Here is a 56,269-nt window from a genome sequence, read left to right as displayed (position 1 = left end):
CCGCCACGACCGGCCTGCTGCTGCGCAGCATGGTCCGCCGCGCACCGTGGAGCCGGAAGTCGGCACCGGCCGCGATGCAGCGGGACGCCAGGTGCATGACGTGCTCGTGCCGCACGTCGGAGTAGGCGAAGACGACGAGGTCCACGCCTTCGCGCGCGAGGAGGTCCTGGAGCTCGGACTCGGCGACGATCGGGATCCCTTGCGGGTACAGGGATCCCGCGAGCTCTGCCGGGTAGCGCCGCCCGTCGATGTCGGGGATCTGCGTCGCCGTGAAGGCGACCACCTCGACCCCGGGGTCGTCCCGGAACACGACGTTGAAGTCGTGGAAGTCGCGTCCGGCTGCCCCCAGGACGACGACGCGGGTGCGGGCTGTGCTGCTCCTGGTCATGACCGTCTCCCCGGCCGGGTTCCTGCCGTGGCCGACGCACCCACAGCGGGTGGTCCTGGGGAAGGGACCCTCCACGTCGAGTCTCCCACCGGCGTGATGTGCGCGAACCGGCCCGAGGGGGCGATCTTCGTCACCAGGGCTCCCCCGCCGGCGGCCGCGGTGGGACGATCGGAAGGTGAGCGGAGCGGCCTCGCGCCAGGGGTCCGGGGGTGTCGGCAAGGCACCACCCCATGACGCGACGCGCGAGCACATCGCCATGGCGCAGGACTGGGTGGCGAGCAACTACAGCCCCCTCCCCGTCGTCCTCGCGCACGCAGAAGGAGCCTGGGTCACCGACGTCGAGGGGCGGCGGTACCTCGACGCCCTCGCCGGCTACTCGGCCCTCAACTTCGGCCACCTGCACCCGGCGCTCGTGGCGGCGGCACGGACCCAGCTCGAGCGCCTCACCCTGACCAGCCGGGCGTTCCACAGCGACCGCCTCGGACCGTTCTGCCGGGACCTCGCGACGCTCGCCGGCAAGGACCTCGTGCTGCCGATGAACACCGGCGCCGAGGCTGTCGAGACCGCGATCAAGGTGTCGCGCCGATGGGGCTACGAGGTGAAGGGCGTCCCCGACGGACGGGCGCGGATCGTCGCCATGCACGGCAACTTCCACGGGCGCACGACGACGATCATCAGCTTCTCCGACGACCCCGTCGCCCGGGAGCACTACGGCCCCTACACGCCCGGCTTCGACCTCGTCCCGTTCGGGGACCTCGAGGCGCTCGAGGCCGCAGTCACCGACGAGACGGTGGCCGTGCTGATCGAGCCGATCCAGGGCGAGGGCGGGGTCGTCGTACCACCGGACGGCTGGCTGCGCGGCGTGCGCGACCTGACCCGTCGCCGTGGCGTGCTCCTGGTCGCCGACGAGATCCAGTCGGGCCTGGGCCGCACCGGGACGACGTTCGCGTGCGACCTCGAGGGCGTCGTGCCGGACGTCTACGTGCTGGGCAAGGCGCTCGGCGGCGGCATCGTGCCGCTCTCGGCGGTCGTCGCCGACCGCGACGTGCTGGGCGTCTTCACCCCCGGCAGCCACGGGTCGACGTTCGGCGGGAACCCGCTGGCCGCAGCCGTCGGCCAGGCGGTGGTCGCGCTGCTCGCGACGGGCGAGTTCCAGGAGCGCGCGCGGCGGCTCGGGCTGCTGCTCGGGTCGGGCCTGCGCGCCCTCGTCGGCCACGGCCTCGTGGCGGTCAGGTGCCGCGGCCTGTGGGCCGGGATCGACATCGACCCGTCGCTCATGACCGGTCGCGAGGCGTGCCACCGGCTGCTCGAGCGCGGCGTGCTCGCCAAGGACACCCACGGGTCGACCGTGCGCCTCGCTCCCCCGCTGGTCATCCGCGAGGCGGAGGTCGAGCTCCTGCTCGACGCCGTCGCGGGCGTCCTCGACGATGCCCGCCGGGACCGCGACCAGGGCCACCACGGCGGCTGAGGTCAGGCGCCCAGCACGAGGAACACGCCGGAGACGACGAGGCCCACCTCCACCAGCACCGTGAACACCCGCTCGTCCATGCGGTGGACCAGTCGCTTGCCGGTCCACGCCCCGAGCATCGTCGCCGGGGCCAGGACCGCGCCCAGCGCCGCCACCCGGGCGGACACGAGGTCCCCGGTGCCGTATGCCGCGAGCTTGGCGGCGTGCATCACCACCGCCCCCGCCGCCTCGGTGCCGATGTAGGCGTCCTTGACCAGGCCGTACGCGAGGAAGAACGGGGCCGTCAGGGGCCCGACGCTCCCCAGGAGCGCGGACCCCGCCCCGGAGGCGGCGCCCACGGCGACGAAGGCCCGCGGGCTCGGGCGGCCCAGCTGCCGCCGGCGGACGTGGCGAAGGACGACGACCGCGAGCAGGAAGACGCCGAGGACCCGCTGCAGGCCGGCCGCGGGCGCCGTCGCGAACAGCAGGCCGAAGGCGAGCGCGGTCGGCACGGCCCCGAGGGCGAAGTTGCGGACGAGGCGCCACTCGATGTGCCGCGAGTTCAGCGCCACGCGGGACCCGTTCGAGACCAGCTGGGCCAGCGTGAGCACCGGGACGGCGACCCGCAGGCCGAACAGCGCGGTGAACACCGGCAGCAGGACGACGCCGCCCCCGAAGCCGGCGACGGCCGAGACGACCGCGAGGGCGAAGGCCGCCACCGCGGCGAGGGCCAGGCTCAGCGGGTCCACGGGCTCACCGGGTCCACTGGCTCACCGGGTCCCCCGAGGTCACGCCGTCACGGGGCGACGGTCGCGCTCGCCGCCTGCGTTCGTGGCACGTCACAGGCCCATGCCGGCCAGGTAGCCGGCGCCGGCGGCGAGCATGCCCGCGACCAGGCTCCCCGCCACGTTGGCCCCCGCCACCAGGTACGAGCGGCTCTCGACCAGGCGCATGGTCTCGTAGCTGAAGGTCGAGTACGTCGTCAGTGCCCCGCAGAACCCCGTCCCGAGGGCGAGGGTGAGGGCGTGCGGCACCGCGTGGTGGGCGGCCAGGCCGGTGAGCAGCCCGAGCACGAGGGACCCGACGACGTTGACGGTGAGCGTCCCCCACGGCAGGACGCTGTCGTGCCGTGCCTGGACCGCCCGGTCGGTGAGGTAGCGCGCGGGTGCCCCCACCGCGGCACCGATCCACAGCACCAGCAGGCCCGTCACTGCTCCCCGTCCGAGGGCGCGCCCGTGGGTCCGCGGAACCGGTGCACGCGGACGCTGACGTCGTCGAGGGTGACGAGCCCCTCGGTCACGAGCTCGTCGATGACCGGCAGGAACGCGTCCACCTTCTCGGCGGTGTCGACGATGACGACGACGACCGGCAGGTCCTCCGACAGCGACAGCAGCCGCGAGGTGTGGATCCGCTGCGACGTGCCGAAGCCCTCGATCCCGCGGAGCACGCTCGCGCCCGCCAGCCCGGCGGCGTGCGCGCGGTGGACGATCTCGGTGTAGGTGGGCTTGTGCTGCCAGGTGTCGGACTCCCCCAGGTAGATGGTCAGCCTCCGGGCCGGTCCGTTCAGCGTGGTCATCGGTGGGCCTCCCGGTCGGTGCGGTGCCTGCGTCGGTGGACGAGGGCGAGGGTGCCGCGCGTGGCGAAGGCACCCAAGGTCACGGCGAGCAGCGCGGCGAGGGCGGTGAGCAGCAGGTAGGCGGTGGCGGCCGCGGTCTCGCCGTGCCGCAGCAGGCCGAGCGTCTCCACCGTGTACGTGCTGAAGGTCGTGTAGCCGCCGAGCACCCCGACGCCCAGGAACGGCCGCAGCAGCGGGTGCGTACCGCCGACCTCCACGACGAACACCATGAGGACGCCGATGAGCAGGCACCCGGTGACGTTGATGGTGAAGGTCGCCCACGGGATCCCACCGGCCGGTGCCGGGTATGCCGTGGCGAGCAGGTAGCGCGCCGTGGCGCCGAGCATCCCGCCGAGCGCGACGACCGGGAGCACCCACCGGTGCGAGGACCACTCCCGGCGGGTCGGCGCCACCCGGAGGTCGACGTCGGGGTCCACGGTCGCGCCGAGGGGCGACGGCTGGGGTTCGGGCATGGGTCTCCTACCGGGTCGAGGGTGCACAGGACTCCAGCAGGGACTGTTGGCAGCGCGTGCGCTGCGGTTGTCGGCGAGCCCCACCGCCATCGGCTCGGAGTCTAGCGTGCGGGTGACCGCCGCACCGCGGTCCGGCACACCGACGCCCACCTCGTCACCGGCGCCAGCGTGTCGTGCCCGACCCGCCGCACCACGTCCCGAACTGGTCGTCGGCCGACACACCCACCGTCAGAGCTGTTGCCGAACCCCAGGGTCGTGGACGACGTCCCCCAGAGGCTCCTCGTCACTCTCCGACGTCCCCATCGCGGCGGCCGCCCTGCCGCGGCGCAGCAGCGGCAGCACCGCCCGCCCGCTGGTCCCCTCGAGCTCGAAGGCGAGCGCGGCATACAGGGCCAGAACGGCGAGCACGATGCCGACCCAGCCGGCTGCGGTGAGCCATCCCTTCGAACCGGCCCACTGCGCGACGCCCGTGACGGCGAAGCGCGCAGCGCTGAGCGCCATGACCGCGCTGGCCACGCCCTTCGCATGGCCGGCGACCGCCGGGACGAGCATGGCCGCCGCGGCGGCGACAAGCAGCACGCCGAGCCCGGCGCTCATCGCCCCCGGGGGCGACGTGCGGGTCGCGAGCGCGACTGCCGCCCAGGTGCCGGCCAGGACGCCCATCCCGGTCGCGGCCACCGGGTCGCGGGCGAGGAAGCCCATCACGCAGGCCACCAGCTGCAGCGGCACGGTGAAGACGAGCACCCCGAGGGCCACTGTCCGGCCCTGGGCGGTCGGCACCCACCCGAGCTGGACGGCGCTGAACGAGAACGTCGCCAGGAACAGCCCGAGGAAACCCAGCGGCAACGGTGTCGCGAGCGGGCGCAGGACCACGCGGGGCGCGGGCAGGCGCGCCGTCTCGGTGTTCACGGCGTGACCATCGTCTGCGCGGAGGCCTCCTTGATGTGGGCGTTGGCCCACCGCATCTGGCGCAGGGTCTGGGGGTGGCACTTCTCGGCCACGTCGAGCAGCTCCTTCTCCTTGAGCGCCTGGGCGGTCTGCGCGAGCACCTCCCAGTCGAGCGAGACGCCGGCGGCGTCCTTGTGGACCTTGCGCAGGTCGGCGATGAGCAGCATCGACGCCTCGTGGTGGCGGCCCAGCAGCTCGTCCCCCTTCTGGCGCACCTTGGCCACCACCGTCACGTCGCCGGGGGGCTCGGCATCGAGCTCGAGGCCGAAGTCGCGGCCGATCCGGGCGAGCTCGCGGACGTGCTGCTGGGACCAGCGCGCGATGTCGCGGGCGACGTGGTGCACCTCGTGGTCGGCCTTGTGCCGGTCCGAGATCCGCAGCAGGTCGGCGGCCAGGTCGCTCTCGGAGCGGTGGAGCTCCTCGATGGCCATCGGGATCTTGCTCATCGTGCCGCCTCCGTGCTCGCCAGCTGCTCGTGGACGTGGGCCGCCGGACCTCCGGTGGTCGGCGGCACCGACACCGTGACCGGCCGGGACGCGGTCGTCGTCGGTGCCGCCGCCGGCTCGCCCCCGCCCGCCGAGACGCGCTCGACGGCGGCGGCCGCGGTCTTGAAGATCGGCTGCTTGGAGGCGGGGTCCCAGTCAGTGAGGGTGAGCTCGTTGGCCGCGCGGCCGTGTTCCTGTGGCTCGTGGCCGCCCGGCTCGTCCCAGTACCCGTAGTGGAACGGCAGGAAGAGCACGCCGGGCCGGATGCCGCTGATGCGCAGCCTCGCTGTCACCTCGCCGCGCGGCGTCGTCACGCGCAACAGGTCGCCCTCCTCCCAGCCGCGGTCGGCCGCGTCGGAGGCGGACATCTCGACCCAGACCTCCGGCGCCGCCGCCTGCAGCTGCGGCGCGCGCCGCGTCTTGGTGCGGGTGTGGAAGTGGTAGAGCGTCCGGCCGGTGATGAGCTGGAACGGGTACTCCTGCGAGATGTTCTCGTGCGGCGGCAGGTACTCGGCGGCCTTGATCACCGCCTTGCCGGTGGGGTTGAGCGCCTTGTACTCGGTCGGCTCGACGGGCGCGCCGGTGACCAGGTCGCGGCCGTAGGACTCGCAGTAGTCCGGTGCCGCCCAGAACTGCCCGTCCTCGTAGATGCGCTCGGTTCCGTCGGGGTGCTCCTCGTTGCAGGGCCACTGGATGCCGCTGCCGCCGCGCAGCTTGTCGTAGGACAACCCGGTGTAGTCGCACGGTCGCCCGCGGGTGCACTCCTTCCACGCCTCGAAGGCCCCCTCGGGCGTGGACCACTTCACGAGCGGCTGGCCGTCCTTGTCCTGCAGCCCCAGCCGGTGCGCGAACTCGATGAAGATGTCGAGGTCGGGCCGCGCCTCGCCCGGCGGCTCGACCGCCTTCTGCGACAGGTGCACGGTCCGGTCCACGTTCGTGAAGGTGCCCGTCTTCTCGCCCCACGTCGCGGCCGGCAGGACGACGTCGGCGAGCTGCGCGGTCTCGGACAGGAAGATGTCCTGCACGACGAGGAACAGCCGCTCCTGCGACAGGATCGAGCGGATCCGCCGGAGCTCGGGCAGCGACACCGCAGGGTTGGTGCCGCTGACGTAGAGGAAGCGGATCGAGCCGTCCTCGGCATACCGCATGATCTGCATGAGGTGGGTCGGGGCCGAGTAGTGCGGGATCTGCATCGGGTCGATGTTCCAGACCTTCGCCAGGTCCTCGGTGTGCGCGTCGTTGCTCCAGTTCCGGAAGGCGGGCAGGTCCCCGTCGGCCCCGCACTCGCGGGTGTTCTGCGCCGTCGGCTGGCCGTTCATCTGCAGCACGCCGCAGCCGGGCTTGCCGAGCATCCCGCGCAGGATGTGGATGTTGTTGACCTGCACCGAAGCGGCCGTCGCCTGGTGCGACTGGTAGAAGCCCTGGAGCACCGAGGAGAGCAGGCGCTCGGCCGTGCCGATGGCCCGGGCCGCCTGCCGCACGTCCGCGGCCGGCACGTCGCAGATCTCCTCCGCCAGCTCGGGGGTGTAGTCGGTCAGCTGCTTGGTCAGCTCGTCGTAGCCGACGGCGTGCTCCTGGACGTAGGCCTCGTCGACCCACCCGTTGTCGACCAGCTCGTGTAGGAGGGCGTTCATGAGCACCACGTTGGTGCCCGGCCGCGGTGCGAGGTGTATGCCGTGGGAGCCGGCTGCCTCGGCGACGGGCGTCAGGCGCGGGTCGACGCAGATGATCGTCGGGGGGTTGGGGCCGGCGAGCCGGTCCAGGATGCGGCTCCACAGCACCACCTGGGTCTCGGCCATGTTGTGGCCGTACAGGCAGATGACGTCGGCGGTGTCGATGTCGGTGTACGACCCGGGCTGCCCGTCGCACCCGAACGACTCCTTGAGCGCCTCGGCAGCGGTGGCGGTGCACAGGCGGGTGTTGCCGTCCATGTGGTTGGTGCCGATGCCGCCGTGCCCGATGAGGGCGAGCGTGTAGTACTCCTCGAGGAAGAGCTGGCCCGTCGTGTAGAAGCCGATCGAGCTGGCACCGTGCTCGTCCAGCAGCTCCTTGGCCCGGCCGGCCACCGCGGCCATGGCGGTGTCCCAGTCGGTCTCGACCAGCTCGCCGTCGCGCCTGATGAGCGGCTTGGTGAGCCGGTCCGGCGAGTTGTTGGCCTGCCACCCGAAGGCGTCCTTGGGGTCGAGGCGGCCGTGGTTGACGCGGTCCACCTCCCGTCCGCGGACGCCGACGATCCGGTCGTCCTTGACGGCGATGTCCATGCCGTCGCCGTTGGAGTGCAGGATCGAGGCGGTCTGCACCCACCGGTCGACGTCTCCGGGCTCTAGCCCCTCCTCGAGGTGGGTGTCCACCCGCGTCGGCCACCGTTCCCCTGCGGCATACGGCGTGCGTGTCCCCCAGGGCTCGGCAATGCGATCGCTCATGCCCCTTCGTGCCCGGCACGATCGACCGGCAAACACGGATCGACGGTCAGGGGGCGGCCAGGACCTCCACCACGGCGAGGTCGTAGCGGTCCGCGGTGGGCGCGGGGTCGTTCGTCGTCACGGCCGTCCCCGAGGCAGGGGTCGGCGCGTTCTGTCGCTGGACCCAGTACGTGTCTCCCGCCGGCGCGAGGTACTGGTCGACCATCGTCTGCCCGGCGCCCACGGTACGGGCCGTCGCGGTGCTCCAGTCGGTGCCGACCCCCCAGACCCAGCTCCCGGCGCGGGTGGTCGTCAGGGTGGCGCTGGGTGCTCCCGTCGCCGCGCTGGTGGCGGTGGCAGCACCGGTCGAGGTGTCGGCACCCAGGAAGGCGACGACGGTGATCGACGACTGCCACGAGCCGGAGGCCTGCGTGGCCGTGACCGTGGCGTTCGTCAGCGGGGCGGGGGCGACCGCCTGCCAGATCTCGGCGGTCCCCGGCTGGGCGTTCGCACGCTGCCTGAGCGTCCACGTCAGTCCACCTCCGGTCACGCTGGAGAACGCGGCCGTCCCACCACCGCTGGGGCCGTCGGAGCTGAGCAGGGCGAGGAGCAGCTCCTGGCTGCCGGTCGTGGTCACGCCGGTGGCCGCGACGGTGGTGGCAGCCGTGCCGCGGTGGGTGCTCACCACCTTGTCGACGGTGATCGAGCGGGTCGCGGTCGGGACGGTCACGGTGACGGGGTCGGAGGCGGCACTGACGTTCCCGGCTGCGTCCTGGGCGGTCACGGCATACGTGTAGGAGGAGCCGCCGGAGACGGAGGTGTCCGTGTACCCGGTCCCGGTCGTGGTGGCGAGGGCGACCCCGCCCCGCATGACCGTGTAGCGCGCCACGCCCACGTCGTCGGTGGCGGCCGTCCAGCTGAGAGCCACCTGGCCGGCAGCCGGAGTGGCAACGAGGTTGGACGGCGCCGTGGGCGCGGTCGTGTCCGCGGTGGCGGTGGCGTTCGCCTCGTTGGAACCGGGACTGATGTTGGCGGCTGCGTCCTCTGCCTTGACGACGTAGTAGTACGTGCCCGCGGCCAGGCCAGAGTCCCGGTAGCTCGTCGCCGTGCCGGCGACCTGGGCCACCTGGTTCGAGGGCCCGGGGACGAACCCGGTGGCCGTCGAGCGGTAGACGTCGTACCTGGCCACGGCGACGTCGTCGGTGGAGGCGGTCCACGACAGGTCGACCCGCCCCGTGCCGCCGGTGGCCGTGAGGCCGCTCGGCGCGGTCGGGGCGACGAGGTCCTCCGAGGGGGCCGGGAGCCTGGTCATGGCGGCGACCGAGGGCACGCCGTTCCCGTCGACGATGAAGAGCATGTAGTAACCGGGGGGCGCCGTGTTGCCGTTCGCGGGGAGCTGCACGGAGATGCCGTCGCTGGTCCGGGTGAAGGGCAGCTGCATCCCCCTGGCGTTCTGGTCGAACGAGTGGGTCACGGACCCGGTCCGGATGAGGGACACGGAGGCGATGCCGGCCGCGTCAGGGGTCTGGACGAACGCGGTACCGCCGTACTGCACCGACGTGGGGGCGGAGGTGATCGTCGGTCGTGGGCCCTTGAACAGGTAGCTCGGCGAGTACATCTGGTAGCTCTTCTGGTCTGCGACTCCGGTGTCCCCTCCCGACCCCGACACGAACACCCGGCCGTCGGGCAGCAGCACGGCGACGGAGTGGTAGAGCCGTGGCACCGACATCGACGCCACGGTCCGCCACGTGCCGGTGGCGGGGTTCCAGACCTCGGCGGGCAGCACGGCGTTCGCCGCGACCTGCCCGGACTTGTCGGTGCCGCCACCGGTGGCGAGGACGGTGCCGTCGGGCAGCGTCGTCAGGTTGACGAAGCTGCGGGGGTACGCCATGGAGGCCGTGGGCTGCCAGGTCGCGCCGGGCTGGTTGAGGTCGAGCGTGTATGCCGTGCTCGCCGACTGGCCGCTGAAGCCACCGTCGGACGCGCTACCCGCCTTGAGGAACTTGCCGGGTGCGTAGTTGGTGATCGACGCGGCGTCGAGCGCGCGGCTGTCGACCGTCGACCACTGCTGCGTGGTGGGGTCGAGCGCGATGGTGGAGGTGGGCTCCTCCGACGCGCCGGCCTGGAGGACCCTGCCGTCCGGGAGCTGGTACACGAAGGGGTAGTACGGGATGTTCCGGGTGGCGGTCGTCAGGTCGGTCCAGGTGTTGGTCCTCGGGTCGTACACCTCGGGCACCTGGACGATGTCGGTCGCGGACGTGTTCGACCCCGAGGTCACCAGGACCCGTCCGTCGGCCAGGGTCGTCGCTGTCGGGTACCAGCGGGGGTGGTGCATCGGCGCCAAGGTCTGCCACGTCCCGGTCGAGGGGTTGAAGGCCGTCACCGTCGTGATCCCCAGGCCTCCGTTGGTGGCTGTTCCCCCGACCACCAGGATCCGGCCGTCGGCCAGGACCGCCTGTCCCGCGCAGAACAGGTCAGCCGCCGCGTTGGGCACCTGGGTCGTCGCGCCCGTCGAGGGGTCGAGGAGGTACTGCTGCCCGCCCTGGCTGAAGTCGCCCTGCCACGTGAGGATCTTGCCGGTGTCCGTGAGCGCCGCGTGGATCGACACCTCGGGCCACGGCTGGACCGGCCCCCAGGAGCCCACGACGCCGGGGTCGGACCCGGCATTGGCCACCGTGACCGTGACGTTCGCGGTCGTCGTGTTGCCCGCGGCATCCCGGGCCTTCGCCGAGACGGTGTGCGACCCGTCCGAGACCGTCGTCGTCGACCACGAGACCGAGTACGGCGCGGCCGTGTCCTCCGCCCCGAGGGCGGTGCCGTCGACGGCGAGCTGCACCCCGACGACACCGGTGTCGTCCGAGGCCGTGGCCGTCACGAGCACCGACCCGCTCACGGTCGAGCCGTCGGCGGGAGCGGTGACGGCCACCGTCGGGGGCGTCGTGTCGATGGCGGGCGCGGCGGTGTCGAAGGTCGCATCGGGAGAGGTGGCGAGGTTGCCCGCCTGGTCCGCCGACCGCACCGCGAAGTGGTAGGTGGTGCTCGCGACGAGCCCGGTCAGCTGCTGGGAGTGCGACGTCACCAGCGCCGAGTCGAGCGAGGTGGCCGATCCGTATGCCGTCGACGTGCCGTACAGGACCTGGCTCGTGGCGGGTTCGTCCGTCGTCCACGTGACCGTGGCGGTGCTCGAGGAGGGCGTGCCGCTCGAGACCGCGGAGACGGTCGGTGGCGTGACGTCCGGCGAGGCTGCGGGAACCTCGATGACGGACAGGTCCCACCGGTCGTTCGTGGGCGCCGTGTCGTTGATGGTGACCTGGCTGCCGGCCGAGGGGGTGGTCGCAGTCTGGCGCTGCACCCACATCGTGTCGCCGCTCGGCGAGAGGAACTCGTCGACCTTGGTCTGGCCGGTGCCCACGGTCCGGGCGACGGCGCGGTCGTAGTCGTTGCCGACACCCCACACCCACGACCCGGCGCGGCTCGTGGTCAGCACCGCACTGGGCGCACCGGTCGCCGCACTCGCTCCCTTGACCGCTCCGTCGACGGCGAGGTCGGCACCGGTGAAGGACACCACGGTGATGGAGGCCTGGTAGGAGCCGGAGTGGGTGGCGCGCACCGTCACGTTGCTGAGCGCCGTCGTGGCCACCGCCTGCCAGATCTCGGCCGTCCCGAGCTGCGCGTTGGTGCGTTGCCGCAGCCGCCACGTGAGCCCCCCGCCGGTGACGCCGGTGATGGTCTGGGTCGGCGTCGTCGGCCCGTCCGCGGTGGCGAAGGCGAGCAGCAGCTCGCCGGCCTGCGAGGTGGTGAACGCGGGCGAGGTGACGCTGGTCGAGCTCTTGGTGCCGTGGGTCGTCACGATGGTGTCGACGGCGACTCCTCCCGCCGCCCCTGCGGGTCCTGCGCCGACGTCGACACCGACGCCCCACAACGCGAGGGCCAGCGCCACCACTGCCGCTGCTCCCTTGGCCGAGAGCCTGCGAGGGACCATGTCCGTCCCCTTCCCGCCGTTGTCCCGATGACGCGGGTCCCCGGTGCAGATCTGCACGTCCGTCGCCGGCGCGAACGTCATCGGTCCGAACGTAGCCCCGCTCTTGGACCGGAGGCTCCACATTTCTGCGTAAGCACCGCGAGTTGACGGACAACCTTGTTGACCATTTGGATAAGGTCAACTAAGTTGTCCAACAGGTCGGTGGCGTCCCTCACCGGCCGTTCCTCGCACCACCGTCTGGAGACCGCTCATGAGCACCCTGTCCACCCCGCTCGAGGTCCGGCTGGCCGCCACCCGCCCGGTCGTCACCCCCGCCGCCACCATGCGCACCTACGCATCTCCCTCCGGCCCGGCGACGGCGTCGGTCGCCGTCTGGCGCACCGAGATGTCCGCCGGCGCCGCCGGACCGCTCCACACCGTCAGCGAGGACCAGGTCCTCGTCGTCGTGCAGGGCACCCTGTCGGCGACCGTCGGTGAGCAGAATCTCGACCTCGGACCCGATGACGCCGCCGTCCTCCCGGCCGGCGTCGCCCGTCAGGTCACGGCCGGGCCCGACGGCGCCGTCGCTCTCGTGGCGTCGACGCCCGGCGCCACGGCCCGGGTCGGCGACGGGGATCCTGTCCCGGTCCCGTGGGCCCGCTGAGCGGGCGCTGACTGCCGTCCCAGCAACCACCTGGGTCACGGCGCGCCGGCACGACGCACACGCCCGCGACGGACGAGGGGGGGACCTCACGGTCCGCCCCTCGTCGTGTCACCAGCCCGGCCGGACCGGTGGCAGCTCCCCGCCGTTCTCCGCACGGACGACCCGCTCGAGCGTGGTCACCAGCGTCTCCACATCGGCCGCGGACACGTGCTGCTCCCACCGGTGCTGCATCTCGGACTGGATGCGGACGGAGGCCCTGACTGCCGCCCGGCCACGCCTCGTCAGGCGGACCGGCCGGCTGCGGCTGTCGTGGGGGTCCACAGCCTGCTCGACGTACCCGTCGTCGAGCAGCTGCTGGAGGACCTTGGCGGCACCCTGCTTGGTGATGCCCAGCCCCACGGCGAGCTCACTGGCCGTCGCCTCGCCGCGCGCCACGGCGTTCAGGGCGTAGCCGTGGGTGGGTCGCAGCTCCGGGTAGCCCGCCGCTGCGAGCTTCTCGTGCAGCTGCTCCAGGCTCGTCCGCAGCGCCATCGACAGCAGCCGCACCAACGGCAGACCCTCCACGGGAATCCCCTCTCCGGCGTCGTCACGCGCCCACGCTCAGTCAACTCGGTTGACCATAGCAGGCGAGACGCGGGGGCGAGCCCGACGCCCTGAGCCCGAGGCCGAGGCCCAGGCCCGCGCCGGGGCCGGGTCGGGGCCGACCGGTCAGTCACCCCCCACGGGGAGCTCCACCGCGGCACCGGACACGGTGACGCGGCGGTCGTCCGGCCGCACGTCGACGAGCAGCTCGCTGGGACGCCCCATGTCGACCCCCTGCACGACCCGGAAGGTCCTGGGCCCCGGGACGAGGCCGCGCGACAGGAGGTAGCCGCCGAGGGCTGCCGCGGCCGAGCCCGTGGCCGGGTCCTCCACGACGCCACCCACCGGGAAGGGGTTGCGCGAGTGGAACGTCCCCTCGTCCTCACGCCACACGAGCTGCGCCGTGGTCCATCCCTCCGCCGTCATGAGGTCCTTGAGGCGGGAGAAGGCGTAGTCCAGCTCGGCCAGCCGCTGCCTGCTGGCCAGCGCGAGCACCAGGTGCTCGTTCCCGGCATACGACAGGAGCGGCGGCAGGTCGTCCGCGAGGTCCGCCGTCGACAGGCGCAGCGCCTCGAGCGCCTCGCCCAGCGCGTCCTCCGGGACGTCTCGGGTCCGGGTCGGGACGCTGGTCAGGCTCGCGCGCAGCACGCCGTCCACCTCTGTCGTGGACACCTCGACCTCCCCCGCCGGGGTCTCGAAGAGGACGGTGCCGCCCTCGCCCTCGCCCCGCTCGGCGAGGGCGACGGCCGTGGCGATGGTGGCGTGGCCGCAGAAGGCCACCTCGTCCAGCGCGCTGAAGAAGCGCAGGCCGAGGTGCGGCGGGGTCCGTCCCTCGCGCAGCACGAAGGCGGTCTCGGAGTAGCCCACCTCAGCGGCGATGGCCAGCATCTGCTCGTCCGACAGGGAGTCGGCGTGCAGGACGATGCCGGCCGGGTTGCCGCCGGCGGGGTCGGTGGTGAAGGCGGTGTAGCGAAGGACGTCGGTCATGGAGCGGATTCTCCTTGTACCTGGGGATCTGGTCAGGCCGCTTTGCACGGAGGACCATCGGGCCCATGCACGCCGTCCGTGCGCCGCAGGCGTTCGACGGGGAGCGGTTCCTCCCCGACGGGGCGACCGTGCTCGTCGACGGCGACCGGATCGCCGCCGTCGAGCCGTTCGGGCACGAGCTGCCGCACGACGTGGTCGTCGAGGAGCACTCCGGCACGGTGCTCCCCGGGCTGGTCGACTGCCACACCCACCTCGTCGCCGACAGCACGGTCGGTGGCCTCGAACGTGCCGGCGCCATGTCCGAGGCGGACGTCGCCGCCGTCGTCCTCACGTCGCTGCGCCGGCACGTCGCGGCCGGGGTGACCACCGTCCGCGACCTCGGCGACGTGGCATACCGGACCCTCGCCCTCCGCGAGCTGCCCGGACTGCCGCGGGTGGTGGCGGCCGGACCGCCCGTCACGACGCCCGACGGGCACTGCCACTTCCTCGGCGGGGCCGTCCCCTCGACGCAGGACGCGGACCTGCGCTCCGCCGTCGACGAGCGGGTCGAACGCGGGGTGGACGTCATCAAGGTGATGGCGTCCGGCGGGTTCGCCACGCCGGACAGCGACCAGCTCGGCGTGCAGTTCACCGCGCCCCAGCTCTCGGTCCTCGTCGACCGCGGCCACCGTGCGGGGCTCCCCGTCGTGGCCCACGCCCACTCCCTCGCGGCGATGCAGCAGGCCGAGGCCGCCGGCGTGGACGGGATCGAGCACTTCACCGGCCTCTCGCTGGACCTCACGCCGCGACTCGACGACCGCCTGCTGGCGGAGGTGGCGAGGAGGGGGACCTTCGTCGACCTCACCATGGGCAACGACCGGTCGCTGCACGCCCTCATGCCCGCACCGCCGCCGCACCTGGCCTCGCTCATGGCCGGGTTCGGTGCCACGAGCTTCGACGACCTGTATGCCGCGCGGCTCGTCCACCTGGCTCAGCTCCGGGAGCACGGGGTCCGGGTCGTGACCGGCGTGGACTCGGGCATGGCGCCGCCCAAGCAGCACGGCAACGTCTGGCGGGTCGTCCTGGAGATGCTGGAGGCGGGCTACGACACGGCCTCGGCGCTCGCTGCTGCGACGTCCGTGGCCGCGAGCGCCTGCTGCCTCGACGGGACCACCGGCCGGCTCGCCCCCGGTCTAGCCGCCGACGTGCTCGTCGTCGACGGCGACCTCAGGAGCCGGCCCGAAGCGCTTGGCAGGCCGAGGAGGGTGCTGGTGCGGGGGCGTCCGGCCGACGCACCGCAGCCGGCCTGAGGGTCCTGGGTCAGGTCCGGCGACGTGGGGTGCCGGTGGGCAGCCGGACGGTGAACGTCGCCCCCCGCCCGGGTCCGTCGCTGGCGGCCGTCAGGGTGCCTCCGTGGGCGTCGACGATGGCGCGGCTGATGGTGAGCCCGATGCCCGTGCCGCCACGGTGCTGCCGGGCCGGGTCCGCCCGGTAGAAGCGCTCGAAGACGTGCGGCAGGTCCTGCTCGGAGATCCCCGAACCGGTGTCGCTGACGACGAGCTCGACGGTCTCCCGCGGCCCGCTGCGCACTCCCAGCGTGACGGTCCCCCCGGCGGGGGTGTGGTGGAGGGCGTTGTCGAGCAGGTTGGACAGGACCTGCCCCATCCGGTCGGCGTCGACGTCGACGACGGCCGGGGTGTCGGCCTCGGTGCGCAGGGTGACGGCGCGCTCCTGGAACGCCTCGGCAGCGGCAGCAGCGGCGGTGCGGACCACGTCTGCGGCAGGCTGCGGGACCGGGCGCACGTCGAGCCGGCCCTCCTCGGCCCGGCTCACGGCACTGAGGTCGTCGGCGAGGCGGTGCAGGCGGCGCGTGTTGTCGCGCAGCACGGTCATGGTGGCCGCGTCCGTCGTCCGGACGCCGTCCTCGATGGCCTCGAGGTGGGCCTCGATGCTGGCCAGGGGCGTGCGCATCTCGTGGGCGAGGTCGGACAGCAGCCGCGTCCGCGTGTGCTCGACGTCCCCCAGCCTGGTGGCGAGCTCGTTGACCGTGCCGGCGAGGTGGTCGAACTCCTGCCCGAGCCCCACGGCAGGCACGCGGGTGTCGTAGTTGCCGTCGGTGATGCGGCCGGCCGACTGGGCGACGGCGTCGGTGGAGCGCTGCAGCCGGCGGCTGAACCACGCCGTGACGACCAGCGCGATGACCACCGCCGCCACCAGGCCCGTCCCGAGCGCCACGAGCAGCGAGTCCCGGAAGCCGCGCTCGATGTGCTCGAGCTCGGCGGGTCCGTGTCCCCCACCTGCCTCGACCAGGTGCCGGTGGAAGATCCCCGGCCCGATGGCGGACGCGACCAGCCAGGCCGTCCCCGCCCCGGCCACCAGCAGCAGCGCCTGCGCCAGCAGCAGCCGCGTCGACAGGCGCACCGGACGCCCCGTCCTCATGCCCCGGTCCCCATGCGGTACCCGACCCCGCGCACGGTCCGGATGTAGCGCGAGGTGGCGGCGTCGTCCCCGAGCTTGCGGCGCAGGTGCAGGACGTGGACGTCGACCAGGTGCTCGTCCCCCACCCAGCCCGAGCCCCACACCTCGTCGATGAGCTGCCTCCTCGTGAACGCCAGCTGCGGCCGGGCCGACAGCGCCCCCAGCAGGTCGAACTCGGTCCGGGTCAGAGGCACCGGCTCCCCGTCGAGCCACACGTCCCGGCCCAGCGGGTCGATCGACAGCGCCCCGAACGAGCGCAGCTGCGGCTGCGGGTGCCCACGGGTCCCCAGCGGTCGTGGGCGGCGCAGCATGGCCCTCAGCCGGGCCACGAGCTCCCGGGGGCTGAACGGCTTGGTCATGTAGTCGTCCGCCCCGACCGAGAGCCCGACCAGCGTGTCGACCTCGTCGCTGCGGGCGGTGAGCATGACGACGTACGCGTCGGAGAAGGTCCGCAGCTGACGGCACACCTCGAGCCCGTCCTGGCCCGGCAGCCCGAGGTCGAGCACGACGACGTCCGGGTCGAGCTCGCGGGCCACCTCGACCGCGCGTATGCCGTCGTGCGTCACCTGCACCTCGTACCCGTCGCGGTCCAGGTAGCTGGCGACCAGGTCCGCCATGGGCCCGTCGTCCTCGACGACGAGTGCCCGCAGGCCGGTGGCGGGGCTCGCCTCCTGGGGCGCGGTGCTGGTCACGAGCCCATCGTCCCAGCAGGGCCGACCCCGCAGCAGGACCCGGTGGTCCCGGACCCGCTTCTTCAGCGAACCTTCATCGACCGACCACCGGGTCATCGGGGTGTGCCGCGCACGCTGGAGGGACCGAGGAAGGGAACGGTGGTCCCCGTGATGGGTTGGTACGAAGGAACGGGCTGGGGCACGTGGCTGGTGATGGTGCTGGTCATGGTCGCCTTCTGGACCCTCGTGGTCGTGGGCATCGTGGCCCTGCTGCGCTGGACGGCGTCGCCGCGTCCCGCGACACCCCCGCCGGGCGTGGCTGGTGCGAGCCGTCCGTCGTCACCGGACCCGGCGCGCGCGGTGCTGGACGAGCGGCTGGCCCGCGGTGACATCGACGAGGCCGAGTACCGGTCGAGGCTCGCCACCCTGCGGGGCGGGGCATGACCGGGAGCCCGCTGGTGTCCCGCCGAGCCGTCCTGGCCGGCGCGGCGGGCGTGACCGGGGTCGGCGTCCTCGCTGCGTGCGGCTCCCCCGCCGGCAGGCTCCTCACCCCCTCGGGCACTGCCGTCCAGGCCACCGAGCGCGCCCGCCGCCACACGGGCCGCACCGTGACCGCGAGCCTCACCCCGACCGCGGGGCGGCTGGACCTCGGCGGCGTCGTCGTCGACACGTGGTCGTTCGGGACGCTGCCCGGCCCCACCCTGCGCGCCAGGGCCGGCGACCGGCTCGTGGTCGACCTGACGAACCACCTGCCCGCACCCACCACGGTGCACTGGCACGGCATAGCGCTGCGCAACGACATGGACGGCGTCCCGGACATGACCCAGCCGCCGATCGCGCCCGGCGCTGCCTTCCGGTACGACTTCACCGTCCCGGACCCCGGGACCTACTTCTTCCACCCCCACGTGGGTGTCCAGCTCGACCGCGGGCTGTACGGCACCCTCGTCGTCGACGACCCCGCCGAGCCGGGGGCCTACGACCACGAGTGGGTCGTCGTGCTCGACGACTGGGTCGACGGCACCGGCAGGACGCCCGACCAGGTCCTCGCCTCCCTGCGGGCCGGCACGTCCGGCTCGGGGATGGGCGGCTCGGGCATGGGCGGCATGGGCGGCATGGGCGGCATGGGCGGCATGGGCGGCATGGGTGACGGGAGCTCCTCACCGCTGCTCGGTGGCGCCGGCGACGTCGACTACCCGTACTACCTCGTCAACGGTCGCGTCCCCGCCTCACCCGTGACGCTGTCCGGGCGTCCGGGGCAGCGCGTCCGGGTACGCCTGGTGAATGCCGGGTCGGACACCGCCTTCCGGGTGGCCCTCGGCGGGCACCGGCTCACGGTCACCCACGCCGACGGCTTCCCGGTGCAACCGGTCGCCGGCGACGCCGTCCTGCTCGGGCAGGGCGAGCGCGTCGACCTGCTGGTCACCCTCGGCGACGGCGCCTTCCCGCTCGTCGCCTCGGCCGAGGGCAAGTCCGGTCACGGCCTCGCCGTCGTGCGCACCGCGGGCGGCAGCCGCCCCAGTGCCGGCACCGTCCCCACCGAGCTCGACGGCCGGGTCCTGACCGTCGCCGACCTGGGCCCGCTGGCGTCCGTGACCCTGCCGGGGAAGCGCGTCGACCGCAGCCACGACCTGCTGCTCGGCGGGTCGATGCGCGGGTACCGGTGGACCATCAACGGACGCACCTTCGACGAGCAGCAGCCGCTCGAGGTGCGTGAGGGCGAGCGCGTCCGGCTGCGGATGCGCAACGCCACCATGATGTTCCACCCCATGCACGTCCACGGTCACACCTTCGCCGTGGTCGATGCGACCGGCCGGCCCGGGGTCCGCAAGGACACGGTCGTGGTCCGGCCGATGCAGACGGTGCTCGTTGACCTCGACGCGACGAACCCCGGTCAGTGGATGACGCACTGCCACAACGCCTACCACGGCGAGGCCGGGATGATGACGACCCTCTCCTACCGCGAGTGACCCGCACAGCTCCCGGCCGTACGTCCGTCCGGCAATCCGCAGCACCCACCACAGAAGGAGCCCTCACCGTGCGCCCCAGCGTCCGCACCCTCGCCCTGACCGCCTCCCTCGCCACGACTCTCGCCGTCGCCGCGTGCGGCACCGACTCCCACGACGGGATGAGCGGCATGAACGGCATGGGGAGCGCCTCGCCGTCGAGCGCGTCGGGGTCCTCCACCGCCGCTGCGTCCGACGTGATGTTCGCGCAGATGATGGTCCCCCACCACCAGCAGGCCGTGGACATGGCCGACCTCGCGCTCGCCAGGGCGCAGTCCCCGCAGCTGAAGTCGCTCGCCACGACGATCAAGGCAGCCCAGGGTCCGGAGATCTCCACCATGAACGGGTGGCTGGGTCGGTGGGGTGCGCCCGCCTCGAGCGGCATGGACCACGGCGTCGACGGGATGATGACCGACGCCGACATGGCCAGGCTGCGCCAGGCCAGCGGCGCGGAGTTCGACCGCCTGTGGCTCACCATGATGATCGCCCACCACGAGGGCGCGGTCACCATGGCCAGGGACGCCCTCGCGACCACGCGCGACTCCGGGGTGCGCACCCTGGCGCAGGACGTCGTCGACGGCCAGACGCGCGAGATCTCGACCATGAAGGCGATGCTCAGCGCGTCCTGACCACCTGGCTTCCGCGCAGGACCCCCGCCCCGGGCACCGGGCGAGCCGGTGCCCGGGCCGGCGCGGGTCACGGCTGGCCCGGCACCTTGTTCAGGGTGCAGACGAAGTACTTGACGATCCCGTCGTCGACGAGGGCGCCCGAGGCCATTGCCGCCTGCACCTCGGACGCGGAGTCCAGGACGCCGTCGGCGTCGAGGTCGCCGGCCGCCAGCGCCGCGGCATACCCCTGCGGCGTGGACACCTTGTGCACCTGCCACCGGCCGCCGTTGAAGCCGGGGTCCCCCGGCGCCGCCGTGGCCACGCTCGGCTGCGCACCGAAGAAGTTGTAGATCGTGTCCCAGCTCTGGGCGGGGGCGCCGGTGCCGGACAGCTCGGTCGGCGTGGCCACGGTCCGGTAGAGGACGTGGTCGACGTAGATCGCCGGTCCGGAGACCCCCGACGCGTATGCCGTCGAGCCCAGTCCCAGTGCTGCCGCGCCGGTCGTCACTGCGACCGCAGCGATGCGAAATGCCTTGGTGTTCATGGTTTTTCCTCGCTTCCCGCCGCCACGGTGGCGGCCTCGGGACGAGTCAACCGAGGCGTCGGGCAGGAGACCATGACGTGGCGGTTACGCCCTCCTTACGAGGTCCTGACGTCGGCCGTCGAGGCCCTCCGCAGACGGTCGCCGCGGACCTATCCTCGATCCATGCCGAGCGCCCTCGTCGTCGACGACGATCCGACCGTGGGTGACGTCGTGGGCGCCTACCTCGCACGGGCGGGCTTCGAGGTGCACCGTGCCGCCGACGGCGCGACCGCCCTGGACCTCGCAGCACGCACGTCGCCCGACGTCGTCGTGCTGGACCTCATGCTGCCGGGCGTCGACGGCCTGGAGGTGTGCCGGCGCCTGCGGCGCGACCAGCCCGCGGTGCCCGTGGTCATGCTCACGGCCCTGGGCGAGGAGACGGACCGGATCCACGGCCTGGAGGTGGGTGCTGACGACTACGTGACGAAGCCGTTCAGCCCGCGCGAGCTCGTGCTGCGCGTGCAGGCGATCCTGCGCCGGGCGTCCGCTCCCACGGGCGCTGCGGGCAGCACCGACGACGGGCGAACCGGCGACCCCGCCGCGATCCTCCCGCCGACCACCGCCGACGGCGACCTCGTGCTCGACCGGCGCGCCCACGTCGTCACCCGTGCCGGGTCGGTGCTGGCACTCACGACCCGCGAGTTCTCCCTGCTCGACTGGTTCCTGCGCCACCCCGGGGTGGCGCACCGGCGCGAGGACCTCATCCGGGACGTGTGGGGGTGGGACTTCGGCGACCAGTCGACCGTCACGGTGCACGTCCGCCGGCTGCGGGAGAAGGTCGAGGCCGAGCCGTCGACTCCCCGACGCCTGGTCACCGTGTTCGGGGTCGGATACCGCTGGGACCCGACACCGCCGGACGTCCCCTGATGCCCCCCCAGCTCTCCGCGGTGGGCCTGTCGGCCGCCGTCGCGCTCCTCACCGGGCTGCTCGGCGTCGCCGTCGTCGTCGCGCTCGCGCGGCGGTCACTGGGTGCCGCGGCGGTCGCCGCACCGGTCGTCGTCGTCCTCGCCGTCGCCGCCGGTGTCTACGCCAGCTCGCGGGCGATGTTCCTGCGCACCGAGGACTCGACCACCGTCCTGCTCGTGCTGCTCGCCGCGGTACCCGTGGCCGCCGCCCTCGGTGGGCTCGTCGCCCGCCGGGTCATCGCCGCCGACCGCCTCGCCACTGCCGAGCGGATGCAGCGCGAGCACGATGCGCGTTCGGAGTCCGACCGGCGCGAGCTGGTGGCCTGGGTCTCGCACGACCTGCGCACCCCGCTGGCGGGCATCCGGGCCATCAGCGAGGCGGTCGAGGACGGCGTGGCCACCGACGTGCCCGCCGCCATGCGGATGGTGCGCGACTCCGTGGTCCGCATGGGCGACCTCGTCGACTCGCTGCTGGCGCTGTCCCGGCTGCAGGCCGACGGCTCGGCGACGCAGGTCGCCGAGGTCGACCTCGGCGACCTGGTCTCGGACACGGTCGCCAGCCTGTCCCCCCTGGCGCAGGAGCGCGGCATACGGCTGACCGGCTCAGCCGCCCCCGGCGTGCGTGCGACCGTTGCCGCAGGGGACGTCCAACGCGCCGTCGCGAACCTCGTCGTGAACGGCATACGGCACACCCCGGCCCACGGCGAGGTCGTCACGACCGTCGCCGCCACCGCCTCGGACGGCGTCCTGGTCACCGTCGAGGACCAGTGCGGCGGCATCCCGGCGGACGTGCTCGGGCGCGTGTTCGAGACGGGGTTCCGTGGCAGCGAGGCGCGAACCCCGGGGGACGGCGGCGGCTCCGGGCTGGGCCTGGCCATCGTGGCCGGGGTCGCCCGGGCCCACGGCGGGACGGCCACCGTCGTCAACACGCCCGGCGGCTGCCGGTTCTCGCTCCTGCTCCCCGGTGTCGCCGCACAGCAGGACGTCCCCTGACCGGCGTCTGCGCTGCACGGCGAAGATGACAACCACCGCGACGACGAGGGCAGCAGCAAGGAGTGCAGAGTCCAAGGGGCCGGGAGGCCCATGGAAGCGCCGCCAACGCCGCATCATCCGGTGGGGACGCGGCTGCGGGTCGCCGGATAGTGCCTGCGCGCTAGGGGGTTCCCATCCGTTCTGGGGAGGTGGTTCTCCCACAATGCGCGCATGCTCGGTCTGTCGGGGAGGCGTCCCGGGGCTGCGGTCAGGGGTCCTCGTGGACGGCCGCCGCACCGGAACTGAGGGGTCCCGGTGCGGCGCGGGGGGTTTCAACACCGCGACCAAGCCAGATGGCGCGCATAGCCGGACGCCACTTGGGTACGCGCGAGATGGGGCTGGGGGGCTCAAACAGCCGGGTCCCTCAGTCTCCCCACGGTGCGTCGAGGGATCCCGTCTGGATGACGTGTTCGGCTAGGGCGGACACCTTGACGTTTCTGTCCTGGCTGGCTTTGGCCAGCAGCTCCCACGCTTCGTCGAGGCTGGTCTTGCGGCTGTTGACGAGGATGCCGAGCGCCACGCCGATGTGTCGGCTGGTGTGCAGGGCCCGCTCGAGGTGCTCGACCTGCTCATGGTGGCGGGCCGCGCTGACGGCATGGGCAGCGGTGGTGCCCAGGATCGCGATCAGGGTCTCGTGCTCACTGGTGAATGTGCCGGGGATGGTCGAGTAGACGTTGAGGGCACCGAAGACCTGGTCGTCGAGGGGAAGCACATGGGCGAGCATGCTCCGCATACCGAGTTCCGCGACCGCCTGCTCGCCGAACACCGGCCACCTCGGGTCGGTCTGCAGGTCATCGACGCGGAAAGTCGTGTGCTCGCGAATCGCCTCCAGGCAGGGGCCCTGCCCCGTGGAGTACTGGATCTTGTCGGCCTGCTCCGGCACGTCACTGGTCGCAGCAACGGTGGTGGCCCGTCCATGGCGCAGGCTCGTGATCGACACGTGGTCGCCGCCGATGACCCTCAATGTCAGCTGGCACAACGCCTCGGCGACTTCCGTGGTGTCCTTGAGGCACGCCATGGTCCGCGCCGCGTCGGCGAAGTCGTCCAACAGCCGCCAGGTCTCGTCCAGCGCCTTGGGCACCGTCACGCTCCTCGAGTCAGGGTCCAGGTCCTCAAGAAGTATCTCGCCGTGCCATCTGCCGACAGTGTCGCTCTCGGGGCCCCGGAATGGAAGCCATCCAAGTGGCGCACGTGCGCCCCCGCCGGAGGGATCGCCGGCGGGGACGCGACGGCCGTGGACGGGACTGGTGTCCGACCGTCACGCCATCCTCTGTTCCCCTGTGCCCGAGGCAACAGCGACCAAGGTCCTAGAGGTCGCGAGGTCCCCGCGGCGCCGGCGACCGCCAGAGGCTGCGCCTCAGGTGGCCACTGCAGGGATGGTGGTGTCGTCGGGCCGCTCACCCGGGGCCTCGCCGTCGAGCTCCTTCTGCTGGTTGACCTCGACCCGCGCCGCCTGCCAAGCCGACCAGTGTCCCGAGACCAGCGCCCAGATCGACAAGGCCGACACGTACTGGACCTTGTCCAGCCAGTGGGCCTCGATCGAGACCGGGATCATCAGCAGCCAGGCGATCGCCAGCCATCCGTTCACCCGGCGCATGAACACCGGGTCGCCTTGCACCATTGCCCACAGGGACTTGACCGGACCCACCGAAACCTCCTCGTTGTGTGACTACTCGGGTTGTCCCCGCCGCAGAGTATGCAGCAAACCTGCAGGTCAGAGGTGGTGCGCACCCTGTGCGCTTCATCAAGGACACGCGACCCACGACACAACGCCCCCGGCCCTCACGAGGAGGCGGGGGCGTCTGCTGGGACCGTCAAGGGTGCGGTCCGGGGGAAGCGTAGTGGCTGCGGATCTTCACGTGGACCGTCTTGTCCGCTCGGCGACCTGACGGAAGCGCAGAACACCTGACCGGCGGTGCGAGTGGTGGCTCCCTGCGCGGATGCGTGAGTGGCTGGCCGAGGGGGACCACCTTGAGACGGTGCACGACTGGGCCGAGCAGATCCGGGAGAAGGAGCCGCGGGCCGTGGAGCCGGAGCGTTAACGCCTGGTCGCCCCACCGCCGGACGATCCGGCGTGGCACGATTACGCCGGCCTCGGACGGGTAACAGACTCCGGGCTGGGGCCTCAGGACGAAGAGAGCACAGCCATGCCCACCCACGAGTCGCCGCGCGCCGAGCCAGCGCGCAGGCTGACACACGCCGAGCGCCTTGAGCTTGTCCTCCTGCTCGAAGAGCGGGGCTGGCTGACGCCGGCAGAGGCCCAGGAGCGACGCGTCGGGCTCAGGAGCGGCTCGGCGTCCTGACAGCACTGGCCTCGCGCGAAATCCACGTGTTTGCTCGTCCCCAACGGCGGGCAGAGACGCAGTGCCGCGGCCTGGGTGACGGTCCATCTGTCCCCCCAGGTCCGACCTCCCCGGGCCGTGGCGCACATCAGCCGGCTGCGGTTCGCTCAGGTCGGCCTCTCCGAGGACGACGTCCGACAACGCTGCGAAACGCGTCGGAGATGACGAAGGCCCCCGACCGGCGTCTCCGCCGGCCAGGGGCCGTTCTTCGGTGGTGGGCGATACTGGGTTTGAACCAGTGACCTCTTCCGTGTCAAGGAAGCGCGCTACCACTGCGCCAATCGCCCGGGTGGTGCTGGGTTCGACTCCCCCCAGAGGGAGCCGGTCCGAGGTGGAGACGGGATTTGAACCCGTGTACGCGGCTTTGCAGGCCGCTGCCTCGCCTCTCGGCCACTCCACCATGAAGGCGGTCCAACCCTTCCGAGCGGATGACCGGGCTCGAACCGGCGACCTCAACCTTGGCAAGGTTGCGCTCTACCAACTGAGCTACATCCGCATTACACGCGCTATTGGTGTTGTTCACGGGCTTTCACCCGCTGCGCGTGCGGTCAGACATTATCGGATCGGCGGACCCGTCTCCAAATCGGGTGCCACCGGTGTCATTTCGACCGGCTCCCGAGGGGGTCGCGAGCACCGTGGCGGTCGTCCTCCCGGCTCCGCTCCTCGGTCGTGGGCTCCCCCGCCTCACCCTGCATCGGGGTCAGCGGCCCCCGCGCGGCGGCGCGCAGCCCGGCCACCGAGGACGACAGCGCCTCCTGGTCGTGCTGGACGCGGGCCCGCGCGGTCAGGCGCCGGCGCGCGCGCCGGACACCCCGCCGCTCGGCGCCGCCGGCGGCAGGAACCGCGCCACCGGTGTCGACGCCCCGGGTCTCGGCGACCCGGTCGCGCACCCACTCGACGGTCTGGGCGCGCAGTGACGGGCGCTCCTCCACGGGCCACAGCCTGCGCACGGCGGCGTTGAGGGCGGCTCCGATGAGGATCGCGATGGCGAGCGCGTAGAGGAAGATCAGCAGCACGATCGGCGCCGACAGCGGCCCGTAGATCGACGTCCCGCCCCGGATCGAGGCCGTCACGGTCTCGCGCACCACGAACGACGCCACGACCCAGATGACGAGCGTGAGGGCCGCTCCGGGCACGTCCCGCAGCCACGGCGTCCGCCGCGGGGTGCTGATGTGGAACAGGGTCGCGATGCTGGCGACCGCGCCCACGCCGACCACGGGCCAGTACAGCCAGGTGAGGAAGCGCACCTGCTCGGGCAGCAGGTCGTTGACGACGGCCGGCCCGATCACGACGAGGGGCACGATGACGATGCCCACGAGCAGTGAGAGGAAGTACAGCGTCAGGGACAGCGCCCGGGTCCGCACGATCCCCCGCACGCCGGACTGGCCGTACATGATCGAGATGGTGTCGACGAAGACGTTGAGGGCGCGCGACCCGGACCAGATCGACAGCAGGAAGCCGATCGAGATGAGGTCGCCACGACCGTTCTTGAGCACCTCGCGGACCGTCGGCAAGATCGTGTCGTCGACCACCGAGGCGACGAGGAACCGGCTCGAGAACTGCTGGATGCCCAGGATCACCCGCTCGACGATGTCCTCGCCGAGCCACTGCCCGACGTAGCCGACGCCACCGATGAGCCCGATGAGCAGCGGGGGCAGCGACAGCAGCATGAAGAAGCCCGCCTCGGACGCCAGTCCCGTCACGCGGTACTTCATGCAGACCCGCACGGTCTCGACGGTGAGGCGCGCCACCTGCAGCCCGCCGGGCACCCGGACGAGCGTCCGTCGCAGCCGGGCCCTGACACTCACCCCGCCACGGTATCCCGGCATAGGGTGCCTGACGTGTCCACCCACGCCGTCACCAACCAGGTGCCACCCCTGCCCGAGGCCAACACCCTGACGACGCAGCCGGCGCTGGCGGAGGGGCTCCGGCGCTGGGCCGACGACGCGGCATACCGGCAGGTGGAGGAGCTCGGCGTCCGCGCGGGCAGCGACGAGGCGCGCGCCTGGGCGGTGCAGGCCAACGAGTTCGAGCCGCGGCTGCGCACCCACTCGCCGCGCGGCGAGCGGGCGGACGAGGTCGAGTTCCACCCCGCGTGGCACGAGCTCATGCGCGTCGCCGTCGGGGCCGGGCTCACCGCCGAGCCGTGGACCGCGCCCACCGGCACGGGCGCCCATGTCCGGCGCGCCGCCGGCTTCCTCGCCTGGTCCGAGAACGAGCAGGGCCACCTGTGCCCCGTCTCGATGACGTATGCCGCCGCGCCCGCCCTGGCAGCGAACCCCGCCCTCGCGGCGGGCTGGGTCCCGCAGCTCGCCTCCCGCGACTACGACTTCGGGCTGCGCCCCGTCGCCACCAAGCGCGGCGCCGTCGCGGGCATGGGCATGACCGAGAAGCAGGGCGGCTCGGACGTCCGTGCCAACACCACCCGCGCCGTCGCGACCCCCGGCGGGCCGCTCGGCGGCGGTGACACCTACCGGCTCACCGGCCACAAGTGGTTCTGCTCCGCGCCGATGAGCGACGCCTTCCTCGTCCTCGCCCAGACCGACGCGGGCGTCGGGTGCTTCCTCGTGCCCCGCGTGCTGGAGGATGGCGAGCGCAATCCCTTTGCGCTGCAACGGCTCAAGGACAAGCTCGGCAACCGCTCCAACGCCTCCTCCGAGGTCGAGCTCAACGGCACCTGGGGTGTGCGCGTCGGCGACGAGGGCCGAGGCATCCGCACGATCCTGGACATGGTCGCGGCGACCCGCCTCGACTGCATCCTCGGCTCGGCCTCGACGATGCGCGCAGCCCTGGTCCGCGCGATCCACCACGCCCGGCACCGCTCGGCGTTCGGCGCGCTCCTCGTCGACCAGCCGCTGATGCAGAACGTCCTCGCGGACCTGGCGCTCGAGGTCGAGGCCGCGACGACGCTCGCCCTGCGCCTGGCCCACGCGGTGGACGAGGGCGACACGGCCCTCTCGCGGCTCGGGGTCGCGGTCGGCAAGTACTGGGTCTGCAAGCGCACCTCCCCCATGGTCGCCGAGGCGCTGGAGTGCCTGGGCGGCAACGGCTACGTCGAGGAGAACGGCCTCGCCCGGCTCTACCGCGAGGCACCGCTCAACTCGATCTGGGAGGGCTCGGGCAACGTCAACGCGCTCGACGTGCTGCGCGCCGTCGCCCGGGAGCCGATGGCCGTCGAGGCGTTCCGCAAGGAGGTGCAGCTCGGCGCCGGCCACAGCGCCGTCCTCGACGCCGCCATCGACCGCGTCGACGACGTGGTCCGGTATGCCGCCGAGCCCGGTGCCGCCGTCGGCGCCCGGTCCGTCGTGGAGCACCTCGCGGTGACCCTGCAGGCGTCGCTGCTCGTCCGCCACGCCCCCAGTGAGGTCTCGGAGGCGTTCGTGGCCTCGCGGCTCGGTGGCGGGCACGGTGCGACGTTCGGCACGCTCGAGGCCGGCTTGGCGGCCTCGAGCGCACGCGCCCTCGTCGACCGGGCCTGGGCCGGCTGAGCGCCTCCGCCCGGCGTCAGTCCTGGATCACCGACATCACGTTGCCCGCGGGGTCGGTGAACCACGCGATGAGCGGGCCACCCTTGCGGAACACGCCCTTGGCGTCGGTCTCCATCGGCGTGCCCTCGTAGCGCTCGAACCGGACGCCCCGGTCGGTCAGCTCGTCGACCGCTGCGTCGATGTCGGGCACGGGGAAGTTGAGCACCGTGAAGCCGGCCGGCTGGTGGTCGGCCTTGGGGTAGGCGATGGCTCGGTGGCCGCCGCCGAGGTGCAGGGTCAGGATGCCGTTCTGCTCGGTCACCTCCAGCCCGAGCGCCTCGGTGTAGAAGGTGCGGGCGGCCTCGGTGTCCGGGACCGAGAAACCGCTGAACGCCTGTGAGTCGCGCAGCATGGCGCCTCTCCTCTCGTCGGGTACCGGTACCGACCGTCGCCGGCGCCCGAACTCATCGGTCAGGTGCGGGCGAGCCGCTCGCACCTTCGGTCAGGTGCGGGCGAGCCGCTCGGTCTCCCCGGCGATGTCGAAGTCGGCCGGCGGCCACTGCGGGTCCATCCGCTCGAGGTGCTCCAGGACGAGGTTCTGCACGGCGAGGCGGGCGTACCACTTGCGGTCGGCCGGGACGACGAACCACGGCGCGATGTCGGTCGAGGTCTTGTCCAGGACCGCCTGGTAGGCCTCCTGGTAGTGCGGCCACTGCATGCGCTCGTCGATGTCGCCGGGGTTGAACTTCCAGTACTTGTCCGGTCGCTCGAGCCGCTGGGCGAGCCGCGCCTTCTGCTCGTCGCCGGAGATGTGCAGCATGACCTTGACGATGGTCGTCCCGGCTGCGGCGACCTTGGCCTCGAAGGCGTTGATCTGCGCGTACCGCCGCGACCACACCGACCGCGGGACCAGCTCGTGCACGCGCACGACGAGGACGTCCTCGTACTGCGAGCGGTCGAAGACGCCGATCTGCCCCGGCGACGGCAGGGCGTTGCGGATGCGCCACAGGAACGGGTGCCGCTTCTCCTCGGGCGTCGGCGCCTTGAACGAGGTGTAGCTCACGCCCTGGGGGTCCATCTGGCCCACGACGTGGCGCATGATGCCGCCCTTGCCGGAGGTGTCCATGCCCTGGACGACGAGCAGCAGCGAGCGTGTCCCACCGCCCTTGGACTCGGCGTACAGCCGCTCCTGGAAGGCGCTGATCTCCCCCGCCCGCGCGGCCAGCGCCACCTCGCCGTCGGACTTGCCGCCGTCGAAGCCGGGCGTCGAGTGCGGGTCGAGGTCGGTCAGCGAGAAGCCGGGCCCGGCGCGCAGTGCCTCGGTGAACGAGACCGGCGCGGGGGCGTCGTCCTTGACGTCCGAGACGTCGATGCCCGCGACCCTGGACTTCTTCGCCTTGCCCGCCTCCTTGGAGCCCCTGCCCGCGTGCTTGGAGCCCTTGCCGCTCTTTCCCTTGCCGCCCTTGCCGTTCCCCTTGGCCATGGCGGCATCAAATCACTGCGAGCCCGGACGCGCGAGGGACGTGAGCCGCGACAGCGCGCGGAAGTACTTCTTGCGGTAGCCGCCGCGCAGCATGTCGCCCCCGAACACCTCGCCCAGCGGGAGGCCGCTCGCGTACACCGGGATCCTGGCGTCGTAGAGCCGGTCGACGAGCACGACGAGCCGCAGCGCGACGGCCTGGTCGGTCACCTGCCGTACATGGGTCCACCCCATCGCGGTGACGCCCTCGAGCATCGCGCGGTACCTGCTCGGGTGGACCGTGGACAGGTGCCGGGTCACGTCGACGAAGTGGTCGAGCAGCGCCTCGTCCTCGGCCGTCGCCGCGCGGACCTCGTCCTCGGGCAGCGGCGGCGGGCTGTCCACGGCGTCGCGGTGCCGGTAGTCGGGGCCGTCGACGGTCAGCACGTCGAACCGGGCCGACAGCGCCTGGATCTCGCGCAGGAAGTCCTCGGCGGCGAAGCGGCCCTCGCCCAGGGCGTCGGGCAGCGTGTTCGACGTCGCGGCCAGCGACACCCCGGCCTCGGCGAGCCGGGCGAGCAGCGTGGCCATCAGCACGGTGTCACCGGGGTCGTCGAGCTCGAACTCGTCGATGCACACGAGCCGGTGGTCGCTCAGCGCCTCGACGGTCTGCTGGAACCCCAGCGCCCCGACGAGGTTGGTGTACTCGACGAACGTCCCGAACGCCTTCGGCCCCGGTGCTGCGTGCCACAACGAGGCGAGCAGGTGCGTCTTGCCCACGCCGAAGCCCCCGTCGAGGTAGATGCCGCGGCCGTTCGCCTCGCCGTTGCCCCGGCGCAGGCGACCCAGCAGCCCACCACCGCGCCGCTCCCCCAGCCCGGCGGCATACGCCTCGAGCCGGCGCACGGCCTCGGCCTGGCTGGGCTGCGCCGGGTCCGGGCGGTAGGTGGAGAACCGCTCGGCGTCGAAGCGCGGCGGCGGGACCAGCTCGCGCACGAGGCGCGCGCGGTCCAGCTGCGGTGAGCGTTCGGTCAGCGAGCCAGGCACGAGGGGCAGCGTAGTGAGGCACACTGCGGCCATGCGCATCCTCCTCGGCCCCAGCGGCTCCCCGGCGCCCGGCACCGTCCTCGACGAGCCGGCCCTGGAGCAGCTGTATGCCGTGCCAGACGGCCGCACCTGGCTGCGCGTCAACTTCGTGTCCAGCCTCGACGGGGCGGTCACCGGCGCCGACGGCCGCTCGGGCAGCATCAACACCCCGCCCGACCACCGCGTCTTCGCGCTGTTGCGGCGGCTGGCCGACGTGGTCGTCGTGGGGGCCGGCACGGTCCGGGCCGAGGGCTACCCCGCCCTGCGCGACGAGGACCCCGGGGCGCCGGTTCTCGCGGTCGTGAGCAACCGCGGCGTGCTTCCCGAGACAGTCGCGGCCATGACCTCGCCACAGGGATCGGCCATCCTCCTCACCCGCAGCGGCGCCGACGCGAAGGCCCTCGACGACGCCCGCCGGGTGCTCGGCGAGGAGAACGTCGTCCTGGCCGGCGACGACGAGGTGGACCTCGTCGAGGCCCGGAAGACGTTGGCGGACAGGGGACTTCACCGCATGCTGAGCGAAGGCGGACCGGGCCTGTTCGGCTCGATGCTCGCGGCGGGCGTCGTCGACGAGGTCGACCTCACGTGGGCGCCGACCGTCGTCGGCGGCTCCCACGACCGCATCGTGAAGGCGGGCGACCTCGACGTGGCCCTGCGGCCGATGACCCTCGTCGAGGAGGACGGCACGCTGATCGGCCGCTGGGAGGTCGTGCCTAGCCCGCAGTGAACTCCGCGACCGAGCGCTCCCACCGCTCCGGGTCGGTGTTCCACTCCTTGGTGTGCCGGGCGGTGTCCCAGGGCTCCATCGTGACCAGGTCCGGGCGCGCCCGCGCGAGCTCGAGCGACGGCCCGACGGGCACGAACTCGTCGTCGACGGAGTGAATCAGCAGGACGGGGTGGCGCAGCTCGGAGGCCCGCGCGACCCAGTTGGTCTGGGCGACGTCGAGGGGATCGTGAACCCCGACGAGGCGTCGGGCTGCACGCCGTCCCATGAGCGCCCGGCTCAGCTCCCCGATGGCGTGCGGCACCCCGTTGAGCTCGGCGTGGTGGGCGAGCACGTCGGCCCAGTCGATGACCGGGGCGTCGAGGACGACCCGCGCCACCTGGTCGGCGAGGGTGGAGCGAGCCAGGGTCTGCAGCACGATGGCACCACCCATCGACCACCCGACGAGGGTGAGCTCGCGCGCTCCCCGCCGCACGGCATACAGGCCCGCGTCCTCGATGTCGCGCCACTCGGACAGGCCCAGGTTGTACCGCCCGTCCGGGCCGCGGCGGGCGCCGAGGTCGTTCCGGTAGCTCGGGACCATGACGTTGATCCCGTTGTCGTGCAACGGCCGGATGGCCCGCAGGCACTCGTGACGACGCGCTCCGCGTCCGTGGACGAGCACGGCCCAGCGGTCGCTCTGCGCCGCGGCCGGCACGACCCAGGCGGGCATCGTGCCCAGCTCGGTGTCGACGTCGACGTACTCCGTGCGCAGGCCGAGCGACCGGTCCGGCGGCCCGGAGAAGTAGTACTGGTTCCACCGGCCGTAGCCGGGCGCCAGGTGCCCGAAGTCCGTGCCGAGGACCCGCCGGCGCACCCGGCCAGCGCGCTCGTCGAGGTCGACGACCTCGCCCAGCCGGACGTGCCCGCTCTCGCGGTCGAGCCACAGGCCGTACCGGCCGGGCACGACGGTCTCGGGCGTCACGCCGAGCGTGACCGTGCCGTCGTCGACGGTGAGCAGGTGGGTGTCGTCGGGGCGCCGGCGGTCCGGGGTGAGCGCCCTGCGGGCGACGTAGGCCGCGGCTCCCAGCGAGCCGGCCAGCCCGGTCGCGACCACGGCGCCACCTGCAACGGCGGCCGCCGCGCCCGCCCGGCGCACCGCCGTCCGCTGCTGCTCGCCGGCACCGGGCTGCGTCATGCCCTCTCCGTCCCGCCGAGGACGTCGGCGAGGTCGAAGCTCACCGGCTCCTCGAGCTGCTCGTAGGTGCACGACTCGGGGTCGCGGTCGGGGCGCCAGCGGGAGAACTGTGCCGTGTGCCGGAACCGGCTGCCCTCCATGTGGTCGTAGCGCACCTCGACGACGCGCTCGGGACGCAGCGGGGTGAAGGACAGGTCCTTGCCGGCGTTCCAGCGGCTGCCCGCGCCGCTGGTCGGCGTGCGGCTGCCCATGTCCTCCTGCGCCCATGCCCAGGGGTGGTGCTCGAAGTCGGTGACGAGCGGCTGCAGCTCCTCGAACAGCTCCCGGCGCCGGGCCATGGGGAAGGCGCCGATCACGCCGACGCTGTGCAGCGTGCCGTCCCCGGAGTACAGGCCCAGCAGCAGCGAGCCGATCGCGTCCGGGCCGCTCTTGTGGGTGCGGTAGCCGGCGACGACGCAGTCTGCGGTGCGCTCGTGCTTGATCTTGAGCATGAGCCGCTTGTCCGGCACGTAGGCGACGTCCAGCGGCTTGGCGATGACCCCGTCGAGCCCGGCCCCCTCGAACTGGTGGAACCACTCCTGGGCGACGTCGGGGTCGTCCGTCGCCCTGGTCAGGTGGATCGGCGGGGTGGCGCCGGCGAGCGCCTTCTCGAGGGCCTCGCGCCGCTCGGCGAACGGCCGGCCCGTGTAGTCCTCGTCCCCGAGCGCCAGCAGGTCGAACGCCACGAAGCTCGCCGGCGTCTCGGCCGCGAGCCGCTTGACCCGGCTGGCCGCGGGGTGGATGCGCTGCTGCAGGGCGTCGAAGTCGAGCCGGTCGCCGCTCTCCGGGCTGACGAGGACGATCTCGCCGTCGATGACGGCCCTGTCGGGGAAGCTCTGCAGGACCGCCTCGACGACCTCGGGGAAGTACCGCGTCATGGGCTTCTCGTTGCGGCTGCCGATCTCGACCGTGTCGCCGGACCGGAAGATGATCGACCGGAAGCCGTCCCACTTGGGCTCGAAGAGGTAGCCGCCGTCGCGCGGGATCGCCTTGACCGGCTTGGCCAGCATCGGCGGCACCGGCGGCACGACCGGGCCCCAGAGCGCCCTGAGGTCGGCGTCGCGGTCGGCCTTGGGCCCCATGTACTCCTCGTCGCCCTTGTCCTTGCGCCGCTTGCTCGGCTGCACCCGCGGCGGCTCCCCCGGCATCTTGGGGTAGTCCGGCGGGAAGTTGAGCTCCCCGAGCCCCCGCTCCTGCACGTCGCGGTCCCACAGGGCGATCGCTGCGGAGACGTCGCCGACCGCGTCGTCCATCCCCGTCCAGGCGTCACCGTCGGCGGCGAGGATGCCCGGGACGGTCAGCACGGTGAAGTCCGCCGGGTCGACGTCGCGCAGGGCCTCCCAGGTGACGGGCATGCTCACGGGGGCGCCGGGGAGCGGGCGCGGGCTGTAGGCCGAGGCGATCGTGCGGTCGCGGCAGGCCTGGTTGAAGTCGACGAACACCCGCTCGCCGCGCTCCTCCTTCCACCACGAGGTGGTCACGAGGTCGGGCAGCCGGCGCTCGAGCTCGCGGGCGATGCCGATGACGCCGTGCCGGACGTCGAGGAACTCGTGCGTGGGCGCCACCCGCACGAAGACGTGGACCCCGCGGTTGCCCGACGTCTTGGGCCAGCCGGTGAGGCCGATCTCGGCCAGCACGTCCTTGAGCGCGTAGGCCGCCTCGACCGCGTCGCGGAAGTCGCGGCCGGGCTGCGGGTCCAGGTCGATCCGCAGCTCGTCGGGTCGGTCGACGTCATCGGTGCGGACCGGCCAGGGGTGGAACGTCACGGTGTTCATCTGCACGGCCCAGACCGCCGCGGCCGGCTCGTCGACGACGACCTGCAGGTGCCTGCGACCGCTGGGGTAGGTGCACATCACCGGCTCGATGAAGTCCGGCATGCCCTTGGGCGGGTTCTTCGTCCAGAACTCCTCACCGGCGATGCCCTCGGGGAACCGCTGCAGGGTCACCGGGCGGTGGCCCAGCGCGCGCATCAGCCCCTCGGAGACGTCGACTGCGTACTGCGCCAGCGCGAGCTTGGTGATCCCCCCGGGGGTCGCGTCGTCGTCGGGCCAGATGAGCCGGTCGGGGCTCGAGATCCGCACCGTCCGTCCGCCGTCCGGGCCCCCGGGCACCTCGATCTCGGTCGCCTTCGCCGCCGCCATGGGCCGAGCCTAGCCCGGGGGGTCCGACGGCCCCGGACCATTTCCGGGGGTCCGGGACCATTTCCGGGGTGTGTGGCGTTGCACCTGTCGCCCACCCATCCGAGACACGAGAGGGCCACGAACCGTGAGCATGAAGAGCACCGACCGCACGTATGCCGTGAGCAAGACCGACGAGCAGTGGCGGGCCGAGCTCAGCCCCGCCGAGTACGACGTCCTGCGCCGCGCCGGCACCGAGCGACCCTTCGTCGGCGAGTACACCGACACGACCACCGAGGGCGTCTACGCCTGTCGCGCCTGTGGCGCGGAGCTGTTCACCTCGGACACCAAGTTCGAGAGCCACTGCGGCTGGCCGTCGTTCTACACCCCGCTCGCCGGTGACACGGTCGAGTACATCGAGGACAACACCCTCGGCATGAAGCGGGTCGAGGTCCGCTGCGCGAACTGCGGCAGCCACCTCGGGCACGTCTTCGAGGGCGAGGGCTACGACACCCCGACCGACCAGCGGTTCTGCATCAACTCGATCAGCCTGACGCTGCGCCCGAAGGCCGACGCCTGAGAGGCAGCGGCACCCACCGCTGACGGGTCCGGCCGGGCCCGTCAACCGGGCTCGTGACCCGAGTCAGAGCCGGACGATCGTGGCGGGGTCCTCCTCGCCGCCGTAGTACTGCGACAGGACCGCGCGGAACACCGCGCGGTCCTCGTCGTGCTCGGCTGCGTGCGCGAAGAGCGTCATCGACGAGCGCAGCTTCACGGCGTCGATCCCGCCCAGCACGGCCTGCGGGTCCGAGCCCCCCAGGTCGAGCAGGGCCTGCGCACAGTCCAGCAGCCGCGGGCCGAGGACGGGGTGCGCGAGGTAGGCCCGGGCCTCCTCGACGCCGGAGATCGCGTACTGGCGCGCCATCGGGCTCGACCCCAGTCCTGCGACCTGGGGAAAGACGAACCACATCCAGTGGCTGCGCTTGGAGCCGGCGCGCAGCTCGGCGAGAGCCGTGGAGTACGTCCCGCCCTCGTCCTGGGCGCTCACGAAGCGGTCGAGGTCAGGGGAAGGGGCGGAGGTCATGCGCCCATCGTGCCCATGCCGGCGCGGGGTCGCAGGGGTGGGCCCGGTTCAGGGGTGGGGGCGCCGGTGCGCGAACCGGGGGTCGGTCTCCCACCACGGGCGGTCGAGCAGGGGCTCGGCGACCGGCGTCTCGCGTCCTGCGGTCTCGGCCACCTCTGCCGTTCTCTCGGCCCGTTCGGCGTCCAGGCGGGCGTCGACGGCGGCTGCCTCCTTGGCGTCGGCGCGGACCCAGGCCAGGACCGTGGCCGCGAGCAGCGGCAGCCCGACCGCCTCGGCGATGCCGAACATGGCGCCCCCGCCGAGCCGTTGCTGCCACAGCGGGTCCGGCGCCGCGAGGTAGGCCGCCACCGGCGCCCCGAGGAGGGCGGGCGAGGCCATCACGACCACGCCGGGCACGGCGTCGAACAGGCCGTCGGCGAAGCCGATCAGCACCCGCACGCCGGCCGTGCACCACTCGGGCACCAGCTCGTCGGCGAGCAGCGGCAGGGTGAACAGGACCCCCGTGCCGAGCAGCACGGCATACGTCGCCTCGCGGAGCCAGCCGTCACGCAGGCTGTCGGCCAGCCACGGGGTGACGAACAGCAGCAGGTGCACCGCGGTCGCGACGACCGAGGCCAGCAGCGGGAACATCACCACGCGCGCCACGCGGCCGGACAGCACCCGGTCGAGCCGCTGCACTCCCCCGCCCAGCGCACGCCGCGCCACCCCCACCGGGTCACCCAGCGCGAGGCCGACCGGCGTGATCGCGGCGAGCACGGCCGACTGGGCCGCCGCGGCGACGAACGAATGCCCACGATCGGCGGCAAGGCCGCCGTCGGTCGCGAGGACCAGCGAGCCGACCCCGAGGCCCAGGAACGCCAGGGTGCGCAGCACGCCCACCCGGTGGCCGCGGGACCGGCCCGCGCGCAGGGCGATGGCGTAGCCCACGGCCAGCGCGACGGCGAGCGCCGTCCCGAACGGCGACACGACCCACCGCGTGAGCAGGTCGGCCACCGGGAACGACATCAGCGCAGCGACGCGACCAGGTCGGCCACCTCGACCCGGCGACCGGTGTGGAAGGGGATCTCCTCGCGGACGTGCATCCGAGCGCGGGAGGCCCGCAGCTCACGCATGAGGTCGACGATGCGGTGCAGCTCGTCGGCCTCGAACGCCAGCACCCACTCGTAGTCGTTCAGGGCGAACGAGGCGATGGTGTTGGCCCGGACGTCGGGGTACTCCCGCGCCATCTGCCCGTGCTCGCGCAGCATGTCGCGGCGCTCCTTGTCGTCGAGCAGGTACCACTCGTAGGACCGCACGAACGGGTAGACGCAGATCCACTCCTTGGGGTGCTCGTCGGCCAGGAACGCCGGGATGTGGCTCTTGTTGAACTCCGCCGGGCGGTGCAGCGCGGCCGCGGACCAGGTGCTCTCGAGCTGCCGCCCGAGCTCGGTGCGCAGCAGGGCGCGGTAGGCCGCCTGCAGGTCCTCCATGCGCTCGGCGTGCCACCACACCATGAAGTCGGCGTCGGCGCGCATGCCGCCCAGCTCGTACACGCCGCGGACGACCACGCCGGTCTCCTCGAGCGAGGCGAACAGCTCCTCGACCTCCTTGGCGACCACGTCGCGGTTCTCGCCCAGCGGTGCGGTCACCGAGAAGACGGACCACATGGCATACCGGATCGAGTCGTTGATCTCACGGATGCGGGACGGGGAGGGCTTGCTGCTCATGCAGCCATTGTCACCCCTGCTCGGCGCGGGTCCGCAGGTGGGTCAGGACCGCCTCGGCCGCCGCCCGACCGCTCGCCACGCACGCGGGGATGCCCACCCCGTCGTATGCCGCGCCGGCCACCTCCAGCCCCGGCAGGGACGCGACGCCCGCCCGGATGCGGGCGACGCGGTCGACGTGACCGACGGTGTACTGCGGCAGGGCCCCGCCCCACCGCTGGACGTGCGCGTCGACCAGCCGCGACAGCGGGTGCCCCAGCGCCTCGCTGACCTCGGCCACGGCCAGGGCCTCGAGCTCGTTGTCGGGCCGCTGCAGGTCGCTCGTCTCGCCGTACCTGCCGACGGAGGCGCGCAGGAAGACCAGGTCGTCGGCGGCCTGCGCCACCCACCCCCACTTCGAGGACGTGAACGTGCTCGCCTTGATGGTGCGGCCCTCGGTGGCCGGGACGAGGAAGCCCGAGCCGGGCAGGTGGCGCGCGGCGTCCTGCGCGTCGTCCACGCCGATGGCCAGCGTCACGATGGCCATCGAGGCGTAGGGGATGTCGCCGAGCTCGCGGGCAGCGGCCGGGGCGTGGGCCGTGAGCAGGCGGCTCGTGGCCACGGCCGGCGTGGCGAGCACGACGGCGTCGGCGACGAGGCGCTCGGGCGCCGTGCGCGGTCCCACGACGACCGTCCAGCCACCCCCCTCGGACTCCGGCCGCGGCGCCACCTCGCGGGCGATGGTCTCGCTGCGGACCTCCACGCCCTCGGCGCGCAGCTGCTCGGTGAGGACCTCGGCCAGGTGGCCGATCCCTCCCTCCAGCCCGGCGAAGACGGGGGTGGGCGCCGAGCCGGTCCCCGGGACCGGCGCCGAGCCCGATGAGGCGGAGGCGGTCACCGCCGCCTCGTTCGCCTCGGCCGCCCGCGCCGCGGCGGCCGCGGCCTCCTCCAGCAGCGAGCCACCGCGCCGGGCGGCCTCGAACACCTGGGGCAGGCACGCCCGCAGCGACAGCGACCGGGCCTGCCCGGCGTACACGCCGCCGAGGAGGGGCTCCACCAGCCGGTCCACCACGGCGTCACCGAGGCGGGCCGCGACGTAGTCGCCCACGGACACGTCGTCGAAGTCGCCACCGGTCCACGGCTGCTCGTCCGCGAGGCGGGCGACCTCGGCCGGGCTGAGGATGCCGGCAGCCGACGCAGGGGTCGACGGGATGCCCATGAGCGTGCCCTTCGGCATGGGCTGGAGCTCACCGCGCGACCAGATGGAGGCCGACGTCGTCGCGGGGTGGACCCGGTGGTCGGCCAGTCCGACCTCGTCCATCAGGGCCACCGCCTCGGGACGCCGGGCGAGCACCGACTCCGCCCCCACGTCCAGGGCGACCCCGGCGACCGGCTCGCGGCGCAGCTTGCCGCCCGGGCGGTCACTGGCGTCGAGGACGGTCACCGACACGGTGGCATCCGCACGCGTCAGGGCCCAGGCGCAGGCAAGCCCGGAGATCCCGCCACCGATGACGACGACTCGTGACCGAAGCATGTCCACATGCTGTCAAGACCGTGACTGTTCCGATACCGCGGGCTGGGAACGTCACGGTTCCAGCGCCAGTCGCACCGGTGTCAGCAGGTTCCGCCGCTCACCCGTAGGGGGTCGTCATGCCAGTCCCGACACACCGTCCCACCGTCCGCGTCACGGCCGCGCTCACTGCCGCCGTCGCCGTCCTCGTCCTCGCCGGGTGCGCGGGCGGGGGCAGCGACAGCTCCAGCGGCTCGGTCCGCTCCGACTCCGCCGGTGCCGCGAGCGGGGAGAGGTCCCTCGCCGACGGGTCCTCGGGCTCGTCCGGGTCCTCCGGCTCCCGCGCGGGCTCCCCCGCGCAGCCTTCGTCCGGCGTCAAGTCGTCGGGGGCGTCGGGCTCCGCGGCCCAGCAGGTCTCCCCCGCGAGCCTGCGGGCCGCGCAGCAGCAGCTCGCCCGTCGCGCGAGCGTCGCCCTGGAGGTGAAGAACATCTCCGCGGCGGTGGCACGGGTGCGCGCCACGGCGGCGGCCTCCGACGGGATCATCCTGTCCGAGAACATCGGCACGACCGACGGCACCGCACCGCTGGCCGAGCGCTCGAAGGTCAGCGCCACCACCTACGGCGAGATCACCATCTCCGTGCCGAGCGCCAGGCTCGACGCCGTCGTGGCCGACCTCGCCTCCGTCGGCACGGTCCTGCGCTCGACGACCGCCAGCGAGGACGTCGGCTCGCAGATCGTCGACACCCAGTCCCGCCTGGAGACGATGCGCGTCAGCGTGGCCCGGGTCCGGGCGTTCCTCGACCAGGCCAAGGGGCTGGACCAGGTGGTCGCCCTCGAGGCCGAGCTCACCCGACGCCAGTCCGACCTCGAGGCGCTCGAGGCCCAGCTCGCCTCGCTCAAGGACAGCGTCGCGATGTCCCCGGTCCAGGTCAGCCTCACCACCCAGCCCGAGGTCGTGCAGCCGAAGAAGGCCGACACCGGCTTCCTGGCGGGCCTGCGCGGCGGGTGGGACGCCTTCACCGGCTCGGCGACGGTGGCCCTCACCGTCGTGGGCGCGGTGCTGCCGTTCGCGGTGCTGCTGGCCCTCGTCGGCCTGCCGGTGCTCCTCTGGCTGCGCCGGCGCCGGCCGCTCGCAGCGCCGCCTGCCGCGCTGCCGCAGTGAGGACGCGGGTCAGCGCGCGCTGACCTCGTGGACGAGCTCGACGACGCGGGTCAGCACGTCGGGGTCGGTGTCGGGCAGGACGCCGTGGCCCAGGTTGAAGATGTGGCCCGGCGCCGCCCGGCCCTCCTCGACGATCTCGCGCACCTTGGCCTCGAGGGCCTCCCAGGGCGCGAAGAGGAGGGCGGGGTCGAGGTTGCCCTGCACGGCATACGCCCCACCGAGGCGGGCGATCGCGTCGGTGAGCGACACCCGGAAGTCGACTCCCACGACGTCGGCGCCGGCGGCGCCCATCGAGGCGAGCAGCTCGCCGGTGCCGACGCCGAAGTGGATGCGCGGTATGCCGCGTGCCTCCACCGCCGCGAGCGCCGCCGCGGAGTGGGGCTGGACGAACCGCTCGTAGTCGGCCCGGGGCAGCGCGCCGACCCAGGAATCGAACAGCTGGACCGCGGAGGCGCCGGCGGCGGCCTGCACGTCGAGGAACGCGCCGGAGATCTGGGCGAGCCGGGCGCACAGGTCGTGCCACAGCTGAGGGTCGCCGTACATGAGCGCCTTCGTGTGCTCGTGGTTCTTGCTCGGGCCGCCCTCGACGAGGTAGCTGGCCAGCGTGAACGGCGCCCCGGCGAACCCGATGAGGGGCGTCGCGCCCAGCTCGGCGGTGAGGAGCCGGACCGCCTCGGTGACGTACGGGACGTGGTCGGGCGTGAGCTCCGGCAGCCGGTCGAGGTCGGCCCGGGTGCGGACCGGCTTGGCGACCACCGGGCCGACGCCGGCGACGATGTCGAGGTCGACGCCGACCGCTGCGAGCGGGACGACGATGTCGGAGAAGAAGATCGCGGCGTCCACGCCGTGGCGCCGGACGGGCTGCAGGGTGATCTCGGTGACGAGGTCGGGGCGGCGGCAGGACTCGAGCATCCCGACGCCCTCGCGGACCTTGCGGTACTCCGGCAGCGAGCGCCCGGCCTGGCGCATGAACCACACAGGGGTGTGCGGCACGGGCTGGCGCCGGGCGGCCCGGACGAGGGCGGAGTCTGCTGGGGAGGTCACCCGGCAATCCTAGGTCGGCCGCGCGACTCCTCCGGACGCCCCGGCCCGCTCCCGGAGCTCCTGGGTCCCGAGCACCCGCAGCAGGGCAAGGGCCTCGGCCTCGGGCGTCCCCGGCGCCGCCGAGTAGACGACGAGCAGCTGGTCGGTGTCCGGGACGTGCAGCGTGTCGCACTCGAGGGTGAGCGGCCCGACCGCCGGGTGGAGGAGGGTCTTGCGGTGGCTGCGCCAGGCACCGGCGGCCGTGTCGTCCCACAGCGTCGCGAACTCCGGCGACCCCGTCCGCAGGTCGCGCAGGAGCCGCTGGAGGTCGGGGTCGCGCGGGTAGCGCGCTGCGGCCCGGCGCAGGTTGGCCACGCTCTGGCGCGCGATCGCGGCACGCTCCTCGGGCGTGCCGCCGACGGGTGTCATCCGCTCGCCGGCAGGGTCGTGCAGGAACCGCAGCCGGGCGAGGTTCCGCTGCTCGGGCGGCAGGCTGGACCAGTCCCCCTGCAGCGCCTCCGACATGGCGTTCCAGGCGAGCACGTCGCCCTTGGCGCTCTGGACGAACGCGGGCAGGTCGACGAACCGGTCGATGAGCCGCAGGACCGAGGGACGCACGTGCACGTCTACCGTGCCCTCCTCCGGCGGTGGGCTCCCGGCCAGCCGGAACAGCTCGTCCCGGGCGTCGACGTCCAGGCGCAGGGCTCGCGCCAGCGCGCCGAGCACCTGGGTGGACGGCTGGGGTCCGCGGCCCTGCTCCAGCCGGACGACGTAGTCGACGCTGATCCCGGCCAGCAGCGCGAGCTCCTCGCGGCGCAGGCCCGGCACCCGGCGCCGCGACCCGGCCGCGAGGCCGACGTCCTCCGGGCGCACGGCCTCACGGGCACGGCGCAGGACGGCAGCGAGGCGGGGGCGGTCGGGTGGCACGCACCCAGCATCCCCCGCCGCCCGCGGGCGTGGGTAGGACTGCCGCTCCCACGACGAGCCGTCCCTTCCGGCGGGTCCGCGGCAGCCGCACGGTGGTGCCATGACAACGACCACCAACACCGCTCCCGACGCCCCCACGGGCGGCACCCCCACCACCGTCCTGGTCACCGGCGCGAACAAGGGCCTGGGCCTGGAGACCTCCCACCGGCTGGCCGAGCTGGGCTGGACCGTGTGGATGGCAGCCCGGGACCGCGAGCGCGGAGAGACGGCCGCGCGCGAGGTCTCCGCCGCCCACCCCGGCGCCGACGTGCGGTTCGTCGAGCTCGACGTGACCGACGACGACTCCGTCGCGAAGGCGTACGAGGTCGTCTCCGGCTCCGGCACGGGGCTCGACGTCCTCGTCAACAACGCCGGGGTCATCGGTGGCGGACGCCCCACCCTGGAGACGACGCCGGCGGACGTCCTGCCGGTCCTCGACGTCAACCTGCTCGGGCCGGTGCGGGTGACGCACGCCTTCCTGCCGCTGCTCACCGCGTCGCGGCGGCCGAGGCTGGTGATGGTGTCCAGCGGGCTCGGCTCGATCCAGCTGGTCAACGACCCCTCACGGACCGAGTCGAGGGTGCCGGGGCTCGCATACCAGTCGTCCAAGGCCGCCCTCAACATGGTGACGACGCTCTACGCCAAGGCCCTGCCGGACGTGCGGGTCTGCGCGGTCGACCCCGGCTACACCGCGACCGACCTCAACGGCCGCTCCGGCCCCCAGACGGTCCGCGAGGGCACGGACGCGATCGTCACCGCCGCGGCCGCCGACGTGGTGCCCGGGCAGCACTTCGACCGGTACGGCGTCAGCCCCGCGTGAGGCCCCCGCCCCCCGTGGACAGCGTCCGCGGGGCGTCGCGGTCGTCGCTCAGAAGGCGATGACCGCGGCGCCGACGAGGGACAGGACGGCGCCGACCCGCTGGATGGCGCGCAGCCGCTCCTTGAGCACCACCCGGGCCAGCAGGATCGTGACGACCGGGTACAGCGACCCCAGGACGCTCGCGATGCTGACCTGCCCACGGCTGCTCGCGAGGCCGAACAGGATGTTGGCGAGCATGTCCCCGCAGCCGATGACCAGCAGCGCGGGCAGCTCGCGGGCGACGACGCCTCCCACCGACCGCGCGACGAGCGCCACGACGGTGAACACGACGACGGAGGTGGCGCGCATCCCCCACAGCGTCATCAGGGTCGAGGTCCGCGCCCCGCGGTCGATGCAGAACAGCGCCAGCCCGAACCCGACGGCCGCGACCCCCGCCAGCACGACCGGCCGCGGCGACACCTCACCGCTGAGCTCCGGCCCCGAGGCCAGGGTGACGCCGATGACCGCGACGAGGATGCCCACCCAGGTCCACGGGCCGGGCTCGTCGCCGGTGGCCACACCGAGCAGCACCGGCACCGCCACCCCGAGCGCGGCGATCGGGGCGACCACGCCCATCGTCCCGGTCGACAGCGCCGTGTAGAAGCAGAGCAGCCCGGTGAGCCCGGACAGGCCCGCGGCCACGGACCACAGCGGCCAGCCGTGCCACGGCACGTGCCCGAGCTGGGTGAGGACCACGACCGAGATGACGAGGAACGCCAGCGCCTGGGTCCAGCCGACCACCGCGACGGCCGGGCGCCGGCGCGAGAACAACCCGGCGAAGAAGTCCGACGTCCCCCACACGGCGCTCGACGCGAGGGCGAGCAGGGAGACCATGGGCGCACGCTACCGACCCTCCGTCGGCCCGGTCGCAGGGTGTCCGCGCGGAGCCCCTGGACCGCCCGACACCCCGTGCGGCGCGGCGTTGCCTGTGATAGGCGACCCCTCGGCATACGCTCTGACGGTGGGCAGCCGAACGGTCCCCGGAGACCACTCACCCGAGTTCGCGCAGGCGTTGGCCGATCTGCGTGGAGCGCGCCTGCGCCCCGAGATCCGGCTCACCGAGGTGCCCGCACCGCAGCGCATCGCCCCGTATGCCGTGGCCCTCACCGCCGAGGTGGTGGGCGCGGCCGCGGACGAGGACGAGCTCGCCTCGGGACGGTTCGTCCTGCTGCACGACCCCTCCGTCCCCGAGCCGTGGGACGGCGCCTGGCGTGCGGTGACCTTCGCCCGGGCCGAGCTCGAGCCGGAGCTGGCCACCGACCCGATGCTCGGTGCCGTCGGCTGGTCGTGGCTGGTGGACGCGCTCGACAGCCACCACGTCGGCTACACCGCCGAGGCCGGCACGGTCACCCGCGTCGTGTCCGAGAGCTTCGCCGGGCTGTCCGACCGGCCCGCCAGTGTCGAGATGGAGGTGCGCGCCTCGTGGACGCCGGTCACCGGCAACGTGGGCGCCCACCTGCTCGCGTGGTCGGACCTGCTGTGCACCATCGCCGGCCTGCCTCCCCTGCCCGAGGGCGTCATCGCCCTCCCGGGCCCACGCCGCTGAGGGACCCAGCCGGTAGGTTGGGCCGGTGACCGACACCGACGCCGCGCGTGACGCCGAGCTGGATCCGGCGCCCGACGCCACCCCGGCGGTCGACCTCGTCCCCCTCGACATGCCCGCCGAAGGTGTGCCGCCGGTCGTGGAGACCGAGCGCGCGCTCATGGAGGCCGCGCGCGCCATCCGGGCCGGCGAGGGGCCGGTCGCGCTCGACGCCGAGCGCGCCAGCGGCTACCGCTACGGTCAGCGCGCCTACCTCGTGCAGCTGCGCCGCGAGGGCGCCGGCACCTGGCTGATCGACCCCATCGCGTGCCCCGACCTGTCGCCGGTCGACGAGGCCATCGGCAACGCCGAGTGGATCCTGCACGCCGCGACCCAGGACCTCGCCTGCCTCGCCGAGGTGGGCCTGCGACCGCGGCAGCTCTTCGACACCGAGCTCGCCGGCAGGCTGCTCGGCCTGCCGCGCGTCGGCCTGGCCGCCGTCGTCGAGCACTACCTCGGGCTGTCGCTCGCCAAGGAGCACTCGGCCGTCGACTGGTCGACCCGCCCGCTGCCCGAGCCGTGGCTGCGCTACGCCGCGCTCGACGTCGAGGTCCTCGTCGACCTGCGCAACCTCATGGGCGTCGACCTCGCCCGCCAGGGCAAGGACGGCTGGGCCCGCGAGGAGTTCGAGGCGCTGCTCGGCTTCACCGGCCCCGCCCCGCGCATCGACCCGTGGCGCCGCACGTCCGGGATGCACAAGGTGCGGCACCGGCGCACGGCGGCGATGGTCCGCGAGCTGTGGGAGGCGCGCGACGCCATCGCCCGCGACCGCGACGTGTCCCCGGGCCGCGTGCTGCCCGACGCCGCGATCGTCGACATCGCCATGGCGGCCCCCTCCAGCCCCGACCAGCTCCCCGGCGGCCACCGTGCGGTGCGCCGGTACCAGCGCCAGTGGCTCGAGGCCGTCGCCCGTGCGGGGCAGATCCCGGAGGACAAGCTGCCGCCGATGACCCTGCGCTCCGACGGGCCGCCCCCGGCGCGCGCGTGGGCCGAGCGCGACCCAGTCGCGGCCGCCCGACTGTCCCAGGTGCGGGCAGACCTCACCGCGTACGCGGCCGAGCGCAACGTCCCCGTCGAGAACGTCCTGTCCCCCGACCCGCTGCGCCGCGTCATCTGGACCCCGCCGGCCGACCGCAGCGCGGACGGCTTCGCCGAGGCGCTCGCCCGGCTGGGCGCCCGCCGGTGGCAGACCGACATCGTGGCGCCGATGGTCGCCCGTGCCTTCACCGACCACCCGGACGCCGACGCAGGCTGACCCGCGACGGCTCGCCCTCCCCGGGCTCGAGGGGTCAGGACATGCCGACGACGGCGGCCGACCCTCGGCGTGTCCCGACTCCTCGACCGGGAGCCGGGTGACGGCCCTCACCTCCGGGGTGCCGTGACCGACGGGTTACCCGCGGGTAGCATCGAGCGGTACGCACCGGCATACCGGTGTCACCCGCACCTTCCAAGGGAGGCCACTCGTGCCCCGCACTCTGCGTGAGGTCGTGTTCGTCGACGGCGTCCGGACGCCGTTCGGCAAGGCCGGGGAGAAGGGCATCTACGCCCAGACCCGCGCCGACGACCTCGTCATCAAATGCATCCGTGAGCTCATCCGCCGCCACCCCGAGCTGCCGCCGGAGCGGGTGGAGGAGGTCGCGATCGCCGCGACGACCCAGATCGGCGACCAGGGCCTGACCCTCGGCCGCATCGCCGCGCTCCTGTCCGGCCTGCCGAAGACCACCCCCGGCTACTCGATCGACCGCATGTGCGCGGGCGCGATGACCGCCGTGACCACCACCGCGAGCTCGATCGCGTTCGGCGCCATCGACGTCGCGATCGCCGGTGGGGTCGAGCACATGGGGCGGCACCCCATGGGTGAGGGCGTCGACCCCAACCCGCGGATCGTCGCCGAGAAGCTCGTCGACCCCTCCGCACTCGTCATGGGCTCCACCGCCGAGAACCTGCACGATCGCTTCCCGCAGCTCACCAAGGAGCGCAGCGACGCGTATGCCGTGGCCTCCCAGGACAAGCTGGCGAAGGCCTACGCCAACAACCAGGTGCAGCCCGACCTCGTGCCGGTCGCGACCCGCCACGAGGAGCTCGGCTGGGGCCTGGCCACGCAGGACGAGCCGCCGCGCCCCGGCACCACGGTGGAGGACCTGGCCCAGCTGAAGACGCCCTTCCGCCCGCACGGCAACGTCACCGCCGGCAACTCCGCCGGGCTCAACGACGGCGCCACCGCCTGCATCCTCGCCTCCGCCGAGGCCGCCGAGGAGCTCGGCCTGCCCGTGCGGATGCGGCTCGTGGACTTCGCGTTCGTCGGTGTCGAGCCCGAGGTCATGGGCATCGGCCCGGTGCCCGCCGCCGAGAAGGCGCTGGGCAAGGCCGGCCTGTCGATCGACGACATCGGCCTGTTCGAGCTCAACGAGGCGTTCGCCGTGCAGGTGCTCGCGTTCCTCGACCACTTCGGCATCGCCGACGACGACGAGCGCGTCAACCAGTACGGCGGCGCCATCGCCACCGGCCACCCCCTCGCCTCCTCCGGCGTGCGGCTGATGACCCAGCTCGCGCGCCAGTTCGAGGAGCACCCCGAGGTGCGCTACGGCATGACCGCCATGTGCATCGGCATCGGCATGGGCGGCGCGGTCATCTGGGAGAACCCCAACCACGCCGACTACGGCAAGGAGGACGCAGCGTGAGCACGGACACCCAGCAGCAGGCCCCGGCGGACAAGGCCGCCCAGGGCTTCGAGGAGGTCGTGACCCACACCCCGGTCCGCGACATCACCCTCCCCGGTGGGGCGGGCACCCTGGCGCTCGTCACCCTCGACAACGGGTTCGACCACTCCAAGCCGAACACGTTCGGACCGAAGACGATCGAGGGCCTCGTCGCCACGGTGGCACAGCTGCGGCGCCGGGCCGACGCCGGAGAGATCCAAGCGGTCGGCATCACCGGCAAGCCGTTCATCTTCGCGGTCGGCGCCGACCTCAAGGCGGTGGGCCTGGCCCGCACCCGTGAGGACGCGCTCGGGGTCGCCCGGGCCGGCCACGCGGCATTCGCCGGCATCATGGACCTGCCCGTCCCGACGTTCGCGTTCGTCAACGGCGCGGCGATGGGTGGCGGCGTGGAGATCGCGCTGTCCGCCGACTACCGCACCATCTCCTCCGGCGTCCCCGCGTTGGCGCTGCCCGAGACGTTCCTCGGCCTCGTCCCGGGCTGGGGCGGCTGCTGGCTGCTGCCGAACCTCGTCGGCCCCGCCAACGCGCTCAAGGTCATCATCGACAACCCGATGAACATGAACCGCATGCTCAAGGGCCCGCAGGCCTTCGAGCTCGGCATCGCCGACGCCATGTTCGAGCCTGCCGACTTCCTCGAGGAGTCGCTGCTCTGGGCGGCCAAGGTCGTCTCGGGTGAGACGACCGTCGAGCGCCCCGAGGTCAGCCGTGACGAGGCCGAGTGGGCCGCCGCCCTCAAGGCCGCCAGGGGCGTCGTCGACCTCAAGACCGGTGGCAAGTCCCCCGCCCCGTACCGCGCCCTCGAGCTCGTCGAGGCGGCCCGCACCGCCACCCGCGACGAGGGCTTCGCCGCCGAGGACGAGGCGCTCGCCGACCTCGTCATGGGCGACGAGCTGCGCGCCGGGCTCTACTCGTTCGACCTCGTGCAGCGCCGCGCCAAGCGGCCTGCCGGGGCGCCGGACAAGTCGCTGGCCCGCAAGGTCACCAAGGTCGGCATCGTCGGGGCGGGCCTCATGGCCAGCCAGCTCGCGCTGCTGTTCGCCAAGAACCTCGAGGTGCCGGTCGTCATGACCGACCTGGACGAGGAGCGCGTCGCCAAGGGCGTCGGCTACGTCCACGGCGAGGTCGACAAGCTGCTCGCCAAGGGGCGCCTCGGCAACGACAAGGCGAACCGGCTCAAGGGCCTGGTCACCGGGTCGACCTCCAAGGACGGCTTCGCCGATGCCGACTTCGTGCTCGAGGCCGTCTTCGAGGAGATGTCCGTCAAGAAGCAGGTCTGGGCCGAGGTCGAGGCCATCGTCGGCGAGGAGTGCGTCCTCGCGACCAACACCTCCTCGCTGTCGATCACCGAGATGGCCTCGGAGCTGGAGCACCCCGAGCGGGTCGTGGGCTTCCACTTCTTCAACCCGGTCGCAGTCATGCCGCTGCTCGAGATCATCAAGGGCGAGCAGACCGACGACGCCACCCTGGCCACGGCGTTCGCCACCGGCAAGGGCCTGAAGAAGACGACGATCCTGGTCAAGGACTCCCCCAGCTTCATCGTCAACCGGCTGCTCGGCCGCTTCATGGGCGAGGTCGCGCGGGTCGTCGACGAGGGCACGCCGATCGAGGTGGCGGACCGCGCGTTCGCCGGCCTCGCGCCGATGCCGCCGTTCATCCTGCTCGGCCTCGTCGGCCCTGCGATCGCGTTGCACAACAACGAGACCCTGGCCAAGGCGTTCCCCGACCGGTTCTACGTGTCGGAGAACCTGCGCAAGGTCGTCGCCGCGAAGAAGCCCGCGATCTACACCTGGCCCGAGGGCAAGCCGGTCGTCGACCCCGAGGTCGAGGCGCTGTTCGACAAGCCCGCCGACCCGGTGGTCCTCACCACCGAGGAGGTCCGCGAGCGCGTCCTGGGCGTCCTGGCCGACGAGGCCCGCCGGATGCTCGACGAGGGCGTCGCGCAGGCCCCGATGGACCTCGACCTGGCGATGATCACCGGCGCCGGGTTCCAGTTCTGGAACGGCGGGCTCACGCCGCTGCTCGACCGCGAGGGCGTGTCGGAGAAGGTCACCGGCAAGCGCTTCCTGCCGCCGGGCGTGGCCAGCGTCCCCGCCTGAGCGCGCACGTCACCGGAGGGGTGGCGCACGACACCGGTCGTGCGCCACCCCCTTCGTCGTCCCCGGGCGACCGTCCAGCGGCACCGCGGGCCCGCGGGGCGCGGTGCTCAGTCGAGCAGCTGCGCCACCAGGGTCCGGCGCACGAAGTCGGCGTACTCCTCCAGCGACCATCCCTGCTGCAGCACCAGGGTCTCGTACAAGCCGGCACCGGTGATCGCGAAGAGCACGTCACGTGCCCTGCGGGTGGAGAGGCCGGGTCGCAGGAAGCGCCGGATCGCCCTGGCGTTGTGGGCCATCCGACGCAGACGCGCGGCTTCGAGCTCCTCGTGGAGGGCGGCCACCGCGGGGTCGCTCGCAGCCGCTGCACGGACGAGCAGCTGCACCGGCGCAGCGCGGGGTGCAACCTCGGCGCTGAGCCGGGCCCACGCGTCGAGCACCACGAGTGGGTCGGTCGCCGTGCTGGACACGGCGTCCGAGCGGCGCTCCGCCGGCTCGGGTCCGGCGCCCTCGAGGGCCTGCAGCCACAGCGCCCGGACCAGACCCGGCTTGCCACCGAACTGCTTGTAGACCGTCTCCGCGGACACCCCGGCGTCGGCGGCGACGTCGGCCACCGTGGTGGCGGCATACCCCTGTGCGGCGAACCTCGCCGCCGCGGCGTCGACGACGGCCCGGCGCCGCTGGGCAGCCGCGGCACGGCGACCCGACGAGTCGTAGGGGCGCCGCCTCTTGACGCCTGCTTCGGGCAAGGAGCACCATCCCTTGTATTGGTTGCGAATGACTGTAACCAATTAGGGATCGAGGCACCATGGACACGTCACACGCCACGCCCGCCAGCACCCTCGACAGGCTCTTCGCAGCGACCAACGCGCACGAACTGGAGGCCCTGGTCGCCTGCTTCGCCCCGGACTACGTCAACGAGACACCCGCCCACCCCGACCGCGGCTTCCGGGGGCCGCACCAGGTGCGCACCAACTGGACCCAGCTCTTCGCGGGCCTGCCCGACATGCGGCTCACGGTCCGGGCCCAGGTCGCCCAGGGGGACGACGTCTGGTCGGAGGTCGAGATGTCGGGCACCCGGGGCGACGGCAGCAGGCACCTGGCCCGCGGCGTGCTGGTCTTCACCGTCGCCGACGGGCTGGTGCGGCGGCTCCGCTTCTACGTCGAACCGGTCGACGAGAGCGGCTCGACGGCGGACGACGCCGTGGCCCAGGCGGTCTCGGGCGGCGCGCCGTGATCACCGTGGTCGGCGGGACCGGCCACCTGGGGCGCGAGGTGGTGCGGCGCCTGCTCGCGGACGGCAACGCGGTGCGGGTGTATGCCAAGGGGGCCGCCTCCGCCACCGACCTCGCCGAGGCCGGAGCCGAGCTCGTGCCGGGCGACATCCGCGACGCGGCGGCCGTCGCGCGGGCCGTCGAGGGGTCCGCCGTGACCGTGTGTGCGGCCCAGGGCTTGGCGGGCACCGGCAAGCCCTCGCCCGCAACGGTCGACCGCGACGGCAACCGCAACGTCGTGGACGCCGCCGCCCGTTCCGGAGCGGCCGTCGTGCTCGTGTCCGTCGTCGGCGCCGGGCCGGACCACCCGGTCGAGCTGCACCGCATGAAGGGCGAGGCAGAGGCGTACCTCAGGGGCAGCGGGGTGCCGTGGACCATCGTGCGCGGCACCGCGTTCGTGGAGACCTGGTGCGACGTGCTGCGGTCGAGCGCGAACCGGGCGGGGCGCGTGCAGGTGTTCGGACGCGGTCGCAACCCGGTGAACTTCGTGTCGGTCCGAGACATTGGGCAGGCCGTGGTCCGCGCCGCGGTCGACCCGACGCTGCGGGAGCAGGTCATCGAGGTCGGCGGCCCCGGGCAGCTGACCCTCGACGAGCTCGCCCGCCTCGTCGCCCCCGGGACGGAGCCGCGCCACGTGCCACGGACGGCGCTGCGCCTGATGCGGGTCCTGGCGCGCCCGGTGCAGCCGCAGCTCGCCCGCCTCGCGGAGGCCGCGCTCGCGATGGACACGATGGACACGACCTTCGACCCCGCACCCGCCCACGCGGCATACCCCTGGCTGCCCTCGACGCGCGTGGAGGCCGCGCTCTCCTGACGGGGCCGGGCACGTGGCGGCACTCAGGGTCGGGCATCCCACTCGTCCCTCCGGCCGGACCTCGCCGATCCGGGGACACGGGCGGGCCCGACCTGCCACAGTCCCAGCGTGCCCAGTCCCCACCGAGCGGTCCTCGCCGCGGTCGTCGCCGTCGTGGTCGGCGCGTCGACCTCAGCGTGCCTGCGCACGTCCCCCGTGAGCGCGGCCTCTGCCGGTGCCAGCGCGACGACCACCACCCCGGGCGGCCCCACTTCGCCGGGCGGCGCCACTTCGCCGGGCGGCGCCACGGGGGCGGCACCGGGACCCCGCGAGTGGTCCGACTTCCAGGTACAGGCAGCCGCCTGGTCCAGCTGGGCGCCCGTGGTGCGCAACGTGCGGCCGGCCACCGAGGGCGACGTCGACACCGTGGCGAGCCGCGCTCGCGCGGTGCTGGGTCGTGAGTTCACCGCCACGGCCGGGGCCCCCTTCGGGGAGTACACGCTCACCCGCGGACGGCTCCGCTCGCACGTCCGGTTCGGGCCGCAGGAACGGCCCGTCCTGGACGTGTATGCCGACCAGGCGGCCCTGGCGGACCCTGACCCGCAACGCCTCATGGCCGTGCCCCTCACGGTCTGCCCGCACGCGGAGCGCTCCTGCTTCACGCTCACCGGCAAGGACTCCCCCGGCGACAGGCCCCACCTCTTCGACGTCCTGACCGACTCCCTCGTCTACCTGGCCGCGGGCGCCATGACCGCGCAGGCGCAGGGACCGGCATTCCTCGACGCCGTCCGCGGCCAGGGGGTGGCCCTCGCGACGGCGACCGTGGAGTCGCCGCTCGGCGCGGTGGACTGCGTCGTCGTGGCGCAGTCGGCTCCCGACCTCGACGCCCTTGAGGGGACCCAGATCAAGCCGGGGAACAGCACGGCCGGCCACGCGGAGCTGTGCATCGACCGGCGTGGACTGGTCGTCCTGGCCCCCGGCCAGCTCCTGTCGCCGGTGACGCCGTGGACGTCCCTGCGGACCAGCACCTCCCACGGGCAGGACGCCTACCCCTTCCCGGTCCGGCCGTACCCCTCCTGACCCGTCGCGGGCGCCCGTCACCGTCCTGCGCCCGCGACTCCTCCCGTCATCGCGGCCCGCCACACAGGACCGCGCAGAACTGTGGTTGGCCACCACATGCTCGGGCCCCTCCTGCCAGACCTAGTCTCGCGGTCATGCCGACGACGCCAGCCCTGCTCGACCTGTCCGGACGCACGGCCCTGGTGACCGGCGCCGCGAGCGGGATCGGGGCCGCCTGCGTGGACCGCCTGGCGGCCGCGGGCGCCAAGGTCTATGCGGTCGACCGGGACGAGGCCGGGCTCGGGCGGTTCGAGGGCAGCGGCGTCGTGGCCCTGCCCACGGACCTCAGCGACCTCGACGCCGTGGACGCCCTGCCCGGCGACGTCGACGTGCTCGTCAACAACGCGGGCATCCAGCACGTCGCGCCGATCCACGAGTTCCCCACCGAGACCTGGGACCTGATCCTGCGGCTCATGCTCACCTCCCCGTTCCGCCTCGTGCGCCGGGTGCTGCCGCACATGTACGAGCAGCAGTGGGGCCGCGTCGTCAACGTCTCGAGCGTGCACGGGCTGCGCGCCAGCGAGTTCAAGGCCGCCTACGTCTCGGCGAAGCACGGCCTGGAGGGCCTGTCCAAGGTCACCGCGCTCGAGGGCGGCGGACGCGGAGTCACGAGCAACTGCGTCAACCCGGCGTACGTGCGGACCCCGTTGGTGGAGAAGCAGATCGCCGACCAGGCGCGCACCCACGGCATCCCCGAGGACGAGGTCGTCGGCACGGTCATGCTCGACCCGGTTGCGGTCAAGCGCCTCGTCGAGCCGCCCGAGGTCGCCGAGCTCGTGGCGTTCCTCTGCTCCCCCGCTGCCGACTCGGTGTCCGGGGCGTCCTTCGCGATGGACGGCGGGTGGACGGCCCACTGACGGCCACCGCTCCCCTAGGATCCCGGGCGATGGCCGAGCACCGCGACGACCCCGCGATGACGCTGCTGCGCCTGCTGGCCGAGGGGGCGCCCGCGTCCGAGCTCGGTGCTGTCCGTGACGAGTCCGGCGAGGCCCGCGAGCTCGCGCTGCGGGTGCGGGCAGCCTTCGACTCCCGGCGCCGCCGCGAGGCCGAGCTGACGGCCCTGGTCGAGACCGCGCGCGACCTGGCGTCGCTGCGCGACCCGGCCGGTCTCCTGGAGGCGATCGTGCGCCGCGCCCGGGCCCTCCTGGGCACGGACGTGAGCTACCTGACGCTGTACGACGCCCAGGCCGGCGACACGTTCATGCGGGCGACCGACGGGTCCGTGAGCGTCGAGTTCCAGAACGTCCGGCTCTCCCTCGGTGACGGCCTCGGCGGCCTGGTCGCCTCGACGCACAAGCCGTACTGGAGCGCCGACTACCTGCACGACCACCGGTTCCAGCACACCGGGACCATCGACAGCGCCGTCGGCGACGAGGGCCTCGTGTCGATCTGCGGCACGCCGCTCGTGGTCGAGGACGAGTTCGTCGGCGTCCTCTTCGCGGCGAACCGGTCGCCCCGCCCGTTCTCCCCCGACCAGGTCGCGCTGCTCGGGTCGCTCGCGGCCCTGGCGGCCGTCTCGATCGTGCAGACCCGCAGCGCCGAGGAGGTGCGTCGCCACACCTCGGGAGTCGAGCGCGCCGCGGCGGCCCACGACCGCTTCGCCGAGCTCGTGCTCGCCGGCGGCGGCGTGGACGACATCACCAAGGCGCTGGGCGACCTGCTCGGCGGCTGGGTCGTCTTCGTCGACTCCGAGGGCGAGGCCCAGAGCAGCCACGGCCCCGTCCCCTCCGCGACCGACAAGGGCGGCCCGGCGCTGTCGGACTCCCCCGCCGTCCGCGAGACCTCGGGCACCGGCCGCCTCGCGCACGACGCCGCGCGCGACCAGTGGGCGATCGCGGTGAAGGCGCCGCAGACGCCGCTCGGCGCTCTCGTCCTCGGCGGCGCCGGCGTGCTCGACGACGCCGACCGCCGCACCATGGAGCGCGCCGCCGTCGTGTGCGCGCTGGTGCTCCTGTTCGAGCGCACCGCCGCCGAGGCCGAGCAGCGCGTCCGCACCGACCTCGTCAGCGACCTGGTCAGCGGCCGGGGCGACCCGCAGACGCTCGCCGCCCGGGCGCGGTCGCAGGGCGTCGACCCCACCACCCCGCTGACCGTCCTCGTCGCCCACGCCGACGACCAGACACCTCGCCGCACGCTCCTGCTGGCCTCCCACGCGGCTGCCGGGCCGGGCTCGGTGGTCGGTGAGCACGACGGCAACGTCGTGGCGCTGCTGCCGACCGACGACCCGCACGCCGCCGCGGTCCAGCTCGCCAAGCGGCTCGCCCGGCTCGGCGCCGTCACCGTCGGCGCGGCCGGTCCCGTGGCGGTCGGCGGCGACCTCCCGGCGGCCTGGCGTGAGGCGGTGCGCACCCTGGACGCCCTCGTGGCCCTCGGCCTGCACGGCCACGGCGCCTCCTCGGCCCACCTGGGCTTCGCCGGCCTGGTGGTCGGGTCCACGCCGGACATCGACGGGTACGTCCGGGCCCAGCTCGGCCCGCTGCTCGACTACGACGCCAAGCGGGGCTCGGAGCTCGTCAAGACGCTCCAGGCCTACTTCGACGCCGGCGGCAGCCCGCGGCACGCGGCGACGGCGCTGCACGTGCACGTCAACACGGTGAGCCAGCGCCTCGAGCGCATCACGGCACTCCTTGGGGGCGACTGGCAGCGCCCGGACGCCGCCCTGGAGCTGCAGCTCGCGCTGCGGCTGCGGCTGCTCAGCGAAGGCGCTCGGCGAGCGACGTAGCCACGGCGTCGGCGGTGAGGCCGAGCTCCTCGAGCAGCTCACCGCGCGACGCGTGGTGGAGGAACTGCTTCGGTATGCCGTGCAGGTGCACGGGCACGTCGAGGCCGGCCTGTCGCAGCGCCAGGGTCACGGCCGCGCCGATCCCGCCGCTGACCAGGTTGTCCTCGACGACGGCCACCGCGGCGGCGGACCGCGCGAGCTCGACGAGGTCGTCGCTGACCGGCAGGACCCACCGCGGGTCGACCGCGGTGACGCTGTGTCCCTGGGCCTCGAGCTTGGCGGCCACGTCGACGGCCAGCGAGGCGAAGACGCCCACGCCGACGACGAGCAGCTCGCAGGAGTCGGCGGAGGTCTCGTGCAGCACGTCGACGCTGCCGTGCGTGCGGACGGACGGCACGGCCGGCCCGACGTCGCCCTTGGGGAAGCGCAGCACGGTCGGGGCGTCGGAGACCTCGAGCGCCTCACGCAGCTGCAGGCGCACCTGCTGGCCGTCGCGCGGGGCCGCGAGCCGCAGCCCGGGGACGACCGACGCGAGCGTCATGTCCCACATGCCGTTGTGCGAGGCCCCGTCGGACCCGGTGACGCCCGCCCGGTCGAGGACGAACGTGACGCCGGCGTGGTGCAGCGCAGCGTCCATGAGCAGCTGGTCGAAGGCCCGGTTGAGGAACGTGGCGTACACGGCGACGACGGGGTGCATCCCGGCATACGCCAGGCCGCTGGCCATCGTCACGGCGTGCTGCTCGGCGATGCCCACGTCGAACACACGGTCGGGGTACGCGGCGGCGAAGCCGTCGAGCCCGACAGGGATGAGCATGGCGGCCGTCAGGGCGACGACGTCGTCGCGCTCCCTGCCGACCGCGACCATCTCGTCGTTGAACTCGTCGGTCCAGATGCGGCCGCTGACCTCGAACGGCAGGCCGGTCTCGGGGTTGAACTTGCCGACGCCGTGGAACTGGTCGGCCTCGTCGTTGCGGGCGGGGGCGTAGCCGCGGCCCTTCTGCGTGATGACGTGGACGAGTACCGGGCCGCCGAACGACCGCGCCCGGCGCAGGGCCTG

General features: G+C 73.3%; 53 protein-coding genes and 3 tRNA genes (2 of these 56 only partly in view). 22 read left to right on the top strand and 34 right to left on the bottom strand.

Annotated features, from left to right (window positions below):
* Positions 1-388, bottom strand: the beginning of a protein-coding gene (locus J2X64_RS15420; protein WP_310156447.1) for a cyclic 2,3-diphosphoglycerate synthase. Its footprint begins 980 nt before the window's first position; the window shows 388 of its 1,368 coding nt (coding positions 1-388); the start codon lies at positions 386-388; the stop codon falls past the left edge of the window.
* Between the two features lie 250 nt (positions 389-638).
* Between J2X64_RS15420 and rocD the strand changes: the two genes are divergently transcribed.
* The gene (gene rocD, locus J2X64_RS15415; RefSeq protein WP_310157565.1) at positions 639-1,856 is read left to right on the top strand and encodes an ornithine--oxo-acid transaminase; all 1,218 of its coding nucleotides are present in this window, start codon (positions 639-641) and stop codon (positions 1,854-1,856) included.
* A 2-nt stretch (positions 1,857-1,858) separates the two neighbouring features.
* Here rocD and J2X64_RS15410 read toward each other — a convergent pair whose 3' ends face one another.
* The 8 genes from J2X64_RS15410 to J2X64_RS15375 form a co-directional block, all read right to left on the bottom strand.
* Complete coding sequence (locus J2X64_RS15410) at positions 1,859-2,584, bottom strand: sulfite exporter TauE/SafE family protein (protein ID WP_310156446.1); 726 nt, start codon at positions 2,582-2,584, stop codon at positions 1,859-1,861.
* Positions 2,585-2,674: 90 nt separating this feature from the next.
* Entirely contained in the window at positions 2,675-3,046 is a 372-nt protein-coding gene (gene crcB / locus J2X64_RS15405) for a fluoride efflux transporter CrcB (RefSeq protein WP_310156444.1), read from the bottom strand.
* Entirely contained in the window at positions 3,043-3,411 is a 369-nt protein-coding gene (locus J2X64_RS15400; RefSeq protein ID WP_310156443.1) for a DUF190 domain-containing protein, read from the bottom strand. The genes crcB (J2X64_RS15405) and J2X64_RS15400 overlap by 4 nt, the downstream gene beginning before the upstream one ends.
* Positions 3,408-3,923 carry a fluoride efflux transporter CrcB gene (gene crcB / locus J2X64_RS15395; protein ID WP_310156442.1) on the bottom strand — a complete coding sequence of 172 codons (516 nt, stop codon included), beginning with the start codon at positions 3,921-3,923 and terminating at the stop codon, positions 3,408-3,410. The genes J2X64_RS15400 and crcB (J2X64_RS15395) overlap by 4 nt, the downstream gene beginning before the upstream one ends.
* 228 nt (positions 3,924-4,151) lie before the next feature.
* A complete protein-coding gene (locus J2X64_RS15390; RefSeq protein ID WP_310156440.1) occupies positions 4,152-4,832 on the bottom strand; it encodes a hypothetical protein in 681 nt (226 codons plus the stop codon).
* Positions 4,829-5,317 (bottom strand): hypothetical protein, encoded by a 489-nt coding sequence (locus tag J2X64_RS15385; RefSeq protein WP_310156436.1) that lies wholly within the window; start codon positions 5,315-5,317, stop codon positions 4,829-4,831. The genes J2X64_RS15390 and J2X64_RS15385 overlap by 4 nt, the downstream gene beginning before the upstream one ends.
* Positions 5,314-7,779 carry a nitrate reductase gene (locus J2X64_RS15380; protein WP_310156434.1) on the bottom strand — a complete coding sequence of 822 codons (2,466 nt, stop codon included), beginning with the start codon at positions 7,777-7,779 and terminating at the stop codon, positions 5,314-5,316. The genes J2X64_RS15385 and J2X64_RS15380 overlap by 4 nt, the downstream gene beginning before the upstream one ends.
* A 46-nt stretch (positions 7,780-7,825) precedes the next feature.
* Positions 7,826-11,740: a galactose oxidase-like domain-containing protein gene (locus J2X64_RS15375; RefSeq protein ID WP_310156433.1), complete on the bottom strand. Its 3,915-nt coding sequence runs from the start codon at positions 11,738-11,740 to the stop codon at positions 7,826-7,828.
* Between the two features lie 250 nt (positions 11,741-11,990).
* On the opposite strand from J2X64_RS15375, the gene J2X64_RS15370 reads away from it, so the two are divergent.
* Positions 11,991-12,383, top strand: coding sequence for a cupin domain-containing protein (locus tag J2X64_RS15370; RefSeq protein ID WP_310156432.1), 393 nt, complete (start codon positions 11,991-11,993; stop codon positions 12,381-12,383).
* 108 nt (positions 12,384-12,491) lie between these two features.
* Here the strand turns inward: J2X64_RS15370 and J2X64_RS15365 are convergent, their stop codons facing one another.
* Positions 12,492-12,947: a MarR family winged helix-turn-helix transcriptional regulator gene (locus J2X64_RS15365; protein WP_310156430.1), complete on the bottom strand. Its 456-nt coding sequence runs from the start codon at positions 12,945-12,947 to the stop codon at positions 12,492-12,494.
* A 144-nt stretch (positions 12,948-13,091) separates the two neighbouring features.
* The gene (locus tag J2X64_RS15360) at positions 13,092-13,952 is read right to left on the bottom strand and encodes a PhzF family phenazine biosynthesis isomerase (RefSeq protein ID WP_310156428.1); all 861 of its coding nucleotides are present in this window, start codon (positions 13,950-13,952) and stop codon (positions 13,092-13,094) included.
* Between the two features lie 65 nt (positions 13,953-14,017).
* On the opposite strand from J2X64_RS15360, the gene J2X64_RS15355 reads away from it, so the two are divergent.
* Complete coding sequence (locus J2X64_RS15355) at positions 14,018-15,241, top strand: amidohydrolase family protein (protein WP_310156427.1); 1,224 nt, start codon at positions 14,018-14,020, stop codon at positions 15,239-15,241.
* A gap of 10 nt (positions 15,242-15,251) precedes the next feature.
* On the opposite strand, the gene J2X64_RS15350 is transcribed toward J2X64_RS15355, so the two are convergent.
* Together J2X64_RS15350 and J2X64_RS15345 are read right to left on the bottom strand one after the other, a co-directional pair.
* Complete coding sequence (locus J2X64_RS15350; RefSeq protein ID WP_310156425.1) at positions 15,252-16,370, bottom strand: HAMP domain-containing sensor histidine kinase; 1,119 nt, start codon at positions 16,368-16,370, stop codon at positions 15,252-15,254.
* On the bottom strand, positions 16,367-17,101 hold the full coding sequence (locus J2X64_RS15345; RefSeq protein WP_310156423.1) for a response regulator transcription factor: 735 nt from the start codon (positions 17,099-17,101) through the stop codon (positions 16,367-16,369). The genes J2X64_RS15350 and J2X64_RS15345 overlap by 4 nt, the downstream gene beginning before the upstream one ends.
* A 138-nt stretch (positions 17,102-17,239) precedes the next feature.
* On the opposite strand from J2X64_RS15345, the gene J2X64_RS15340 reads away from it, so the two are divergent.
* The 3 genes from J2X64_RS15340 to J2X64_RS15330 all read left to right on the top strand — a co-directional run bounded on the left by J2X64_RS15340 (position 17,240) and on the right by J2X64_RS15330 (position 19,712).
* Positions 17,240-17,524, top strand: a complete 285-nt coding sequence (locus tag J2X64_RS15340) for an SHOCT domain-containing protein (protein ID WP_310156421.1) — start codon at positions 17,240-17,242, stop codon at positions 17,522-17,524.
* Positions 17,521-19,047 (top strand): multicopper oxidase family protein, encoded by a 1,527-nt coding sequence (locus J2X64_RS15335; RefSeq protein ID WP_310156419.1) that lies wholly within the window; start codon positions 17,521-17,523, stop codon positions 19,045-19,047. Before J2X64_RS15340 ends, J2X64_RS15335 begins: the two co-directional genes overlap by 4 nt.
* Before the next feature lie 68 nt (positions 19,048-19,115).
* Positions 19,116-19,712, top strand: coding sequence for a DUF305 domain-containing protein (locus J2X64_RS15330; RefSeq protein WP_310156417.1), 597 nt, complete (start codon positions 19,116-19,118; stop codon positions 19,710-19,712).
* A 67-nt stretch (positions 19,713-19,779) separates the two neighbouring features.
* Here the strand turns inward: J2X64_RS15330 and J2X64_RS15325 are convergent, their stop codons facing one another.
* Complete coding sequence (locus J2X64_RS15325) at positions 19,780-20,235, bottom strand: hypothetical protein (RefSeq protein WP_310156415.1); 456 nt, start codon at positions 20,233-20,235, stop codon at positions 19,780-19,782.
* A gap of 162 nt (positions 20,236-20,397) precedes the next feature.
* Between J2X64_RS15325 and J2X64_RS15320 the strand changes: the two genes are divergently transcribed.
* On the top strand, positions 20,398-21,141 hold the full coding sequence (locus tag J2X64_RS15320; protein WP_310156414.1) for a response regulator transcription factor: 744 nt from the start codon (positions 20,398-20,400) through the stop codon (positions 21,139-21,141).
* Entirely contained in the window at positions 21,141-22,172 is a 1,032-nt protein-coding gene (locus J2X64_RS15315; protein ID WP_310156412.1) for a HAMP domain-containing sensor histidine kinase, read from the top strand. Before J2X64_RS15320 ends, J2X64_RS15315 begins: the two co-directional genes overlap by 1 nt.
* 403 nt (positions 22,173-22,575) lie before the next feature.
* Here J2X64_RS15315 and J2X64_RS15310 read toward each other — a convergent pair whose 3' ends face one another.
* From J2X64_RS15310 to J2X64_RS15285, 6 genes are all read right to left on the bottom strand, one after another.
* A complete protein-coding gene (locus J2X64_RS15310; protein ID WP_310156410.1) occupies positions 22,576-23,292 on the bottom strand; it encodes a GAF and ANTAR domain-containing protein in 717 nt (238 codons plus the stop codon).
* A gap of 276 nt (positions 23,293-23,568) precedes the next feature.
* Positions 23,569-23,859 carry a hypothetical protein gene (locus J2X64_RS15305; protein ID WP_310156408.1) on the bottom strand — a complete coding sequence of 97 codons (291 nt, stop codon included), beginning with the start codon at positions 23,857-23,859 and terminating at the stop codon, positions 23,569-23,571.
* 906 nt (positions 23,860-24,765) lie between these two features.
* Positions 24,766-24,840: transfer RNA gene (locus J2X64_RS15300), tRNA-Val, on the bottom strand.
* A gap of 42 nt (positions 24,841-24,882) precedes the next feature.
* Positions 24,883-24,953 (bottom strand) — tRNA-Cys (locus tag J2X64_RS15295).
* A gap of 23 nt (positions 24,954-24,976) precedes the next feature.
* A tRNA-Gly gene (locus J2X64_RS15290) sits at positions 24,977-25,049 on the bottom strand.
* Positions 25,050-25,152: 103 nt separating this feature from the next.
* Positions 25,153-26,361 carry a YihY/virulence factor BrkB family protein gene (locus J2X64_RS15285; RefSeq protein WP_310156406.1) on the bottom strand — a complete coding sequence of 403 codons (1,209 nt, stop codon included), beginning with the start codon at positions 26,359-26,361 and terminating at the stop codon, positions 25,153-25,155.
* A 33-nt stretch (positions 26,362-26,394) separates the two neighbouring features.
* Between J2X64_RS15285 and J2X64_RS15280 the strand changes: the two genes are divergently transcribed.
* Positions 26,395-28,041 carry an acyl-CoA dehydrogenase family protein gene (locus J2X64_RS15280; RefSeq protein ID WP_310156403.1) on the top strand — a complete coding sequence of 549 codons (1,647 nt, stop codon included), beginning with the start codon at positions 26,395-26,397 and terminating at the stop codon, positions 28,039-28,041.
* A gap of 16 nt (positions 28,042-28,057) precedes the next feature.
* Here J2X64_RS15280 and J2X64_RS15275 read toward each other — a convergent pair whose 3' ends face one another.
* The 3 genes from J2X64_RS15275 to zapE form a co-directional block, all read right to left on the bottom strand.
* Positions 28,058-28,432 (bottom strand): VOC family protein, encoded by a 375-nt coding sequence (locus J2X64_RS15275; protein ID WP_310156400.1) that lies wholly within the window; start codon positions 28,430-28,432, stop codon positions 28,058-28,060.
* A 90-nt stretch (positions 28,433-28,522) separates the two neighbouring features.
* Complete coding sequence (locus J2X64_RS15270; protein ID WP_310156397.1) at positions 28,523-29,503, bottom strand: polyphosphate kinase 2 family protein; 981 nt, start codon at positions 29,501-29,503, stop codon at positions 28,523-28,525.
* Between the two features lie 12 nt (positions 29,504-29,515).
* Positions 29,516-30,559, bottom strand: coding sequence for a cell division protein ZapE (gene zapE / locus J2X64_RS15265; RefSeq protein ID WP_397444071.1), 1,044 nt, complete (start codon positions 30,557-30,559; stop codon positions 29,516-29,518).
* Here zapE and J2X64_RS15260 point away from each other — a divergent pair.
* Complete coding sequence (locus J2X64_RS15260) at positions 30,558-31,292, top strand: dihydrofolate reductase family protein (protein WP_310156391.1); 735 nt, start codon at positions 30,558-30,560, stop codon at positions 31,290-31,292. The genes zapE and J2X64_RS15260 overlap by 2 nt on opposite strands.
* On the opposite strand, the gene J2X64_RS15255 is transcribed toward J2X64_RS15260, so the two are convergent.
* Positions 31,279-32,466 (bottom strand): alpha/beta fold hydrolase, encoded by a 1,188-nt coding sequence (locus J2X64_RS15255; RefSeq protein ID WP_310156388.1) that lies wholly within the window; start codon positions 32,464-32,466, stop codon positions 31,279-31,281. The genes J2X64_RS15260 and J2X64_RS15255 overlap by 14 nt on opposite strands.
* Complete coding sequence (locus J2X64_RS15250; RefSeq protein ID WP_310156385.1) at positions 32,463-34,646, bottom strand: ATP-dependent DNA ligase; 2,184 nt, start codon at positions 34,644-34,646, stop codon at positions 32,463-32,465. Before J2X64_RS15250 ends, J2X64_RS15255 begins: the two co-directional genes overlap by 4 nt.
* A 130-nt stretch (positions 34,647-34,776) precedes the next feature.
* On the opposite strand from J2X64_RS15250, the gene msrB reads away from it, so the two are divergent.
* On the top strand, positions 34,777-35,202 hold the full coding sequence (msrB, locus tag J2X64_RS15245) for a peptide-methionine (R)-S-oxide reductase MsrB (protein WP_310156382.1): 426 nt from the start codon (positions 34,777-34,779) through the stop codon (positions 35,200-35,202).
* A gap of 63 nt (positions 35,203-35,265) precedes the next feature.
* On the opposite strand, the gene J2X64_RS15240 is transcribed toward msrB, so the two are convergent.
* From J2X64_RS15240 to hemG, 4 genes are read right to left on the bottom strand one after another with little or no spacing between them, the layout of a single operon-like run.
* On the bottom strand, positions 35,266-35,706 hold the full coding sequence (locus tag J2X64_RS15240) for a DUF1810 domain-containing protein (RefSeq protein ID WP_310156379.1): 441 nt from the start codon (positions 35,704-35,706) through the stop codon (positions 35,266-35,268).
* Positions 35,707-35,754: 48 nt separating this feature from the next.
* Positions 35,755-36,711, bottom strand: coding sequence for a cytochrome c oxidase assembly protein (locus J2X64_RS15235; RefSeq protein ID WP_310156376.1), 957 nt, complete (start codon positions 36,709-36,711; stop codon positions 35,755-35,757).
* On the bottom strand, positions 36,711-37,412 hold the full coding sequence (gene hemQ / locus J2X64_RS15230; RefSeq protein WP_310156373.1) for a hydrogen peroxide-dependent heme synthase: 702 nt from the start codon (positions 37,410-37,412) through the stop codon (positions 36,711-36,713). Before hemQ ends, J2X64_RS15235 begins: the two co-directional genes overlap by 1 nt.
* A gap of 10 nt (positions 37,413-37,422) precedes the next feature.
* Positions 37,423-38,922 carry a protoporphyrinogen oxidase gene (gene hemG, locus J2X64_RS15225; RefSeq protein WP_310156370.1) on the bottom strand — a complete coding sequence of 500 codons (1,500 nt, stop codon included), beginning with the start codon at positions 38,920-38,922 and terminating at the stop codon, positions 37,423-37,425.
* A gap of 116 nt (positions 38,923-39,038) precedes the next feature.
* On the opposite strand from hemG, the gene J2X64_RS15220 reads away from it, so the two are divergent.
* Positions 39,039-40,061 (top strand): DUF4349 domain-containing protein, encoded by a 1,023-nt coding sequence (locus tag J2X64_RS15220; RefSeq protein WP_310156368.1) that lies wholly within the window; start codon positions 39,039-39,041, stop codon positions 40,059-40,061.
* A 9-nt stretch (positions 40,062-40,070) separates the two neighbouring features.
* Here J2X64_RS15220 and hemE read toward each other — a convergent pair whose 3' ends face one another.
* Entirely contained in the window at positions 40,071-41,105 is a 1,035-nt protein-coding gene (hemE, locus tag J2X64_RS15215) for a uroporphyrinogen decarboxylase (RefSeq protein WP_310156364.1), read from the bottom strand.
* A 9-nt stretch (positions 41,106-41,114) separates the two neighbouring features.
* Positions 41,115-42,011 (bottom strand): helix-turn-helix transcriptional regulator, encoded by an 897-nt coding sequence (locus J2X64_RS15210; protein ID WP_310156361.1) that lies wholly within the window; start codon positions 42,009-42,011, stop codon positions 41,115-41,117.
* A 100-nt stretch (positions 42,012-42,111) separates the two neighbouring features.
* Between J2X64_RS15210 and J2X64_RS15205 the strand changes: the two genes are divergently transcribed.
* A complete protein-coding gene (locus J2X64_RS15205) occupies positions 42,112-42,870 on the top strand; it encodes an SDR family NAD(P)-dependent oxidoreductase (protein ID WP_310156358.1) in 759 nt (252 codons plus the stop codon).
* A gap of 48 nt (positions 42,871-42,918) precedes the next feature.
* Here J2X64_RS15205 and J2X64_RS15200 read toward each other — a convergent pair whose 3' ends face one another.
* A complete protein-coding gene (locus J2X64_RS15200) occupies positions 42,919-43,743 on the bottom strand; it encodes a DMT family transporter (protein WP_310156355.1) in 825 nt (274 codons plus the stop codon).
* Between the two features lie 127 nt (positions 43,744-43,870).
* Between J2X64_RS15200 and J2X64_RS15195 the strand changes: the two genes are divergently transcribed.
* The 4 genes from J2X64_RS15195 (at position 43,871) to J2X64_RS15180 (ending at position 49,307) form a co-directional block, all read left to right on the top strand.
* Positions 43,871-44,455 (top strand): DUF3000 domain-containing protein, encoded by a 585-nt coding sequence (locus J2X64_RS15195; protein ID WP_310156352.1) that lies wholly within the window; start codon positions 43,871-43,873, stop codon positions 44,453-44,455.
* A 25-nt stretch (positions 44,456-44,480) separates the two neighbouring features.
* Complete coding sequence (locus J2X64_RS15190) at positions 44,481-45,746, top strand: HRDC domain-containing protein (protein WP_397444070.1); 1,266 nt, start codon at positions 44,481-44,483, stop codon at positions 45,744-45,746.
* A gap of 208 nt (positions 45,747-45,954) precedes the next feature.
* Positions 45,955-47,172: a thiolase family protein gene (locus J2X64_RS15185; RefSeq protein WP_310156349.1), complete on the top strand. Its 1,218-nt coding sequence runs from the start codon at positions 45,955-45,957 to the stop codon at positions 47,170-47,172.
* Entirely contained in the window at positions 47,169-49,307 is a 2,139-nt protein-coding gene (locus J2X64_RS15180; RefSeq protein WP_310156346.1) for a 3-hydroxyacyl-CoA dehydrogenase NAD-binding domain-containing protein, read from the top strand. Before J2X64_RS15185 ends, J2X64_RS15180 begins: the two co-directional genes overlap by 4 nt.
* Positions 49,308-49,414: 107 nt before the next feature.
* Here the strand turns inward: J2X64_RS15180 and J2X64_RS15175 are convergent, their stop codons facing one another.
* Complete coding sequence (locus J2X64_RS15175; protein ID WP_310156343.1) at positions 49,415-50,053, bottom strand: TetR family transcriptional regulator; 639 nt, start codon at positions 50,051-50,053, stop codon at positions 49,415-49,417.
* 59 nt (positions 50,054-50,112) lie between these two features.
* On the opposite strand from J2X64_RS15175, the gene J2X64_RS15170 reads away from it, so the two are divergent.
* The 5 genes from J2X64_RS15170 to J2X64_RS15150 all read left to right on the top strand — a co-directional run bounded on the left by J2X64_RS15170 (position 50,113) and on the right by J2X64_RS15150 (position 55,212).
* Positions 50,113-50,541, top strand: a complete 429-nt coding sequence (locus J2X64_RS15170; protein ID WP_310156340.1) for a nuclear transport factor 2 family protein — start codon at positions 50,113-50,115, stop codon at positions 50,539-50,541.
* Positions 50,538-51,392: an NAD(P)H-binding protein gene (locus J2X64_RS15165; RefSeq protein WP_310156337.1), complete on the top strand. Its 855-nt coding sequence runs from the start codon at positions 50,538-50,540 to the stop codon at positions 51,390-51,392. Before J2X64_RS15170 ends, J2X64_RS15165 begins: the two co-directional genes overlap by 4 nt.
* A gap of 108 nt (positions 51,393-51,500) precedes the next feature.
* Positions 51,501-52,451 (top strand): hypothetical protein, encoded by a 951-nt coding sequence (locus J2X64_RS15160; protein WP_310156334.1) that lies wholly within the window; start codon positions 51,501-51,503, stop codon positions 52,449-52,451.
* A 134-nt stretch (positions 52,452-52,585) separates the two neighbouring features.
* A complete protein-coding gene (locus J2X64_RS15155; protein WP_310156332.1) occupies positions 52,586-53,347 on the top strand; it encodes a 3-hydroxybutyrate dehydrogenase in 762 nt (253 codons plus the stop codon).
* A 29-nt stretch (positions 53,348-53,376) separates the two neighbouring features.
* Complete coding sequence (locus J2X64_RS15150; RefSeq protein WP_310156331.1) at positions 53,377-55,212, top strand: helix-turn-helix domain-containing protein; 1,836 nt, start codon at positions 53,377-53,379, stop codon at positions 55,210-55,212.
* Here J2X64_RS15150 and dxs read toward each other — a convergent pair.
* Positions 55,184-56,269, bottom strand: partial view of a 1-deoxy-D-xylulose-5-phosphate synthase gene (gene dxs / locus J2X64_RS15145; RefSeq protein ID WP_310156330.1) — the 3' portion only. 783 nt of this gene lie beyond the right edge of the window; only the last 1,086 of its 1,869 coding nucleotides appear in the window; its start codon lies beyond the right edge, outside the window — the gene reads right to left on this strand; it ends in the stop codon at positions 55,184-55,186. The two genes, J2X64_RS15150 and dxs, sit on opposite strands and share 29 nt — an antisense overlap.

It is taken from the genome of Phycicoccus sp. 3266 (genome assembly GCF_031456495.1).
Lineage (GTDB): Bacteria > Actinomycetota > Actinomycetes > Actinomycetales > Dermatophilaceae > Pedococcus.
The sequence above is the reverse complement of the archived record's forward strand: the minus strand, read 5'-3'. Positions and strand labels throughout refer to the sequence as shown.

What these genes read in the sequence shown, in the direction of transcription:
- J2X64_RS15325 (WP_310156415.1), bottom strand. Translation starts at nt 20,235, where the DNA reads ATGAACACCAAGGCATTTCGCATCGCTGCGGTCGCAGTGACGACCGGC.
- crcB (WP_310156442.1), bottom strand. Translation starts at nt 3,923, where the DNA reads ATGCCCGAACCCCAGCCGTCGCCCCTCGGCGCGACCGTGGACCCCGAC.
- J2X64_RS15205 (WP_310156358.1), top strand. Translation starts at nt 42,112, where the DNA reads ATGACAACGACCACCAACACCGCTCCCGACGCCCCCACGGGCGGCACC.
- J2X64_RS15255 (WP_310156388.1), bottom strand. Translation starts at nt 32,466, where the DNA reads ATGACGCAGCCCGGTGCCGGCGAGCAGCAGCGGACGGCGGTGCGCCGG.
- J2X64_RS15335 (WP_310156419.1), top strand. Translation starts at nt 17,521, where the DNA reads ATGACCGGGAGCCCGCTGGTGTCCCGCCGAGCCGTCCTGGCCGGCGCG.
- msrB (WP_310156382.1), top strand. Translation starts at nt 34,777, where the DNA reads ATGAAGAGCACCGACCGCACGTATGCCGTGAGCAAGACCGACGAGCAG.
- J2X64_RS15385 (WP_310156436.1), bottom strand. Translation starts at nt 5,317, where the DNA reads ATGAGCAAGATCCCGATGGCCATCGAGGAGCTCCACCGCTCCGAGAGC.
- J2X64_RS15320 (WP_310156414.1), top strand. Translation starts at nt 20,398, where the DNA reads ATGCCGAGCGCCCTCGTCGTCGACGACGATCCGACCGTGGGTGACGTC.
- J2X64_RS15400 (WP_310156443.1), bottom strand. Translation starts at nt 3,411, where the DNA reads ATGACCACGCTGAACGGACCGGCCCGGAGGCTGACCATCTACCTGGGG.
- J2X64_RS15240 (WP_310156379.1), bottom strand. Translation starts at nt 35,706, where the DNA reads ATGACCTCCGCCCCTTCCCCTGACCTCGACCGCTTCGTGAGCGCCCAG.
- J2X64_RS15315 (WP_310156412.1), top strand. Translation starts at nt 21,141, where the DNA reads ATGCCCCCCCAGCTCTCCGCGGTGGGCCTGTCGGCCGCCGTCGCGCTC.
- J2X64_RS15200 (WP_310156355.1), bottom strand. Translation starts at nt 43,743, where the DNA reads ATGGTCTCCCTGCTCGCCCTCGCGTCGAGCGCCGTGTGGGGGACGTCG.
- zapE (WP_397444071.1), bottom strand. Translation starts at nt 30,559, where the DNA reads ATGGCCGCAGTGTGCCTCACTACGCTGCCCCTCGTGCCTGGCTCGCTG.
- J2X64_RS15360 (WP_310156428.1), bottom strand. Translation starts at nt 13,952, where the DNA reads ATGACCGACGTCCTTCGCTACACCGCCTTCACCACCGACCCCGCCGGC.
- J2X64_RS15150 (WP_310156331.1), top strand. Translation starts at nt 53,377, where the DNA reads ATGGCCGAGCACCGCGACGACCCCGCGATGACGCTGCTGCGCCTGCTG.
- J2X64_RS15355 (WP_310156427.1), top strand. Translation starts at nt 14,018, where the DNA reads ATGCACGCCGTCCGTGCGCCGCAGGCGTTCGACGGGGAGCGGTTCCTC.
- J2X64_RS15260 (WP_310156391.1), top strand. Translation starts at nt 30,558, where the DNA reads ATGCGCATCCTCCTCGGCCCCAGCGGCTCCCCGGCGCCCGGCACCGTC.
- J2X64_RS15275 (WP_310156400.1), bottom strand. Translation starts at nt 28,432, where the DNA reads ATGCTGCGCGACTCACAGGCGTTCAGCGGTTTCTCGGTCCCGGACACC.
- J2X64_RS15170 (WP_310156340.1), top strand. Translation starts at nt 50,113, where the DNA reads ATGGACACGTCACACGCCACGCCCGCCAGCACCCTCGACAGGCTCTTC.
- J2X64_RS15380 (WP_310156434.1), bottom strand. Translation starts at nt 7,779, where the DNA reads ATGAGCGATCGCATTGCCGAGCCCTGGGGGACACGCACGCCGTATGCC.
- J2X64_RS15370 (WP_310156432.1), top strand. Translation starts at nt 11,991, where the DNA reads ATGAGCACCCTGTCCACCCCGCTCGAGGTCCGGCTGGCCGCCACCCGC.
- J2X64_RS15235 (WP_310156376.1), bottom strand. Translation starts at nt 36,711, where the DNA reads ATGTCGTTCCCGGTGGCCGACCTGCTCACGCGGTGGGTCGTGTCGCCG.
- J2X64_RS15375 (WP_310156433.1), bottom strand. Translation starts at nt 11,740, where the DNA reads ATGGTCCCTCGCAGGCTCTCGGCCAAGGGAGCAGCGGCAGTGGTGGCG.
- J2X64_RS15270 (WP_310156397.1), bottom strand. Translation starts at nt 29,503, where the DNA reads ATGGCCAAGGGGAACGGCAAGGGCGGCAAGGGAAAGAGCGGCAAGGGC.
- J2X64_RS15220 (WP_310156368.1), top strand. Translation starts at nt 39,039, where the DNA reads ATGCCAGTCCCGACACACCGTCCCACCGTCCGCGTCACGGCCGCGCTC.
- J2X64_RS15350 (WP_310156425.1), bottom strand. Translation starts at nt 16,370, where the DNA reads ATGAGGACGGGGCGTCCGGTGCGCCTGTCGACGCGGCTGCTGCTGGCG.
- J2X64_RS15155 (WP_310156332.1), top strand. Translation starts at nt 52,586, where the DNA reads ATGCCGACGACGCCAGCCCTGCTCGACCTGTCCGGACGCACGGCCCTG.
- hemQ (WP_310156373.1), bottom strand. Translation starts at nt 37,412, where the DNA reads ATGAGCAGCAAGCCCTCCCCGTCCCGCATCCGTGAGATCAACGACTCG.
- J2X64_RS15250 (WP_310156385.1), bottom strand. Translation starts at nt 34,646, where the DNA reads ATGGCGGCGGCGAAGGCGACCGAGATCGAGGTGCCCGGGGGCCCGGAC.
- hemG (WP_310156370.1), bottom strand. Translation starts at nt 38,922, where the DNA reads ATGCTTCGGTCACGAGTCGTCGTCATCGGTGGCGGGATCTCCGGGCTT.